This window comes from Micromonospora sp. DT15 (assembly GCF_049841475.1).
Classification (GTDB): Bacteria; Actinomycetota; Actinomycetes; order Mycobacteriales; family Micromonosporaceae; genus Micromonospora.
Window position 1 is genome coordinate 1 of record NZ_JBNCKJ010000020.1, and the last position, 44,885, is coordinate 44,885.

Genomic DNA, 44,885 nt, shown 5'->3' on the forward strand with positions numbered 1-44,885 from the left:
TAGAACAACGACGGCGCGACGGTCGCGTTGTTCATCGCGTTCTGGCTGGCCGAGCCCATCTGCGAGTAGTTCGAGAAGAGGCCGAAGTTCATCGAACCCCACCTGGTCCCGGTGTCGTGGGTGGTGGCGTAGACGAGCTGCTGGCCGTTGTACGGCGCGACGGTGAAGTCCTTCAGCGACACCCAACCGGACCTCGGCTGCGCCAGCGCACCGGTCGACGACCACCGGTACGTCGACGGAAGGTCACAGGTCTGGGTGGGCGGCGGCGTGGTCGGCGGCGGGTCGGTCGGCGGCGGAGTCGTCGGGGGCGGAGTCGTCGGCGTCGTGCCACCGGTGCAGGTGACACCGTTCAGGGCGAAGCTCGTCGGGGCGGGGTTGCTGCCCGTCCAGGACCCGTTGAACCCGAACGACACAGTGCCGTTGGCCGGGATCGCACCGTTGTAACTCACGTTCTTCGCGGTCACCGCCGACCCGCTCTGCGTCAGCGACGTGTTCCAGGCCTGCGTCACCGTCTGCCCGGCACCGTACGACCAGGTCAGCGTCCAGCTGCTCAACGGGTCACCCAGGTTCGTGATCGCCACGTTGGCGCCGAAGCCGCCCTGCCACTGCGACGACACGGCGTAGTTCACCGAACAACCCTCAGCCGCGGCACCGGCCGGCAGCGCCGCGACAACTGTCGACGACAGCAGTAAGCCGACGCCGGCCGCAACCAGACCGACATTGGTGGCTCTGGATCTGACCATGTAGCACCCTCCTCGCGGGACGGCGGCCCATGCATTGGTGGTGGTCATTGCGTGGTGACCGGTTGTGAACGTTAACAGGCCGCGTCAGGTATGCTACGGGAGCGCTCCCATACCCTCAACAGCATCTATCTTTCGTTCTCGCTGATGTCGGGGTTGCCGATGCTGCCGGCCGGGCGGTGACCTTCCTCAGACGACGGTGAGGGTCACGACACCGAACTGGTTGCTCCGCTGTACGTAGTGCGGCAGATAGAGCTTCCACGTCACGGTCAGCTCGCGCCCGGCCCGCATCGAGGCCGGCACCTCGGCGACCATTTCGAACACGGCACTGCCGCCAGCGGGAATCTGCGGTAGGGCGCGGCAGTTCAGCCGGTAGAGCTGGGCCGAATTCACCGCGTCGTTCGTCGCGTCGCCGAGAGAGAACCGTTCCATCAGGTAGGCCGGGCAAGGGTCCAACGCGAGGGGGCCGTCGGTCGGGTTGCCCAGCGTCACCCGGAAGGTGAGCCGCGACCCGGCGACGGCGGTCGTCGGCCCCTGCACAGCGACGGTGAGCTTCTCGAGCGGCGAGGACGGGGGCTTCGACACCGCCACCGGCTCGGTGAACCCGCTCGCGGACAGCGTCCCGCGCGCGCGGGGGTTGACCCCCTCCCCCTGTGGACAGCCCGGACGCTCGTCGGCGGTGACCGGTGCGCGCAGCCTGCCACCGTCGTGCGGCAGCTCGATCGCGAGCTCCAACGACCCCTTCACCGGCTGGCAGAACGGTCCGGACCAGTCCAGACGCAGGCTGGCGTTGCCGCCGGCCGGCACGACGACCACCCGGGTGCGGCCCTCCTCGTCGATGCCGTGGGTGTAGAGCATCGGGATCTCGCGACCGGCGGCGCGCATGGTCGTGGGCACCTCGCCCTGCAGGGTGCACTCGACAGTCGACGAGTTCCGCACGTCCACTTCGCCGATGAGCTTGCCGATGGCGGCGTCGAAGCCCCGAGGCGTCTCACCGCCGTTGCTGGGCCGCGTCCAGGTGGTGAGCCGACCGGTCAGCTGCTCCGCCCGGCACGGTTCGCTGCCGGTGGCCGGCGTTCTCGGCGCGGCTGGGCGACCGTTGAAGTCCTCGTCGGTGATCTTCAGGTCGGCCCAGGGCACGCTGCCGTCGGCGAGCAACTCGGTGGGCACCGGCAGCGCGACCGTCGGGTCCGAGCGACCCGGCTGGGCGTTCGGGTCGGCACACGCCACCCCCACGGCGAGGACGATCAGCAGTGGCACCAGTAGTCGACGCATCCCGCCACCCTCACACGAACGAGCCACACAGGCCTGAGTAGGCGTGCTCAGCGCCGATCAGTCTCCGATGGCCCCGGGCCCTCGGCGATCGCGACGGGAGTGCCGAGCTCGACGGTACGGGAGACCGTGCACAACCGATCGTGCGACTGCTGCAACGACCGGGGCAGCGTCGCACGGGCCGCGTCGCCCTCCGCGCCCTCCGGGAACGTCACCGTGAACTCGACCCGAAGGTTGCGCATCCGGTTTCCGCCGGCCTCGTCCCGGATCTTGTCACCGGTCACGGCGACGGCGAACTCGGTCGGCTCGGCACGACGACTGGTGATGTGGTCCACGTCCACGGCGGCGCAACCGCCGATGGCGGTCAGCAGCAACTCCACCGGCGTGAAACTGCCGTCCTCGCCAGTGCCCAGCGACACCGACCCACCACGGGAGTTCCTCACGACGTAGTTGCCCAGGCTGGTGCGCTCGATCGCCACCGAACGGAAGGTGTCCTCAGTCATGACAGAAAACTACCCGCCTCGGCGATCACGAGTACATGAGATGCAGCGTCATCCCGGCATCGGCGTGCGCCAGGTTGTGGCAGTGGTTGGCCCACATCCCCGGGTTGTCGGCCCGGAACGCCACTTCCCACACCTCGCCCGGACGGACGTCGAACGAGTCCAGCCACAGCGGGCTTCCGGTCGCCGGTCGACCATCGCGGGCCAGCACCAGGACGTGGTGGCCGTGCAGGTGCCACGGGTGCACGATCTGTGAACGGTTGACGATCGTGAACCGTACGACGTCACCCAGGCGTACGACCTGCGGTGGGATGTCCGGATCGGCCGCGCCGTTGACGGTGTGGGCGTACCGCGGTAGCAGTCCGCGCAGGTCGAGGCCGCGATCGAGGACGAGGGTGAACGTCTTGTCGAACCGGGACCACTGCACCGGGGCGGTCGCGCCGTAGCCGAGCGGATCCAGCACCGGCCAGGCGCCGGTCGCCGTCGACACCGGGCCGGTCGAGTAGACGGTCCGTCCGTCGACGACCAGTGCCACCGGGGTCGCCGGCGCGTCGAAGACCAGGTCGTAGCGGCCCCCGGCCGGGATCAGCACGGCGGTGTCCGCCAGCGGCGTCGGGCCGCGCAGGTCGACGCCGTCGACCGCGGCCACCCGGAACGCGGTCCCGGCCAGGGCGTACCGGTGCGTCGTGCTGTCGGTGTTGATCAGCCGCAACCGCACCGGCACGCCGGCCTCGACCTTGTCCACTCTCGGCGCGGGCAACGGACGGCCCGCCAGGGTGTGCACCGGCACTGTGACGTCGAGGCCGGTCACCGGGCCCGGTCGCACCACCAGCACCCCGTAGAGACCCATCCGCACGCCGACATCGGAGGCCGAGTGCGTGTGGTACCAGTACGTTCCGGCCTGGTCGGCTCGGAACCGGTAGACGAACTCCTGTCGGGGCCGCACCGCCGCCTGGGTCACACCGGGTACCCCGTCCTGATCGTTGGGCACGTCGTACCCGTGCCAGTGCACTGTGACGCCGCGCTCGATGTTCCGGTTGCGCAGCGTCACCTCCAGGACGTCGCCGACGGTGGCGGTCAACTCCGGTCCGGGGACCTGCCCGTTGAAGGCCCACGCCGCGACGTTCCGTCCGGCCGCGTCCACGGTGGCGGTTGCGGCGGTCAGTGTGAACCGCCGGGTGGGTTCGTCGGCGATGCGGGCCGCCGGAGAGGCATGCTCATGCGGTACGGCGGGCGCGGCGCCCGGGGTGACACTCAGCCCGGTTCCGGTCAGCAGGGCCGCGACCGCCACCACGAGGGCCGCCCGGGACACCGTCCGGGACGGGCGCGCACCGAGCGCACGCGCCGAGATCACCGTGGCCGCCACGACCCCGGCGACCGCCAGCAGCCCCGCCCCGGCCGACGCCGGATAGCCGTGCAGGACCGTCACGAGCAGGGCGCTGCTCGTGGCGTACCCGGCGAAGAGGAGCGGGACCGCGACGGCCCGGATGTCGCCCGGGGCCCGCAGCAACCGCGGACCGGCGACGCCCACCGCCGCGAGCGACAGCGGGGCCGCGATGAGGACCTTCTCCGCCGCGAACCACCAGCCGGCCCGGGCGAGGGCGGTGATCGTGAGCGCGCGGGCGAGCGTGGCGAGCAGCGCGACGGCCGCCAGTCCCAGTGCGAGCGGGCGACGACGGGCGGCGGACGCGGCGCCAGCCCCCAGCCAGGCGGCGACCGCGAGGACCGCGATCACGAGGTCGGCCACGAGCAGCGACCCGGTGGTCACGCCGGTTCTCCTTCCCGGGTGACCAGCCGAGCCGTGCCGGCGGGGACCGGGACGGCGAGCTGTCGCGCCGCCCGATGGACGCCGACCACGACGTGCACCGCGATGATCCCGTTGAGCGCGTGCAACCCACCGATGGTCAGGCCGAGCGGGGTGCTGACACCCGATGCGTCGGTGGACGCCTCCGCCACCATGGCGATGAGTGGCTGGAGGGCGACGAGGCCGATCGGGAGGACCGCCAGTCCGATGATCTTTCCGGGTGCCTTCGCCAGCGCGGCGAACAGGGCGGTGAGCAGCGTGAGAAGCGGGATCACCGCCATGCCGTTGACGCTGTGCAGCGCGTACGCGTCGTCGCCGGCGGGTCTGGTGAACCCACCCACGGCGGCGAGGACGAACTGCACGGCGAACGCGACGAGCAGCAGTGCGCTGATGATGACGAGAGCCTTGCGCATGGGTTACCTCCTAGAGATGCGCCGAGGCGAGGGCCTGGGCGACGTGATCGGTGGCCGTGATCGCCCCGTACGCGACCAACCGCACGAGGTCGGCGTCGACGGGGTGGGAGAGCCGCCAGAGAGCGACGTCACCCGGGCTGATCGCGCCGGGCGCGAACGCCGCCAGCAACGCGATCCGCGTCCCGACGCGGTCCGCGCCCGGCACGTCCCGGACCAGGTCGACGGCCCAGTCCGCGGGCCGCGCCGGGAACTGCCCGTCCTCCCAGCGCACCGTGGCCGTGACGGTCTGGCGCGCCACCGCGCCCAGCAGGTCGCCACCCCGGGTGGCGGCGTTCCGCAGCGACGCGTAGGCGACACCCACCGGGCTGTCCCCCGCCCAGGCGGGAGGTGATGCCGTCGGGTCGGCGTCGAGCAGCGAAAGGCTCAGGCCGGGCTCCTTCGACTCCCGGGCCGCCCTGGCGTAGAGCCGGCCCCCGACCGAGCGCACCAGCGGGGAACGTTGCAGGCCGCCGGGGAGCAGATCGGGGTCGAGCAACGCGGAGACGACCCGGTTGATGAAGTGGAAGGCGAGCAGGGTGCCGGTGATCTCCGGGCCGTGGGTGCTGGTCCAGTCGGCGGATCTGGGGTTGCGGCTCGCCTGCGCCCAGCCGACGAGCGCGGCGTACCTCGGCTCGGCGGGCGTCTCGCCCCGGGCGACGGTCTCCGCCAGCTTCGGTGCGCCCAGCGCGTGCAGCAACAGCACGTGGGCGTCGACGCAGAACTGACACCGGTTGGCCCGGGAGACCGAAGCCGCGACGAGTTCGCGGTCGACCCGGGGCGCGTCCCCGGCGAGCAGCGCCTCCCGCATCAGAGCCCAGGTCGCGGCCAGCACCTCCGGCACGGCCGAGAGCGCCTGGAAGGTCGGCAACGGCCCGAGGAAGTCGTCGCGCAACTGTTGGTAGACGGCTGCGGTGCGGCCGGTGGCCGCCCTCGTCGGTGTGGGGGCGAAGAAGCGGTATGTCATGGGATCGATGCTTGTTCCGGCGGGCCGGGAAAGCGTCGTGCCGTCGCAGACACTTGCCGCGCCGCTCATACCGCGTCCGTGGTACGCCGCAGCTACCACGCGCGCGGGATGCTCCACCGACGACGGCCGTTCTACAGTGCGACAATGCGCCGCGACCTCCCGTACGCCCTCGGCGGTCTCGCCCTCGGCGTCCTCCTGCTCGGCAACGCCGTGCTCACCCCGGACGCCGCGCCGGTCGAGGTGCTCGACGTCGCCCTGGTCCTCGCCACCGTGGTGGCCCTGGCGGCGTGCCGGCGATACCCGGTGGGGGCGCTGGGCGTGGTCACCGTCGCCATGCTGGCCGTTCACGTCCGGGTGCATCCCGGTGTGTCCGCCGCGTTCCCCGTCCTCTGCGCGGTCTACGTCAGCGCCTGGCAGGGACACCGGTTGGCCGCCGCCGTGGCCAGCCTCGTCTTCCTCGGTAGCTTCCTGGCCAGCGACATCTCGATGGCGCCGGCCGGCCGACCAGGCCAACTGGTCGCCGAACGGACGGCCCTGCTGCTCGGCTGGTTCGTGGCGGCCAACGTCGCCGGCCTCGTCGCGCGTCAGCGCCGGGCGTACCTGGAGCAGGTCGAGCAGCGGGCCGTCGAGGCCGAACGCACCCGCGAGGAGATGGCGTTGCGCCGCGCCGGGGAGGAGCGCCTGCGCATCGCCCGCGACCTGCACGACTCCCTGACCCACAGCATCTCCGTGATCAAGGTGCAGGCGGGGATCGCCGTGCACCTGGCCCGCAAACACGGCGAGGAGCCGTCGGCCACGCTGCTGGCGATCCAGGAGGCCAGCGGTGCCGCGATGCGGGAACTCCGCACGACCCTCGACGTCCTCCGCGCACCGACCGACGGCGATCGGGTCGGGCTGGCCCGGGTGGACGAGCTGGCCGAGCGGACCCGGGCGGTCGGCGTACCGGTGCAGGTGACCGTCACCGGCCAGCGCGGCGACCTGCCCGACGAGGTAGACCAGGCCGGGTACCGGGTCATCCAGGAGGCGCTCACCAACGTGGCCCGCCACGCCGGGCCCGCGACCGCGCACATCCAGGTGGAGTACGCCCCGGCGGGGCTGACCGTCGCGGTCAGCGACGACGGTCGGGCGTCGCCGACCGAGCCGCTGACCCCGGGCGTGGGCCTGCGCGGCATGCGGGAGCGGGTCAGCGCCCTGGGCGGCACACTACGGACCGCCGCGCACGACGACCACGGGTTCACCGTACGGGCCACCTTCCCCCTGGACGGCCCACGATGACCACCCGCCTCCCGCAGGAGCCGGGATGATCCGGGTGCTGCTCGCCGACGACCAGGCGCTGATGCGGGCCGGCTTCCGGGCACTGCTCGACGCCGAGGACCACCTGGAGGTCGTCGGCGAGGCGACCGACGGCGCCTCGGCCGTCCACCTGTCCCGGAGCCTGCGCCCGGACGTCGTCCTGATGGACGTGCAGATGCCGGGCCTCGACGGCATCGAGGCCACCCGGCGCATCGCCGCCGACCCCGACCTGGCCGCGATCCGCGTTCTCATCCTCACCAACTACGGGCTCGACTCCTATGTGTTCGCGGCGCTCCGCGCGGGCGCCAGCGGCTTCCTCCTCAAGGACGCCGACCCCGCCGACCTGCTGCACGCCGTCACCGTCGTGGCGCGCGGTGACGCGCTGCTCGCGCCGACCGTCACCCGCACACTGATCAGTGAGTTCGTGGCCGGACCGCCGCCGGCCGTGCCGACCGCCGGACGCGACGTGCTGACCGCCCGGGAGCAGGAGATCGTCGAACTGGTCGCCCGTGGGCTGACCAACGACGAGATCGCCGCGCGCATGGTGATCAGTCCGCTGACCGCCAAGACACACGTCAACCGGGCGATGACGAAGCTGCACTGCCGCGACCGGGCCCAGTTGGTCGTGTGGGCGTACGAGTCGGGGCTGATCACACCGCGTCGGCGGTGATCGCCGTCTCCGAGAGCCGAGTCGATCAACCCCCCTTGGGAACATGAGGGAGGGTCGACGCACTAGCATTGCCGCCGTCCGCGACGGCTCTGCTGAATCGAGGCGACATGCGTTGGCTCCGTCGATTGCTGGGCGGTAGGCGAGTCCAGCTCGACCCGGGACGCCAGCAGGCGCTGCTGCACGACGTCCAGTCCCGGTACGGCCCCCACGCGCGGGTTCGTTTCAACGAGCAGGTCGACGCGCTCACCGGTTCGCTCGATAGCGACGACGGCCTGGTGGTGGCGACCCGGATCGTGAGTCAGGTCGCCGACGAGGCCCACGTGGACCTTCAGGCCCAGGCGCAGGAGATCCACCGGCGGACGGGCCGACGGCTGCTGGTGCACCGCCGTAACTACCGGCCGCTGTGGAAGGAGGCGGGCCCGGCCCTGCGCTGGCCGCTGTTCGCGTTGCCGTGTGGCTTCCACCCGTACGCGCAGGTGGCCGCCGCAGTCACCGTGGTCGGCAGCCGGGCGCCCCGGCTCGACCGGGTGACCGACCCCAACCCGGTGGTGACCCGCGTGTTCGAGGTGCTCGACCTGACCACCTCCGGCTGGGAGTACGGCCGGGTGCGGGTGGACACCGACGCCGCCACTTTGGCCGATCGGCTGATCGTCAGCGCCGGGCAGGTCCTCGCGGCCATGGACGACCCGCCGCGACTGCCACCCGCGGTCCGGGAGCTGATGCGTCGCAACAACACCGTCGCCGTGCACGATCCGGCCGGTCCTCGGGCGGTCGGCGGGATCAACCTGGGCGCGCGGATGCGGGAGGAGTTCCTGGTCTGAGCGCCGTCGGCGCTACTGATCGGGGCGCCGACGGGCGAGATGGACGATGAGGTCGGCGCGGAGCTCGACGGTCTCGGGCAGAACCTGTTCGATCTGGGCGAAGACCTGCTCCTGCGTGGAGGTCGACAGCTCGAGGTACGCCGAGATCGTCGACAGGTGCCCGACGTAGTCGCGCGCACTCATCGTCAGCCGACGCGCGATCACGGTCTGCTGCACATCGGTGAACCACTCGGACCGTTGGAGCTCGGTGCCCGGCCACTGCATGGCCTGCTCCGGGGGCGTGCCGTCGGGCGAGGGAATCTCGTCGCTCTCCAGGAAGGGTGCCCGGGCGGCGCGGACAGCGTCCGCCACCGCCGGGTCGACCAGCTGGGTGGGTCCACCGAACGAGGCGAACACGCCGCCGGGTTCCAGCAGCGCGGCCATCCGCGACCACCGCCCCTGCGGTGTCGTCCAGTGCAGGGCCGCCGCCGCGTAGACCAGGTGGTACGTCGCGCCGGGCCGCAGGTCCTCGAACGCGGCCCGCACGGTGTGAACGCCCGCTGGCACGTGCTTGCGCAGCTCGGCGAGCATGGCCCGGTCCGGCTCGGTCGCGGTGACAGTGACGCCCGCGGCGGCGAACAGCCGGGTCGCCTTGCCCGTGCCAGCGCCGATCTCCAGGGCTGTTCGAACGGGCCGGCCCGCGTACGTCAGCACCAGGTCGACAAGTTCGGCGGGGTACCCCGGTCGGTACCGTTCGTATTGTCTGGCCACCATTCCGAAGCTCAGTGCGCGAGCAGGCATGCCGCCAATCCTGTCACCACTCGCGTCGATGAACCCGATGAACCCGATTCTGTCGGGACACCTCGCCCGGCGCTCCGATGGCTGAACCGCCGCTCAGTCGAGCCAGCAGATCACCGCGGCGCCATCCCTGGCGGCCGCACCGAAGAAGCGTTGGACGTCGGGCAGGTAATGGGCCACCCACCCAAGTTGTCCGGGTCGGTCCCAGGTTCCGGGGTAGATGTCGGCCCGGACCAACTCCTGTGGGTCGACGCCCCGGATGAGGTCGTCCTGGGTGAGCTCGGCCAGGCGCGCGGCCGCCGTCGCGACGTGAACCGGTGTCAGATAGGAGGGCGGCCCGTAGCCCCAGTCGTCTTCGAGGTTCTCCAGGAAGTCGAACATCTCCTCGCTGTCGGGCTCGACGTCGGGCAGCTCCACGAACCGCTCCGCGCCCGAGACCAGCGGAATCTCGAAGCCCAGCCGATCGAGGAGGAACTCGAACCCGTCCCAGGCCTTGTCGATGCCGTCCCAGCGTTCAGAGTTGTCGTTCCGTTGCGTCATCGCGAGGTCATAGGCCCAGCCGAGGTCTGTCCTCGCCCGCTCCAGTTCGTCGGGCGAAACGCGCAGCCAGTTGCCGTTCATACTCACCGCGGCAGCCTAAGTACCGGCTACGACAATTCCCGGACAGCGCCGACGTTCCCGCAGCCATGTTCCACCAGGTCGGGGTCGGCTCTCGCGGAACGTGTCGGGGGATTGGGCCGCACGGGCCGCGACAAGAAACGACAACTCGTTGCCGAGGCACGGCCACACCGAACACCATCGACGCGCACCCATCTGTCGACGTCGTCGTGCTCCCGCGCCGGGCGCAGCGCCGACCGCCGACCGCCGACGGCCGACGGCGACCGGACCCGTCCCCAGGTGGGACGGGCCCGGTCGTGCTCCCCCGAGCAGGATTCGTTGCCGTCAGCCCCCGATCGCGATGGCGAAGATGTGCATGGTCGGCACGTTCGTCGCGGGACGGGCGCTGATGTTCGGCAACACGACCGAGGCCACCGCCTTGCTCTGCAACGCCACACCGACGTAGTAGACGCACGCCGCGGTGTTCTGACGGCCGTTGTTGGGCCGGTTCTGGTACGCGGACACGATGGCCGCGGTGCCCCCGGAGTGCGGCCCGCCGTACCAGTCCGGCGAGCTCAACGTGAACGTCTGGCGGGTGCCGTCGGCGTAGACCACGGTGCCGGTCCCCGACACCGCTCCGTACGTGCCGGTCAGCAGGAAGCCGAGCGTGCTACCGGTGCCGGTCACGCCGATGGTCTGGCCCGAGGCGATGGCGTTGTCGGCGGCCCCGGAGCTGACGTTGGGCCAGCGGAAGTTGACCCCGTTGCGGCTCACCGTGCCCCCCGGGCTCGCACCGGCCTGCGCGAGGGCCTGCGCGGAGAGCGAGGCCCCACCGCCGTCGAAGTTCCCGACGTTGGTGTTGCTGTCGCTGGTGATGCCGACGTTGCTGAAGCTCTGCTCCAGCGTCGGCGTGGCGGCCCCGGAACTGGTGACCCGGTAGGTGCGCCCGGCCTGCACGGTGACCTCGATCAGGTCGGACTCGATCCGGGTGGTCCGGGCCGCCGTACCGTCGGCGGTGTCGACCACGGTGACGGTGCCGGTCAGGATCCGGGAGCGCAGGCGGACGGTGCCGGCCCGGTCCGGTCGGACGAGGATCTCGGTGGCCAGGCCGCTCGCCCAGGTGATGCCGACCGTGTGCCCGCCCCGACCGCGTAGACCGGTCACCCGCCCGCTCGGCCAGGCCGGCGGCAGCGCGGGCAGGACGTGCAGCTCGCCGGTGTGGCTCTGCAACAGCATCTCGGCGATGCCGGCTGTGGCGCCGAAGTTGCCGTCGATCTGGAACGGCGGGTGCAGGTCGAACATGTTGGGCGCGAGTCGCGCGGTGGTGGCGAGGTAGCGGATCAGGTCGTGGGCCCGCTTGCCCTCCTCCATCCGCGCCCAGAAGTTGATTTTCCAGGCCAGCGACCAGCCAGTGCCGTCGTCGCCGCGCAGCGCCAGGGTCCGCCGGGCGGCCTCGAACAGCTGTGGCGTGCCGCGCTTGGTGATCTGGTTGCTGGGGGCCAGCCCGTACAGGTGCGAGATGTGCCGGTGGTTGGGCTCGGTCTCCACCCAGTCGTACAGCCACTCCATGATGTTGCCGCGCGAGCCGACCTTCATCGGGGGAAGCCGGTCCCGGGTGGCACGCACCTGGGCCCGGAAGGTGCTGTCCACGTCGAGGATCTCGCTCGCCCGGGCGACGCCGTCGAACAGGTCCCGCAGGATCTGGTTGTCCATGGTGGGGCCGGCGCAGACGCTGGCGTTCGAGTGGTGACTCAGCTCCGGTGAGTTCGACGGGTTCGTCACCAGGTAACCGAGGGTCGGCTCGGTCACCAGGGTGTTGAGGAAGAACTGCGCGGCGCCCTTCATGGCCGGGTAGTTGGTCCGCAGGAACTCGATGTCGCCGTTGAACAGGTAGTGGTCCCAGATCAACGTGGACAGCCAGGCGCCGCCGGTCTGCCACATGCCCCAGAACGCGCCGTCCACCACCGCGGTGGCCCGCCACGCGTCCGTGTTGTGGTGGGTGACCCAGCCGCCGGCCCCGTACTGCACCTGGGCGGTCCGTGCTCCGGCGACGGCAAGATCTCTGACCATGTCGAAGACCGGGTTGTGGCACTCGGCCAGGTTCGTGGTGTTGGCCGGCCAGTAGTTCATCGGCAGGTTGGCGTTGATCGTGTACTTCGAGTCCCAGGATGGGGTCAGCGAGTCGTTCCAGATGCCCTGGAGGTTCGCCGGTTGGGTGCCGGGCCGCGAGGACGAGATCAGCAGGTACCTGCCGAACTGGAACAGCAGCGCCGAGAACTGCGGGTCGTTGACGCTGTTGTGCTGGGCGATCCGGACGTCCGTCGTCTGGTCGGCCGCCGACGTGCGGCCCAGATCCAGGCTGACCCGGTTGAACAGCGCCTGGTAGTCGGCCACGTGCCGGCTGCGCAACTGGTCGTAGCTGCTGGCCCGCGCGCTGGTGAGCCGCTGCCGGGCGATGCCCTGGTAGTCGCCGCCGACGTTGCGGTAGTTGACGTAGCTGGACCCGATGGAGATCAGCAGGACCACGCTGTTGGCGTTCGTCACCCGCAGGGTGCCGCCGGAACTGGACACACTGCCGCCGCTGATCGTCGCGTTGGCGAGGGCGAGGAAACGGACCTGGCCGGTGACGCCCTCCATGTTTCCGGAGACGCCGTCGAGGCCGATGGTGGTGCCGTCGGGGCTGGACACCGACGTCCGCTGCGGGCTGTCGAAGGTGGCGGTGAAGCTGATCGAGCCGGTCCGGTCGGCGGTCAGTCGCATGGCGATGACCTGATCCGGCGCGCTCGCGAACACCTCCCGTTGGTGGCGAACGCCGTTGAGCACGTACGACGTCGTCACGGTGGCGGTGGTGAGGTCGAGCGTCCGGTCGTACTGTGACGCTCCGCTGGCGGAACCGAACGCGAGCCGCAGGTTGCCGACGGTCTGGTAGGCGAGCTGACCACCGGGGTTGCCCATCATGGTCTGGTTGATCAGATCCTGGGCCTGGGTCCACTGGTTCGCGTTGACCAGCCGCCGGATCTCCGGCAGCGCCGCCGCGCCTCGGGTGTTGCTGGGATCGTGCGGCCCACCGGCCCAGACGGTGTCCTCGTTGAGCTGGAGCCGCTCGGTGTCGACGTTGCCGAAGACCATCGCGCCGAGCCGGCCGTTGCCGATCGGCAGCGCCCGCAGCCAGTCGGTGCCGGCGCCCTCGTCGTACCAGAGCGCCATGTCCCCGGCGGCCAACACCTGCGGCGGGGCCGCCGCGTCGGCCTTGGCCACCGCGGTCCAGGGCACCGGCAGGAGAGCACCACCCGCGCCGGCTGCGCCGACCTTGAGGGCCTGCCGTCGGGTCAGGTCTGACATCGATCCTCCAAACGGTGGCCAGTCCGGCCACCCCGAAGCGTGACAACTATGGGACTCGACATGGGGATCCGCTTGGTGGGGCCAACCGGGACCCTGCCTGAGCAGGCCGACGCCGGGCCTTGGCGCGCCAGACATCTGATGTGTTTCGGGAAGGTTACTCCGGGGGCACAGAATAGGCAACGGTCGATCGATCGATGGATATGGTGACCATCTGGCCGGTCAGCAAGACGCAAGGGCAGATGGGTAGCGTCGCGCAGACTCGGCACCGCGCAGCGATCCGCCAGAATCACGCCGACGAGCACTCACCCCGATGGACATACATCGGATGTACGCAGGCGGGCAGTCGAGCCAGCCGTTGCACAAGATCCGACGTGCGCCCCGAAGTGGCAGCGCAACCCCGGTGGTCCGAGAGCACGGATCGCGGACTGAGGCTCCCGTACGCAATCGGGTTGTCCTCTGCCGGCGCACGGGTGACCATGGGCGACATGGCGGGAGCTCGGGGGTGAGATCGCCTCTTCAAGGTGGGCTACCGCCCGGCAGCGCCGTGGTGGTCGGGGCCGTCGTGGAGATCGCCTGCGACGAGTCGGGATTCTCGGGTACGAACCTGCTGCACTCGACCGCCCCGGTGATCACGCACGCGAGCGTCGACCTGACCGTCGACGAGGCGGTCGCGCTCATCACCGCCCTGCGGTCCGGGTTCCGGTTCGCGCCGCACGAGCTCAAGTCCGGCCGGTTCCTGCGCGGTTCGGGTGCGCAGGAGGCACTGGAGTGGTTTCTGGCGGCGCTGGCCGGCCGCGCGCACGTCCACCTCATCGACAAGGAGTTCTTCCTCGTCACCCGGATCGTGGACTTCCTGCTGACCGAGCCGTCGTACGCGGCGGGCACCCACCTGGCCCGCGAGCACCATCCGGCGGCTCTCGCCCTGCACGAGGCCGGACGCGCGACCGGAGGCGACTGGGGCACCTTCCTGTCGGCGTTCGTCGATCTGGTCCGGATGAAGCGGCGACTTCCGGTCGACCAGACCGTGCAGCGGTTCTTCCAGGCCCGGGACGCGCTGCGGCGACACGGCCTCGGCACGGTGGCCGACGCCGTCCTCGACGGACTCAGCCCGGACCACGTTCGGGCCGTGGTGGCCAGGCTCGACGTCGACGACCGCACGGTCCCTCCCCCGCTGGAACCACTGCTTCCGGCGCTGGCGGAGACGGTCCTGTCCTGGAGCGGCGGCCAGCGGCAGGTGCTGGTGACCCACGACGAGCAGAGCGCCCTGACGGCCGACCGCCTTACCCGCCTCCAGCGGGTGTTGGCCGACGGCCACGCGTCGGCGGCCGGCGCCGACCGGGCCGGGGCGTTGCCGAACGGGGTGTCGCCCCTGGCAGGGCTGGTGATGGTCGACTCCCGCGACGATCCGCGCGTGCAGGTAGCGGATCTCCTCGCCGGAGTGGCCCGGCGGATGCCCGGCATCATCGACGACGCGCTCCGTCAGCCGCCGCCCACTGCCGCAGGGTGACGGGCAGCCGAGTCATCATCGGCACGGGCCCGGAGGGTCTGCGTGGTCGCCGAGTCAGCGGGAAAGAACGCCTCGACGGCCAACCCGGCGACTGTGACCTCCCGCGGCGTACCGAAGAGGGTCGTGGTGCTGACGAAGGACAACTCCTGGTCACGGTGCCGGTAGCGCAGCGGGACGAGAACACGTGAGAGGGCATCGCCTGGCGGTGTCGTCTCGACGTCGCCACCGGGGTAGCCGCGAAGCTCCTCGTACAGGTCGTACAGGATCGGGTCGTTGGTTGTCGTCGCCTGCTGGTGCAGCCGTTTCAGCAGGTGGGCGCGCCACTCGGGCAGGTTGACGATGCGCGGTGCCAGACCGTCGGGGTGCAGGCTGAGGCGCAGCACGTTGATCGGTGGAGTGAGCAGGTGGGGCTGCGCGTCCATGGTGAACAGGGCGACGGCGGGGTTGGCGTCGACGAGGTGCCAGTGTTGGTCAACGAGCAGCGCGGGGTACGGGCTGTGACCATCGAGGATCCGCCGTACGGCGGCCCGGACCGGTGTCAGCTCGGGGTCGCCCAGTTCGTGGCACGGGAAGGCGGGCGCGTAACCGCCGGCGAGCAGCATCGTGTTGCGCTCGGCCAGCGGCATCTCCAGGTGTTCGGCCAGCCGCAGGATGAGGTCGGGGCTCGGCCGGGACCGCCCGGTCTCGACGAAGCTCAGGTGCCGGGCCGACACTCCCGCCTCGATCGACAGGTCGAGCTGGCTCATTCCGCGAGTCCGGCGCCAGTCGCGCAGCAGCTCCCCCACTGGTCGCCCGTGCCGGGTCGAGATCGTCACGCACCGACAGTAATTCCGCACCGACGGCCGAGCCATTACCTGCGAGGTAATCGACAGCCCACCACGACACCGGAAGAATCGACTCTCACCTCAGAAAACACACCGCGAAGGACGGACATCCATGACCGCGTACGCGCTCGCACACCTCCGGAAGGCACCCGTCCACGCCGAGGTGCTGACCTACCTGGAGCGCATCGACGCCACCCTCGCGCCTTTCGCGGGCCGGTTCATCGTCCACGGCGGCACCGTCGACGTCCTGGAGGGCGACTGGCCCGGCGACGTGGTCGTCATCGAGTTCCCCGACCTGGACCAGGCCCGCTCCTGGTACCGGTCCAGCGCCTATCAGGAGATCAAGCCCCTGCGGACGAGGCACCTCACCGGCGAGGTGATTCTCGTCGACGGAGTCGAGCCGGGCCACGACTCGTCGCGGATGGCCGCAGCCATTCGCCGCGCCACCGATCGGTAGCACCCGACGCGCGAGCGCCGTCCCGAAGAACCCAACGGCGCGCCGCCCGCGAGGCACCCCGACACAGGTCAGCCGTCCGTAGTCTCGTCGAATGCAGGACATCCAGACGCACACCCTGGCCATTCCCGGCGTCGACCTGGTCTACGACGTCCGCGGCCCGCTACCTCCCACCGGCGCCCATCGTGCGCTGCTCCTGATCGGCCAGCCGATGGCGGCCGAGGGCTTCACCGCGCTCGCCCCGCACTTCACGGACCGCACGGTCCTCACCTACGACCCGCGTGGTCTGGGCCGCAGCGTCCGCACGGACGGTCGCTCCGACCACACGCCGCAGCAGCAGGCCGCCGACCTGCACGCGCTCCTTCAGGCACTCGGGGTCGGTCCGGTCGACGTGTTCGCCAGCAGCGGCGGCGCGGTAACCGCACTCGAACTGGTCGCCACCCACCCCGGCGACATCGCCACCCTGGTGGCGCACGAACCGCCGATCAACGCCGTGCTCCCCGACGCCACGGCCGCCGAGCGCGCCCGCGCCGACTTCTACGAGGCGTACCAGGCGAAGGGCCCGGGTGCGGGAATGGCCGCGTTCATCGCCATGACGTCCTGGCAGGGCGAGTTCACCGACGCCTACTTCGCCCAGCCCGCGCCCGACCCGGCGATGTTCGGGATGACCGACGACGACGACGGCCGCCGCGACGATCCGCTGCTGTCGCAGAACTCGTGGGCGATCACCGACTACCGTCCCGACGCGACTGTGCTTACCGCCGCGCCCACCCGGATCGTGGTCGCTGTCGGTGAGGAGTCGGCCGGAACGTACACCGCTCGGACCGCCCTGGGCCTCGCGGCGCTGCTCGGCCAGGAGGCCGTGGTGTTCCCGAGCCACCACGGCGGGTTCCTCGGCGGCGAGTTCGGCTACGCGGGCAAGCCGGAGGAGTTCGCCGAGCGTCTGCGGGAGGTGCTGGACGCCGGCTGACCTCTGCTCAACCGGTCGCCTCGGAGTAGACCTCGACGTCGTAGAGCAGCTGCACGTCGCGGCGGCCGTTGGTGACGCCGACGAAGACCGGATCACCGCACGGGGTGCGGCCCTGACGCCACACCTGTTCCCGGGCCGCCTCCCGCGACTCGTGATGGGTTTTGCCCTGCTGATGCAGTTGCAGCACCCGGCGGGCGGTGCCCCGGTCGGTGCCGAGGTGGATTCGCAGGAGAGGCACGCCGGGACCTCCTTGCTCGACGCTGAATCTCGTGCGGCTGGCCGACCAGCCGTATCGTGAGACGCGGGGGCGACGATCCGCCGTCTTCGATTAAACGCCACCCGCTCCGATCGAGGAGGGCATTTATGACTGGTCTGGCGACCGTCGGCGCACTCGTGGGTGTCCTGCTCGTCGGTCTCGTGATCCTCATCCGTAAGCCGGCCAACACCCGCTCGGTGCTCAGATGGTCGGCCCTGGCGATCACCGTGCTGGTGGCCGCCGTGCTGGTGCCCTTCACCGTGGACGACTCGGGCGCGGCGGCCGGCTATCTGCTCGGCGTCCCCGTTGTCGCGGCGTTGCTGCCCGTCCTCGCGCAGCAGACCGGGAGGCTGACCATCGTCGCCGACCTGGTGGCCGCGCTCGTGCTCACCGGATGGGGTCTGCTGCTCGGGCTGGGCATCGGTGTCGCGTTCCTACCAGCGGTGATGCTCCTGATCGCCAGCGCCGCGGGCACCTGGGCGCCGCGACCGTCCACCACGTGACCCGGTGTCAGCCGTCCGGGGTGAACAGCCCCTGTACGCCGACGACGATCGCGATGAGGCCGAAGATCGCGAGCAACAGCCGGACACCGGTGGCACCGTCCGACCGCTCGTCGCGCGGCGTCGACCGCCCGGTCAACCGGCCCCACAGCAGGGCGAGCCCCACACCGATCCCCACCACCTCGAAGTGGAACACCCGGGGCCCGGACACCAGGTGGACGATCAGGTAGTAACCGCCGGTCACCAACGCCACGAGGCCGACCACCCACGCGATCGGGGCGGCCCGACCGGCGAGGCGGCCCAGGTCGTCGCCGACCCGCGGCAGCAGCCGCAGCACCGCCACGGCGAGCAGGAAGCCACCGACGATGTTGGCGAGGTCGAGCAGCAGAGCCATAATCACGGGAAGTCTCCGTCGATCGGGTGATCAGCCGGTGGGAGCGTACCCACGGAACCGGTCGGTTGAAACGGTCCGGACGGCACGCCCCCAGGCTGAGCCGATCAACCCTCAGCGTGTGCACCGCCACACCAGCGGCCGATACGCCTCGTTCTCGTAGACGGCCCCGACCACCGTCAGGCCGTCGCCGCTGATCCCCTCGGCCGTGTACGTGCCCGCCTCGGTCGCCCGGACCTCCGGTCGACCCGGCAACCGGCGGGAGGTGCCGTCCGGCGCCACGACCAGCGGCGCACCGTCGGCGACCAGCACGTCACCACTGCCGGCGATGCCGCTCGCCCCCGGGAAGGGCAACAGGCTCACCGCCCCGGTGGCGAGGTTCCACCGCACCGGCAGCATCTGCACGGCGCCGCTGCGTTGGTCGCCGGGAACCATGCCGATCGCCCATTCGCCCTGCGCCGACTCGACCGACGCACGCGGATAACCGTCGGGCACCGCCAACGTCGCCCCGACGCCCTGCGGCGTCCACCGGTAGGGCCGATCGTCGACGGTGCCGACGATAGTGCCGTCCTCGGTGATCCCGGTCGCGGACGACCCACGCTGGCCGACCAGCCGGTGCTTCTGGGGGTGGTCCGTCGACCACAGCACAGCCTGGTGCGAGTCGTCGGACCTGCGGGCGGTGCCGACGATGTCGCCACGACCGTTGACGGCGTGCACGAGCACCGCGTCGTAGCCGGGCGGCGTGGCCAGGAAACGCAGCTTCCCGTCCCGGTACAACCAGCCGGTGCCGTCTCCGTTGGTGCCCACCACATAGCCACGGGTGTTGACCGCGGCCGCGTGCCGCGCGGTCGCCGGCAGGACGACCGGACGGCCGTCGGTCCACAGCACGACCCGTCCGTCCTCCTGCCCGGTGCCGATGTCGCCGACGATGTGCCGTCCGGTGGGATCGACGCTGTTGGCCACCGCGACCGAACCCTTGACCGGCTGCGGCAACCACGACGCCTGGCAGGTGACCGGCGGGCGCGGGGCGACCGACCCGGTGTTCTCGGGCGTCACCGCGAGCGCGGGCGGGGTCGGAGCCGGCGGGCCGGTGGTCGCACCGACCTGGACGGCACCCACGACACCGACCCCGGCCAGCACCGTCAGCGCGGCGATCCCGCCGACTCGGCGACGCCGTCGGCGCCGCCGACCGTCGCGGACCGCCCGGCTCAGGTCGACCCGAGGCTCCGGCACCGGCGCCGCCCGCAGCAGCTCGGCGATCCGCTGCTCGTCCACCGTTGTCATCTCGGACTCCTCACTGACATCTCGGTCACGTCGAGCACCTGGCGGACGGCCGCCAACGCCCGAGCCGTCTGCGACTTCACGTTGCCTTCCGAGCAGCCCATCGCGGCGGCCGTGTCGGTCAACGACAGGTCGCACAGGAACCGCAGGACCAGCACGGTGCGCTGGCCGCGCGGGAGGCGGGCGAGCGCGGCGAGCAGGTTGTCCCGCTCGGCCAGGTCGTCGTGCGGCGTCGCCGGCGAGCGCTCCGGCTCCGGCACCGACCCCAGCAGGCGAACCTTCGCCCAGTTCAACCGCTTCTCATCGACGAGCTTGTGCACCAGCATCCGGTGTACGTACGCGTCGACGTTGTCGGCCCGGCTGACCCGGCGCCAGTTCACGTAGAGCGCCGTGACCGTCTGCTGCACCACGTCGTCGGCCAGATGGGCGTCGCCGCACATCAGGAACGCGGTCCGATGCAGGCTCGGCAGTCGCGCGGAGACGTACTCCACGAACTCACCCTCGGCTTCCACCATCGAGGCTCCCTCCTCCGCATGCTCGACGGGACCGGACGGTCATCAGGTTGCGTCCCCGTCGAAGAACGCTCGGAAGCCCTACCGCTCGGCTGGGGCGGGGACCCGGCCCGGCCACACCCGGACGGGTCAGCGAGCCGCCGGGCCGCCGCTGGTCTGGAGGTCGAGACCGGCGGCGCGCAGAGTGGACGGCTGGAGATATCGGTACGTCTGGACGGCGTTCACGGGCACACCGTGGAACCACCGACCGACACCAGTGCCGGTCTCAGCCGACGGCGCTGGTCATCCGGTGTACCGCCTCGATGATGAGTTCCGGTGCGGTGGCCAGGTTCAGTCGGACGTGCCCGACACCGCCGGTGCCGAACGCCAGTCCGGAGTTCAGCGCCACCCGGCCACGGTCGAGGAACACGGCGGCCGGGTCGTCGCCGAGGCCCAGTGCGCGGCAGTCCAGCCAGGCCAGATAGGTGGCCTGACCGGGCTGGTAGCGGACGGCCGGCAGGTGCTCGGCGAGCTGCGCGGCCAGGAGCCGGCGGTTGTCGTCCAGGCCGGTCAACAGGGCGTCGAGCCACTCGCCACCGTCGCGGAAGGCAGCGGTGTGGGCGATCACGCCGAGGTGGCTGGTGCTGACGCTGACCCCGAACGGGACGCGAGCGAGGTCACCGGCCGCGGCCGGGCCGGCGATCAGGAGCCCGCCGCGCAGGCCGGCGAGGTTCCACCCCTTGGAGGCGGACACCAGCGACAGGCCGTTCTCCGCGCCCTGCACCGAGAGGTACGGCACGAACCGCGCTCCCCCGGCCACCACCGGAGCGTGGATCTCGTCGGCGACCACCCGCACCCCGTGCTGTTGGGCCAGTCCGGCGACGGCGGTCAACTCGGCCGCGCTGTGCACGGCACCGGTCGGGTTGTGCGGGCTGCAGAGCAGGTAGGCGGCCCGCCGTCCACCGGCACGAGTCCGCCGGAACGCATCCTCCAGGGCTGCGAGGTCGATCCGCAGGTCCTCGCCGAGCGGCGCCTCCACGATCCGGCGGCCGGCGTGCGCCACGGACTCGTAGAACGGCGGGTAGACCGGGCAGTTGACGATAACCGCGTCCCCCGGCTCGGTGACCAGTCGCAGCGCCTCGACGACGCCGTGCATGACGTCGGGCACCAGCGCGGTGCGCTCCACGGCCAGCCCGTCCCAACCCCACCGCCGCGCGGCGAACTCGGCCACCGCCTGCGGGTACGCCGTTCCGGCGGGGTAGCCGGTGTCGCCGCGCGCGACGGCGTCGATGATTGCCCGTGCGACCGGCTCGGCCAGGGGCACGTCCATTTCGGCCACCCAGAGCGGCAGCACGTCGTCGGGGTACTCCCGCCACTTGAGGCTCGTCCGCTGCCGAAGCTGCTCGATCGTGAGCTGGCGGAGGGGATTGACCGCGGTTCGGGCACCACTGAGCAGGCCACTCATGTCCCCACCCTATTCCTTGCCTCCAGCCGACGCTCGGGGTCACCGTTGATGTGTCCACTGTGGTTGTTTCGGAAGGATTTCCGGAGACCGCTTTAGCATTTACCAGCGTCTTTGTGTTTGCAATCCGCGTGCCGCTCGGAATCAACGCCGAAAGATTGCTGCGAGTTGCCAGTTCATCACCTAGGCTCCCGAATGCCCACATCGACGGCCCGCCCTCACGCCGTGCCAGCCACCGACCTTGCACGCCGGCCATCGCAACCCTCGACGCCGATTGGAGTGTTCGATGACCTGGCGTCCAACCATTGCCGCACTGGCCGGCCTGTGCCTGGCGGTCAGCGCCACCCCCCTGCCCGCCGGTGCTGCCGTCGCCGCCGCGCACGTCAGCGCTCACGCCGCGCTCGCCGGTCCGCCCGGCGCACCGCCCGGGGCCTGCCCGACGGGGGGCAGTTACGGCTCGCCGCTGCCGGCCAGCACCGTGACGGCCCCGCGAATCCAGGGCGGGTTCACGTTCCTCGAAGGGCCGGTCTGGGTCGCCGACGGCGGCTACCTGCTGTTCTCCGACATGACCGCCGGCACCGGGCCGTACAACGTCCAGCCGTCGACGATCCGCCGGTTCACCGCGCCCGCCACCTTCGACACGTTCATCACCAACGCCGGCAGCAACGGCCTGGCGCTCAGCGCCGACGCCCAGCAGCTCGTCGCGGCCACCCACGACCAGCGGAGCGTGTCGTCGTACCGGCTGAGCGACCGGGCCCGCAGCACCGTCGCGCCCAACTACCAGGGCCGGGCGTTCAACTCGCCGAACGACGTCGCGGTCCGTTCCGACGGCGTCGTCTACTTCACCGACCCCAACTTTCAGCGCGGCAACCGCCCCGACCAGATGAGCGGGCGCACCAGCGTATTCCGCGTCTCCAACGGGCAGGTGTCGCTGGTCGACGACCGGTTGCGCCAACCCAACGGCATCTCGCTCTCACCGGACGGGACGGCGTTGTACGTGGGCGCCTACTCGGAGAACAAGATCTACAAGTACGCGGTGCAGCCCGACGGCAGCATCGGGGCCCGCAGCGTCTTCGTGAACTACATCGGCGGCCCGGACGGCGGCACGATCGACTGCGCCGGCAACGTGTACTGGACCTCGGGTGGGGACTCCCTGGTCCACGTCTACTCCCCCGCGGGCACCGAGCTCGGCACAATCCGGTCCGGCAACTCCGGCACGACCAATGTGGCGTTCGGCGGCCCCGACCGGCAGACCCTCTTCGTCACGTCGGGCCGCTGGGGTGACTCCGGGCTGTACAGCGTGCGGCTCAACGTCCCCGGATATCCGTACTGACCAACGGTTGGGCGGCGCGCCGCTCTCGTCGTAGCCCGACGAGGCGGCGCGCTATCCGGCGGTCGCGGCGATGAACACCACCGCCCCGACCACCACCAGCGCGGCGGCCAGGAACGTCTGCCGGCGGGCCCGGCGCAACGCCTCCCTGACCTGCCAGGCGTGCGCCGTGGCGAGCAGCCAGCGCAGGTACGGGTCGGTCCGGGCGATGTTGCGGCGAGCGGTGGCGAGCCCCGCCCGGAGGGCGGCCCGCTCCTGCGGCGCAGCCGTCGACAGGCGGCGGCTGATCTCCGCGGCGATCCGGCGATGACGCAGCAGACCGTCGACGTCGTCCGCGTACCCGCCGAAGTGGTACCAGGGCTCGGCCTCCAGCCGCTCGCGCAGGCCGCGCAGCTCGGGCCCGGTGAGCGTCGCCGGCGTGGTCATCGGCGGTACGAGCACCTCGCTGGTCCGCCAGATCGCCCAGGCCACGCCGAGCAGCGTCACCAGCAGGCCGCCGCCTGCCCACGCCGCGTGAGCCCAGTCGGTGACCTTGCCGGCGGCGATCAGCGGGCCGCCGCCGAGCAGCAGCGCGCCCACCGCGCCGGCCGAGGAGATGATCCATCGCGCCGCCGCCCGACTGTCCGCGACCGAGTCCAACGGGGACGGCAGCACGTCCAACCCCGCGCCGCTCGTCGGCGACTCCCCGGTCATCGACTGTCGTCGCGGAAGACGACGCCCAACGGGCCGTTCTCGTCGTCGGGCAGATCGGTGTACGGCACCCAGCGCTGCCCGTCGAAGACCTCCAGCTCGCCGCTGTCGTTGATCCGCACGGCATTGACGTGCGCGAGCTCCTCAGGATCGTCAGCCATGGATACAGTATCGGTCAGCCCGGCAATCCATCCCGGCATCGGGTCGTCCGCCGGGCGACCGCAGGGGGCCCTTCGTGATCCGGTTGACAGTCAGCGCGACCGACGTGGTCCTGGTCGTTGGCGGCGACCGACGCCGGTACCCGGTGGGCCCAGGCGATCAACGCACGGCCGACCTGCTCTGGCGGCTGCGCGGCGGCCCCTCGGTGGAGCTGTCGTACGAGGTCGGCGTCGCGCTCGGCGGCCGTTTCCTCGACGCCCCCGGCCCGGCCCTGCGCGCTGAACTGGCCCGCCCCGGTCGGCACCGGCTCGGCATCGAGGTCGTCGACCCGGCCCTGGCCGACCTGCCCTGGGAGACGCTGGTACTGCCCGGCGAGGAACTGCCGTTGGCGCTGCGACCCGACGTCGACGTCTGCCGGACCGGCGACGACACCCCGGCACCCACGGTCCGGGTGGACGGCCCACTGCGGATGCTCGCGGCGATCGCGAGCCCGGACGACTCGACCCAGCCGCTGCTGGACCACGAGCGGGAACTCGGGCGGATCCTCGGCGCTGTGGAACCCGGGCATCGGCACGGGGTGCGGGTCCGCGTCCTGGAGTGGGGCAGCGCCGCCGCGATCCGGGCCGCCCTCGCCGAGGAACCGTTCCACGTCCTGCACGTCTCCAGCCACGCGCGTCCCGGCGCGCTGCTGCTGGAGACCCCCACCGGCGCGGAGGACCGTGTGGACGCCGCGCGGTTCCTGGCCGAGGTGCTGCCGCCTGGCCGGACCGTGCCGTTGATCGTGCTGGCCGGCTGCTCGACAGCCCGCCAGGATCAACGGGACCTGCCCGGGCTGGCCGGCGCGCTGCTGACCCACGGCGCGCCGGCGGTGTTGGCGATGAACGGGACGGTCAGCGACGGGTACACCATCGACTTCTGCGCTCGGCTCTACGAGCGGTTGGCCGCCCGCAGCGAGCCGGAGCTGCTGGCGGAGGTCTCCGCCGTACGCCGCGAGCTGGCCCCGACCGCCGCCGAGTGGTGGATGCCGACGCTGTTCCTGGCCGACCCCGGGCTGCGGCTGGCCGGCGGACGGGACGGCGCTGCCATTGCCGCCCCGCCGGTTCAGTCGATCGTCGGGGACGGCGTGGTGCGTGCGCCCACTGACTTCGTGGGCCGCCGGGAGATCCTGCGTCGGCTGTCCCGGGGAAAGCTTCGGGTGCTCGTCCACGGCATCGGTGGGATCGGCAAGACGAGTCTCGCCGCGGAACTCGCGCGGCGGTTTCGCGACGCGGGTGGCATCGTCGTGGCGACCCACGGCGACGCCACCGTCGACGCGATCCTCGACGAGCTGCGCCGCCAGGTGGAGAGCCGCTGCGCCGATGCGGCCCCTGACGACCCGCTGCGGCGATGGCTCGTCGCCCTCGCCCAGCCGGGCCAGGACTGGCGGCGACGGTTGGACGCTATCGGCACCGACGGCCCGCCGCTGCTGCTCGTCCTCGACAACGCCGAGGACGCCCTGGACGCCGAGCACCGGTTGGCCGACGCGGACCTGGCCGCGTTCCTCGCCGCCTGGGCGTCCCACCACGAGCTGGTCGTGACCAGCCGGCACCCGTTCCCGGTCGCCGGTCTGGAAGCCTGTCACCTCGGTCCGCTCTCCTGGCAGGAGACCCGCAAGCTGCTGTGGCGGCTGCCGGGCGTGGGCCAGCTGGCGTCGGCGGAACAGCAACGGATGTGGCACCGGCTGGGTGGCCACCCGCGCGCGCTGGAGTACCTCGACGGCCTGCTGCGCGGCGGCAACACCCGATCCGACGAGGTCGCCGGCCGACTGGCCGCGGCCGGCGGTGGCCGGGACGCCGCGCCGGCCGAGGTCGGCACGCCGCTGGCCGAGGCCGGGGCGCTGGCCGCCGAGGATGTGCTGCTGCCCCGGCTGCTCGCCCGCCTGGAGGCCGTCCCGGCGGCCCGTCGGTTGCTGCTCGGTGCGGCGGTGTACCGCACTCCGGCGGACCGGACCGGGCTCGCCTGGCAGCTCGCCGACCCGGCCGACGGCGACGACCCACCACCGGAACCGGCGGGGCTGGACGAGGCGGTCGAGGCGCTGTCGCAGCTGGGGCTGCTCGCCCCGGTCACCGGGGGCCACCTGGTGCACCGGTGGACGGCGGCGAGCCTGCAGCGGATCGCCGGCCGCGACGCGGTGGTCGACGCGCACCGCCGGGCGGGCCGTTACTGGGGCTGGCGGGCCCGGTCCAGCACCGACCAGCACGACTTCATCCGCCGGGCAGTCGAGGCGCGGTACCACCACCTGGCGGCGGGTGACACCGACGAGGTCGTCACCTACTCCGAGCTGGCCTGCCAGGAGTTGCACGCGGCCGGGCACTGGGCCTGGGAGGAGAAGATCTGGCGGGAACTGCTGCCGCTGGCGTCCCCGGGCTCGGCGCGTTTCGCGAGCTTCCTCAAGGGACTCGGCGACGTGCACCTCAGCCGGGGTGAGTACGCGCAGGCGACGCAGCGTTACGAGGCGGCGCTTGCCGTCTACCGGGATCTCGGCGACGACAGCGGGGTCGGCAAGCTCCTGCACCAGTTGGGCCTGGTCGCCGACAACCGGGGCGACCGGGCGAGCGCGGACCGGCTGTTCCAGGAGGCGTTGACGATCCTGAGCGGGCTCGGCGACCGCTCGGCGGTCTCCCGGACCCTGCACCAGCTCGCCGGGATCGCCCGCGGCAACGGCGACGCCGAGCTGGCCATGTCGCGTTACCTGGAGGAGCTGGCGATCGCCCGGGACCTCGACGACCTGGAGGGGATCGCGGCGAGCCACCACCAGATCGGCGTACTCGCCTTCGAGGCCCGGGACTTCGTGAAGGCGGAGCGGTGCGTCCAGGTGGCGATCACCAGCTACGGACGGTTGGGCGTCCGGGTCCAGCAGGGCAGCGGGCTGGTGATGCTCGGACGCATCGCACTCGCCCAGTTCGCGTACGAGACCGCCGAGGAGCGGGTTCGCGCCGCCCTGAAGATCTTCGAGGAGGTCGGCAGCAACGGTCACATCGCGGAGTGCTCGCTGTTGCTCGGTCACCTCGCCCGCGACCTCGACGACCTCGAGTTCGCCGAGAGCTGCTACGCCCGCGCCCGGACGATCGTCGCGGCCCTCGGCGAGGACCCGCTGCTACGCCGCTGCGACGAACTGCTCGGCGGCGTCCGAACCGTGCTCGGCCGGGCTGCCGAGGCGGTGCCGCACACAGTGAACGCGATCGGCGGGGACGACGAGCCGCCGCTCCAGGCAGCCCTGGAATGGCTGGCCGTGCAGCGCCTGGAACTGGGCGCGCACGCCTTCTCCGCTCTGCTGTCCCGGCACCTCGACCGGCGGCAGGCGGCGCAGCGGGCCGAGTGGGTCGAGGCGTACCTGCGGTTCCGGTTCGACGCTTCCCACCCGACGCCGCTCGGCAGTGGCTACGTCCATCGCGCCATCGCCGCCGCCCAGGCCGGTGAGTTCGGCACCGCCCGGATGTGCCTGCTGCGGGCGTTGCCGATCTGCGCCGCCGCCGGCTACCAGGCGGGGGTCGCCAAGTGCCACGAGGACCTCGGACGGGCAGCCCTGGAGACCCGCCGGCTGACCGAGGCGCGGTCCCGCTACGAGCAGGCGTTGCAGGTCTACCGCGTGCTGCGCCACGAGCCCAACCAGGCCATCGTCCTGCACCAGCTCGGCCGGGTCTGCGAGGAGCAGGAGGATCTCGCCGGCGCGGACGGGTTCTACCGTCGCTCCATCGCGATCAAGAAACGGCTCGGGAACCTGTCGGGCGTCTCCAACAGCACCTTCCACCTCGGCAGGGTGGCCGGCCTGCGCGGCGACCGGGCCCTGGCCGAGCGGTGCTACCGGACCTGCCTGCGGATCGACCGCGAGCAGGGCGACTGGGAGGCGGTGGCACTGGACCAGGTGGCGCTCGGGCAGCTGCGCGTCGAGCAGGGCCACCCGGCGGAGGGCATCCCGCTGATCGTCGAGGCGCTGAGCATCGACCGGCAGATCGGGTCGGCGAACGCGGCGCTCGACCTCAACGCGCTGCGCGAACTGCGGGCCAGGCTCGGCGACGAGGTGTTCGCGGCCATCCTCACCGACGCCTTCGGCGCGGCCAGCGCCGCCGAGGTGCTCGACCTGATCGCGGTGCTACCGACCGCTGACGAGCCAACCTGACCCACCCGGCCACCCGTACACTCGGCTGATGGCGAACCGCCCGCGGCACCGAGGTCGATAGACCGATGAGGGCGTCGACCGCAGACACCGTGATCTTCGATTTCGACGGTGTGCTGCTGCGCGGGGACGCATTCGGGCTCTTCCTGCGACGCACTGCTTTCGCGGGTGCCCGGCTGCCGCTCGCCGTCGCCGCGCTCGTTCTCCTCGCGCCCATCGCCACCCTTCCCGCCCTCCGTCCGTGGGCGGCGCGGTGGGTCAGCCGGATCGGCCTGGTGGGCCGGAACGCGGACGAGTTGCGGGCAGAGCTGGAACGCTTCGGTACGAACCTCGGTGCCGAACCCGGGCGGATGATCGAGCCCGGTCTGCGGATGATCCGTACCCACCTCGCCGCCGGCGACCGGGTCATCGTGGTGACAGCGTGCGAACACACCCTGGCGCGCGCCGTGCTCGACGCGATCGGCCTCGCCGAGGTCGAGCTCGTGGCCTCGCGCATTCGCGGGCCGAAACTGATAGTGCACAACCACGGGGCGACCAAGATGGCGCAGCTCGCCGGCCAGGGGGTGACGCCACCGTGGCGGGTCGCCTACAGCGACTCCCTGTCGGATCTGCCCATCCTCGACGCCGCCGAACAGCCAGTGCTGGTCAACGCGACAACGCGTCAGGTCGCCCAGGCACGGCGGCTCCTCGGCGCCCGGCTGACGACTGTCACCTGGTTGGGTGGCCAGGGCCCGGGGCGCCCACCTCACACAGCTGGAGACGTCCGCCGATGAGAGGCCGCTACGACAACCTGACCCGCACCCGTGCTCTCGACCCGGAGCGCGACCACCTGGTCATCTACCAGACCATGCTGCGCTACGAGTTTCCGTGGGACATGAAGCTCGGGCTCAACCTCGCCTTCAACCGGTCGTTCTCCATCCCCGCCATCGCCGCCGTGCACACCGCCACCGGGGAGCTGACCGAACGCACCCAGAAGCGCATCGACGACACCGGTCTGCTGATGTACGAGATGGTGCTCAACGGCTTCGACCAGCCTCGGGGCCGCGAGGCGTTGCGGCGCGTCAACCAGATCCACCGCCCGTACGACATCAGCAACGACGACTTCCGCTACGTCCTCGGCTGCCTGGTCGTGATCCCCACCCGGTGGTTGCAGGAGTACGGCTGGCGCCCACCCTGCTGCCACGAACGTCACGCCACGTACCTGTTCTACCGGGAACTCGGCCGACGGATGGGCATCACCGACATCCCGGGGTCGTACGGCGAGTTCGAGACCTGGTTCGACGCGTACGACGCAGCTCACCTGCAACCGAACGACGACGCGGCGGCCATCGAACGCGCCACCCGCATGCTGATGCTCACCCGGATCCCCCGGACGCTCGCCCCACTGGGAAACGCGCTGGTCAGCGCCCTGTATGACGCGCCGCTGCGGCGCGCGACGCGGGTCGACACGCCGACCTGGCCGGTCCGGGCGGGTGTGCACCTGGCCCTGCGGACGCGCTCGCTGTCGCAGCGGTGGTTCGGGGCACCACCGGCGAGCGCGTTGTTCGCCGACGGAATCAACACCAAGAGCTACCCCGACGGGTACGAGATCAGCCAGCTCGGCCCCCACCACGACCGCGTGCGCGAGTAGCACGTCGTAGTGCCGGCGTCGCCGGCTCGGACGCGCGCCGGGCCCTACGCCACCCGTGCGAGGTCACTGCGGCGACCGGCGCGAGGGTGCGGCCGGTCCGCCGACTGTCCGCTGGGGACAGTCGGCGGAACGACTCTCAGCGGACGTCTGTGGTGGTCCAGCGTGGGGAGGCGTTGGTGACCGGGACGGTGTCGCCGACCAGCGTGGTCAGCGCCTCGGCGTCCCGCCGCGCACTGGTGCCGACCCACAGCTCGACGTCGCCCGGCTCCACCACCCGGGTGAACGTGCGGTCGGAGAAGGCCAGACGGGTGGTGGGCACCGTCAGCTCGACAGTGACGGACTGGCCCGGTTCCAGCTGGACCCGCCGGTAGCCGAGCAACTGCGCCACCGGCCGGGTCACCGAGGCGACCACATCGCGACCGTAGAGCTGGACCACGTCGTCACCAGCGACCGCGCCGGTGTTCGTCACCCGCACGGTCACCTCTACCGCCCCGCTGGTGGGCGTCGTGCTGGGCACGGTGAGCTCGCTGTACGCGAATGTCGTGTAGGACAGGCCGTGGCCGAACGGCGCCACGGGCGTCGCCGGCAGGTTGGTCACCTCGTTGCCCGTACCGAGGGTGGGGTGCAGGTAGGAGTACGGCTGCGCGCCGGCCGACCGGGGCAGGCTGACCGGCAGCCGGCCCGACGGGTTGACCCGCCCGGAGAGCACCCCCGCGATCGCCCCGGCGCCCTCCTCGCCCGGGAAGAACGCCTGCACCACCGCCGCGCAGCGCGCGAGCGCCCAGCCGACCGCGTACGGCCGGCCGGTGACCAGCACGAGGACGACCGGTGTGCCGGTTGCCAACACCGCCTCGACCAGTTGGCGCTGGACGCCGGGCAGCTCCAGGTCCTCCCGGTCGCAGCCCTCGCCGACCGTGCCGCGTCCGAAGAGGCCGGCGTGGTCTCCGACGACCAGGACGGCCACGTCCGCGCCGGAGGCTGTGGCGACGGCCTCGTCGAAGCCGGACCGGTCGTCGTCGTCCACGTCGCAGCCGCGTGCCCAGGTGACGAGGTCGCCACCGAACTCGGCCCGCACGGCGTCGAGCACGGTCGGCACGTCGATGCCGGTCTCCACGCCGGGGTGCTGGACGAGGACGTGGTTGAGGAATGAGTAGCACCCGAAGAGCGCGCTCTGCCGGTCCGCGTTCGGGCCGATGAGGGCCACCCGTCGCCCCGCGGGCAGCGGCAGCGCGTCCCGGTTGGCGACCAGCACGATCGATTCCTCGGCGAGCCGACGGGCGATCGACCGGTGCTCGGGCGAGTCGAGATCGATCGTCTGGGGCGGCTCGTCGTCGAAGGTCGCGTCGAGCAGACCCAGGTCCCGCTTCTGGCGCAGCACCCGCAGCACCGCGCGGTCGATCAGCGCCTCGTTGAGCTTGCCCGCCCGCACCGACTCCCCCAGGGTCAGGTAGGCGTCGCCGGTGGGCAGTTCGACGTCGAGACCGGCGGTCAACGCCTGCCCGGCCGCGTCGGCGTGATCGCCCGCCACGTGGTGCAGCAGGTTCAGGAACGCGACCCCGTAGTAGTCGGCCACCACGGTGCCGTCGAAGCCCCACTGGTCGCGCAGGATGCCGGTCAGCATCGTCGGGTCGGCGGCGACCGGCACCCCGTCGATCTCGGTGTACGAGTGCATGACGCTGTGTGCGTCGCCGTCGAGGATCGCCATCTCGAACGGGGGCAGCAGCACGTCGGCCAGTTCCCGGCGGCCGATGTGCACCGGGGCGAAGTTGCGCCCGGCGCGCGAGGCGGAGTAGCCGGCGAAGTGCTTGAGGGTGGCGTGCACCCCCTGCGACTGCAGGCCGCGCACGTATGACGTACCGATGGTGCCGACCAGGTACGGGTCCTCGGCGACGCACTCGTCGACCCGGCCCCAGCGGGGGTCACGGATCACGTCGAGCACCGGGGAGAGCCCCTGGTGCACGCCCAGGGCCCGCATCGAGGCGCCGATCGCCGCAGCCATCTCGGTGACCAGTTCGGGGTTGAACGCGGCACCCCAGGCCAGCGGGGTGGGGAACGTGGCCGCCTTCCACGCGGACAGTCCGGTGAGGCACTCCTCGTGCACGATCGCCGGGATGCCGAGCCGGGTGCCGGTGACCAGGTCCCGCTGGAACTTCCACAACCAGGACGCGCGTTGCGCCGCGTCCAGTGGGCGGGTCCCGTAGGCGCGGGTGAGGTGGCCGAGCCCGTGCCGGGAGAAGTCCTCGAGCTTGGAGGAGTCGCCGAACTCGCCCTGCAACGGTGCGACCGCCTCGCCGTCCTCCTTCTCCCAGAAGCCGACGAGCTGGGCGATCTTCTCCTCGATCGTCATCCGGCCGAGGAGTTCGCGTACGCGGGCCTCGCCGTCGTGCCCGTCCGGTCGTCCGTGCTCCGGACCGGCCTGGGCCGGCACCGGCCCGTCCACCACCGCGTGGACCTCAGTCATGCTGTGCCTTCCTGTGGTTGTGCTCGTACCGCTGCCGCTCAGCCCTTGACCGCACCCTGAAGGCCACCGACGATCTGCTTCTCCGCGAGCGTGAAGAAGAGCAGCGCCGGCAGCATTGCCAGCGAGGTGAAGGCGAGTACGCCTGCCGTGTCGGTCGTGTACTGGCTGGAGAAGTTCTGCACGCCCAGCGGCAGGGTGTGCAGGTTGACGTCGCTGAGGACGAGCAGCGGCAACAGGAACGAGTTCCAGCTCGCCACGAACGCCAGGACGCCAACGGTGACGAGCGCGGGCCGCGACAGCGGCATCGCGACGCGCCAGAGGAAGCCGAGCCGACTCGCACCATCGATCGCGGCGGCGTCCTCCAACTCTCGCGGAATGGCGGAGAGGAAGGGGCGCAGGATCACGATCGTCAGCGGCAGTGAGAAGGCGACCTGCGGCAGGATCACCGCGTAGTACGAGTTGATCAGGTTCAGGTCACGCAGCATGAGGTAGAGCGGCAGGATCGCCGCCCCGGCCGGAAACAACAGGCCGAGGGTGAAGAAGGTGTAGAGCCCTTCTCGCCCGCGGAACCGGTAGCGGGCCAGCACGAACGCGGCGGCCAGGCCGAGCACGACGACGGCGAGCGTGGTGCCGAGGGCGATGACCGCGCTGTTGAACGCCTGTTGCCAGAAGTTGCTCTGGGTCAGCACCCGCGAGTAGTTGTCCCAGACGAACGGGTCGGGCAGGCCGGCCGGGTCGGCGACGATCTGCGGGGTGGTGCGGAAACCGCCGATGACCACGTAGATGACCGGGGCGATCGACACCGCCGCGATCGCGAGGGCGAGCGCGTAGGTGAGCGGCGTGCCCCAGGAGACCTGGCGGCGTCCGGTGGACGGGGGGAGAACCGAGTTCACGGCCATCGTCACTTCGCCCTTCCGGTGATGGCGCCCTCGATGTCGCGGCGGAGCAGGAAACGCTGGAACAGCAGCGCCGCCACGAAGGAGATGACGAAGAGGATTACCGCCACGGCGTTGCCGTAGCCCCAGAGCCGGGCGAAGAACCCGTTGTCCACCATGTACGTCGCCATGGTGGCGGACGCACCGAGGGACCGCACCGCGGGCACCGAGGTCACCCAGATCATGTCGAAGATCTGCAGTGAGCCGATCATGGACAGGAACATCCAGATCCGGATCGTCGGGCCGAGCAGCGGAATCGTGACGTGCCGTTGGATCTGCCACCAGCTCGCGCCGTCGATGGCGGCGGCCTCGGTCAGCTCGTCGGGCACATTGGACAGCCCGGCGAGGAGCAGGATGATGGCGAAGCCGACGTATTTCCAGGTGAGAACGGCCAACAGGGTCCAGATGACCACGTCCAGGTCCGCCAGCCATGCCTGCACCAGGCCGCCCATTCCCAGGGACCGCAGCAGCGCGTCGACAGTGCCGTCGCCGGTGAGGAGCAACTTCCACATGATGCCGACCGTGACCTCGGCCAGCACGTACGGCACGAACACCAGGAGGCGGAACACGGACCGCCCACGGAAGCGACGGTTGAGCAGCAGGGCGACGCCCAGGGCGACCGGCCCCTGGATCAGCAGCGATCCGAACACGATGATGGCGTTGTTGCGTAACGCGTCGAGGAAGATCGGATCCTGGAAGGCGAGGGTGTAGTTCCGCAGACCGACGAACTCGGTGGGCGGCCCGACCCCGCGCCACCGGAACAGGCTGTAGTAGACCGCGAAGCCCATCGGCACCAGCACGAACATCACGTAGATGGCGACGGCCGGGGCGGTCAGCCCGATGATCTCGTACCACTTGCGGCGGTTGTCGGCTCGGCGGGCGGAATCGCGCTCGGCCCGGCGGGGGCCCGCCGGCGACGCGGAAGCGCCGCCGGCGGGCATACGGATCTGGTTGGCGGAGGTCACTTGCTTGCGGCCGCCTTCATTGCCGAGACGACCTTCTCAGGCGTCCCGTTGCCGGCGAAGATGGTGACGATCCCGTCGTTCATCGCGTTACCGATGGTGCTGCCGTAGGCCGTGTCCAGCCAGAGCTGGACGTAGCTCGCCCCGGAGGTGGCCTCCAGGATGGACTTCAGCGCGGGGTCCTTGACGGCGTCCGCCGCACCCTTGGCCACAGGCAGGCCGGTGCCGGTCTCGGCGTAGCCCTTCTGCACCTCGGGGCTCACGATGTACTTGAGGAACTCGACGCACTCGGACGGGGCGTTCTTGGAGCAGGAGAACCCGTCACCACCGCCGAGGGCCGCCTTCGGGTCACCAGGGGAACCGCTGATCGCCGGCACCGGGAACCAGCCGAGGAACGACGCGAGCTTCGTCTTGTCCGTGGCGACGGTGTCCAGCGTGCCGCGGTTCCAGTCACCCATGAGCTCCATCGCGGCCTTGCCGTTGGCGAGCATGCCGTTGGCGCTGGTCGGATCGTTCTGGCCCGGCGTGGCGATGAAGTTGGGCTGGAACGGCTTGGTGTCGATGAACGCCTTCAGGTCCTGACCGGCCTTCACGAAGCACGGATCGTCGAAGTTCTTCTCCGCGGACGCCTTCTTGAGGGTGTCGACCGAGCAGGCGCGCAGCGCCATGTTGTACCACCAGTGCGCGGCCGGCCACTTGTCACCGGCACCCACGGCGATCGGAATGACGTTGATCGCCTTGAGCTTGGTGACCGCGGCGTTGAGCTCCTCGAAGGTGGCCGGCGGAGCCGCGATGCCCGCTCGCGCGAACATCTCCTTGTTGTACCAGATGCCCTCGATACCCATCCGGAACGGCAGGCCGTACTGCTTGCCCTTCACCTGCCAGATCTCCGCGGCACTGCCGATGTCGCCGACCTCGGTCTTGGTCTGGTCGGTGATCTCCTTGAGGTAGTCGGCCTCCACCTGCTCGGCCATCTCGCCGCCACCCCAGGCCTGGAAGATGTCCGGCGGGTCGCTGCTCAACAGCGCGGCAGGGAGCCGGGTGCGCTGGAGCTGGTTCGTCTCGATCGCCTCGATCTCGATCTTGACGGTGGGGTGGAGTGCGGAGAAGTCCTTGGCGACCTTCTCCCAGTAGGTCTTGCCGGGCCCGTCCTGTGAGGCGTTGTGCCACCAGGTCAGGGTCACCGGGTCCTTGTACAGCTCGTTCTGAGGGGCAGCCTCTTCGCCTCCACCGCCACAGCCGGCGGTAACGAGAACACTTGTCATCAACAGTGCCAGGACGGCACTTGCACGCCGCTTCGTTGCCATAGATGTCTCCTCGACTGCTCAGTCGCGGTACTCGGCCTGCGGCGAAGTTTTACAGTCATGTAACTTGATGTCAATCGGTATCGATAACGTTTTCGAGTCGGTGACACCGCACCGGCGGCAGGGCCCTATCATCATCGACGTGGTGTTTCAGCAGCGCGTCAAGATGTCGGATGTGGCACGTACTGCCGGCGTCTCGGTCGCAACCGTGTCGAAGGTCGTCAACGGCCGCTACGGCGTGGCCCAGGCAACAGTGGAGCGAGTCCAGCAGGTCATCCACGAGCTCGGCTACGAGGCGAGCCTGGGGGCGCAGAGCCTGCGCAGCCACCGCACCAACGTGCTCGGCATCCTGGTCGCCGAGTTCGAGCCGTTCTCGACCGAACTGCTCAAGGGGGCGTCGCAGGAGGTCGCCGGGAGCGGATACCAGCTGCTGGCCTATTCCAGCAGTGACGGCGAGGGCGCCGCCGTGGGGTGGGAGCGTCGCTCGCTCGCCCGACTCTCCGGCACACTCATCGACGGCGCCGTGATCGTCACGCCGACAGTGGTCGAGACCGAACACAGCTTCCACGTCGTGGCCGTCGACCCCCACACCGGGCCGTCCGACCTGCCCACCGTCGACTCGGACAACTTCGCCGGCGCCGTACTGGCGACCAACTACCTGCTGTCCCTCGGCCACACGCGCATCGGGCACATCAGTGGACGCACCGACCTGAAGTCCGCCCAGCTGCGTGAGGCCGGCTTCCGCAGCGCGATGGCCGAAGCCGGCGTGCCGGTGGACGAGCGGCTCGTCCGCGTCGGCGGGTTCCGGATCGAGAGCGCCGCCGGCACGGCCGCGGAGCTGCTCGCCCTCAGCGACCGACCGAGCGCGATCTTCGCGGGTAACGACCTCTCCGCGATCTCCACGATGACCGTGGCCCGCGACATGGGTCTGTCGGTGCCCGACGACCTGTCGGTGATCGGCTTCGACAACGTCCCGGAGTCGGCGCTGGTCAACCCGCCGCTGACGACCATCATGCAGCCGCTGCAACGAATGGGCGCCGAGGCGTTGCGCCTCCTCGTCGACCTGATCGCCGGCGTCGACCGCGACACCCACATCCGGCTCCCCACCGAGCTGGTCATCCGCTCCTCCTGCCGCCCGCTGCGCTGACCGTGAGGCTGGCCGGGTCGGCGCAGGACCCCGGCCCTCGCCGCGTTGCGTGGGGGAACGCAACAGGGTGGCGGAACGTGAATCTCACCTAAGCCGACAATTCCTCCCCTAAGTTCGGTGCGCAGGACGCCGCCGAACCGGGGAGAGATGTGGACAGCTATCCGGCGATCGAGGATCACGGGCTCATCGGCGACCTGCAGACCGCCGCGCTGGTGACGTGCGACGGGACCATCGACTGGTTCTGCGCGCCGCGGTTCGACTCACCGAGCATCTTCGCCGCCCTGCTCGACAAGGAGAAGGGCGGCTACTTCCAGATCGCGCCGCACGACGTGCGGTACGTGACCAAACAGCTCTACCTCCCCGGCACACCCATCCTGATCACCCGTTTCATCAGCGCCGACGGGGTGGCCGAGGTGATGGACTTCATGCCGGTCACCGGCGAGCGGGCCACCGACGCGCATCGGCTGGTCCGGACCGTCACCATGGTCCGCGGCAGCATGCGCTTCCGGGTGGAGTGCCGCCCACGGTTCGACTACGCCCGCGAAGAGCATCAGCTTGAGCGCCACCACAACGGTTACGTCTTCCGCAGCCGGTCGGCGGCGCTGACGTTCCACCCGGTCGACCCGGTTCGGCGGTTGATCTCCGAACAGGGTGACGTCCACCTTGAGGGTGGCGACCTGGTCGCGTACGGCACGCTGAACGAGGGCGACACCGGCGGGGTGGTCCTGGAGACGGGTGGGGCCGAACCGCGCATCTTCGCGCCGGAAGAGATCCAGGGCATGTTCGAGTGGACCCGGGACTACTGGCGGCGCTGGCTCGAACGTTCCCGCTACACCGGCCGCTGGCGGGAGATGGTCGAGCGCTCGGCCATCACGCTCAAACTCATGACGTACGCGCCGACCGGCGCGATGATCGCCGCGCCCACCACCGCGCTGCCCGAGCTGGTCGGCGGCACCCGCAACTGGGACTACCGCTACACCTGGGTACGCGACACGTCGTTCTCCGTGCACGCGCTGCTCGGCCTCGGCTTCACCGAGGAGGTCAGCCGGTACATGAACTGGCTGGACGAGCGGATCCGCGAGGCCGGCGACCACCAGGACCCGTTGAAGATCATGTACCGGGTGGACGGCTCCTCCGACCTGCACGAGGAGGTGCTCGACCATCTGGAGGGCTACCGAGGATCCCGGCCGGTACGGATCGGCAACGGCGCCGCCGACCAGCTCCAGCTCGACATCCACGGCGAGGCCCTCTACGCCATGCACCTCGCCGACGAGCAGGGCATCCGCGTCTCGCACCAGGTGTGGAAGAGCACCGTCCGGCTGGTCGACTGGCTCTGCCACAACTGGGACCAACCCGACGCCGGCATCTGGGAGAGCCGCCACCACCCTCGCAACTACACCTTCGGTCGGGTGATGTCCTGGGTCGCGCTGGACCGGGCCATTCGGCTGGCCACCCGCACCGGCCGCCCCGGGGACATGACCTGCTGGACCGAGCAGCGCAACCGCATCTACAACCAGGTCATGGAGCGCGGATACGACCGGGCCCGCGGCACCTTCGTGCAGGCGTACGACGAGAACGTGCTGGACGCGGCACTGCTCGCCATGCCGGCGGTCGGTTTCGTCACGCCGAGCGACCCGCTGTGGCAGTCCACCCTGCTGGCGATCGAGCGTGAACTGGTCTCCGACAGCCTGGTCCACCGGTACGACCCGGTCCACTCCCCCGACGGCCTCCCGGGCCACGAGGGCACCTTCAACATGTGCACCTTCTGGTACGTCGAGGCGCTGGCCCGTTCCGGCCGCCTCGACGACGCCCGACTCACGTTCGAGAAGATGTTCACCTTCAGCAATCACCTCGGCCTCTATGCCGAGGAGATCGCCGCGACCGGGGAGCAGATCGGCAACTATCCCCAGGCGTTCAGCCACCTCTCACTGATCAACTCAGCGCTGACACTGAACGACCTGCTCGACAACGAGGCCGACGCCCGCCGCAGGCGGTAGCGCCAGCTCGTCCCGGCCAGCCCGCCGCCCACGCGGAGCCGACGGCGGGAAGGACTTGACGCGCCCGAGTCCATCGCGGATCGTCGATACACATCGACCATCTCGAATGTATAGACGCGGGGAGAACCGATGAAGGCCTTCGTCACCACCGTCTCGGTTGCGGCACTGCTGCTCCTGGCCACCGGCGGCGCATCCCACGGCCAGCCAGCTGCCGACCCGCCCTGCACCGGGCAGATCCACCCGAACCCCGGGTTCGAGCGCGGCACCACCGGCTGGACGGCCGGCCCCCGCATCGTCGTGTTCGGCGACGCGACCCGACCGGCACACACCGGCCGCGCCTACGCCGCCTTCGCCGGGCTGGACGTGACGCGTACCGACCTGCTGCGCACCACCGTCACAGTGCCGGCCAACTGCGACCTGACGGTCAGCTTCTGGGTGCGGACCACCACCACGGAGACCAGCCGCGGCGACTACCTGAACGTCGGACTGGCGGTCACCGGGATACCCCCGAAGACGAGGTTCTCGCTGGCCTTCGACGGCGGAGCGCAGTGGCGGCAGTACGTGATGTCCAGCGGGACCGCCACGACCGAACGCACCGCGACGGCCAGCTTCCTGGCCAGCGAGACGGCCGGCAACGGGGCCACCGCCTTCGACGTCGACGACGTGTCCTTCAGCTTGAGCTGACCCGCACGGGACAACCCTCGGCACCGCGGTCAGTGGGGTTGAGCGGGCCAGTCCACCGTCTCGAGGGCGGGATGGCTACTGACCGCCTCGACCAGTTGCGCGGACCCGCTCACCTTGGTGCCGAGAAGGTCGTAGTCCGTCCAGACAAACCAGGACCGGTCCATGGGCCACAGATGCAGTCGGTCCCGGGACCGTCGACCGACCAACGGCTCAGGGTGTCCAGCAGGGCGTCCAGGCTCTCCTCGTCGAGGGACCCTTCAGGCGGCGGCTGGACGGCGACGGGCCAACTGCGGTACGGAAACCAGCGGTGGCATGGCGGGTGACTCCGATCCGATGCCGGTCCGTCGGTCAGATGCTGCGACCAGAGCGCCCGTCGCCATGGACTTCCCGGTCGGACGACGAAGCCCAGGGGAATACCAGTGTTGGTGGTGTCCTCGTCGAGGTTTATGCCTCCGACGATCTCCGGCGCGAGGTCGCCAGATTCGAGCCGGTGGCGATGCAGCTCGTCGTGAGTGCCCAGACCCGCAAGGCTGGCGTTCTCGTACATCGAATGAAGGACCCAGGTCGACGATTGCCAACCAGCGGCGTCGTAGCCGGTGGTCGACTCCCAGACATGGCGGTCTGCAAGCCAGGTCAACAGCGTGGCCGGAGCTTCAACGCGTTCCATCGACACGCCGCCATCGTGCCGCACCCAGGCCTGAGGCCGAAGAGCACCCACCGCTCGGAACACACTCAAAGAACAGATGGAGACCGAACTGTCAATATGAAAATGGGATTGATGAGGCCACGAACAACGCCGGAACTGCAAGGCATTGAGATTCCGATCTCTGCTGGCGGATTGCCTGGTCGGTGAGGGAAACGGACTCTATGCTTGCCGCCGAATGCGCTGCGGCTCATCCGGGCCGAGGGTTACCCCGATCCAAGGATTTGTAAATGCACCGGAAGTCTGCCCTGAGCATCGGCACCGCTGGCGTCGCCGAATCAGCACCTGGCGGCCACCTGCCGGCCCCCACAGCGGAGGGTGCCGCCCGACGATCCGCGGTCGCAGAGGAACAGGCGTTTCTGGATTTGGCCACGGCCCGGCGCGACAGGCTGGTCGACCACCTACAGGTCGAGCTTTCTGCAGAGGCCCTGGACGCGTTGGAGCTGGCCCGGCAGCGCATGCTCCGCCAGCAGTACGACGAGCTACGGCGAGCAGAGGAAGGGCTGGTCTTCGGCCGCCTCGACGGCCTCGACGGCACTGTGCGCCACGTGGGTCGCGTCGGTCTTCGCAACGACGGCGAGGGCACCGAGCCACTGCTGGTGGACTGGCGCGCTCCCGCAGCTCGGCCGTTCTACACCGCGACGGCTGTCGACCCACAGGGTCAGGCACGGCGCCGGCACATCCGTACGACGGGATCGGCCGTCGTCGGCGTGGACGACGAACCCCTCGACGGAAGTACGACTGCGGAACTCGTCGGTGAAGGCGCCCTACTGGCCGCTCTCGACCAGCGGCGCACCGGCCGCATGTCGACGGCGATCTCCACCCTGCAACGCGAACAGGACGACATCATCCGGGCTGAGGCGACCGGCCCACTGATCGTCCAGGGCGGACCCGGCACGGGCAAGACCGTGGTTGCCCTGCACCGCGTCGCGTACCTGCTGTTCACCCACCGGAAGATGGCTGACCAGGCGGTCCTGGTCCTGGGTCCCTCGCCGCGGTTCCTCCAGTACATCGCCCAGGTGCTGCCCGCGCTCGGTGAGACCGCCGTCGTCTCGGCGACCTGCGACACCCTGCTGGCCGACATCCACGTGGGCCGCGAGGAGAGCCGGCGTCTCGCCGAGATCAAGGGCCGCGCCCTCTGGCAGCCAACGCTCGAAAGCTACGTCACGTCGCTGCTCCCCCGCCCGCGCGAGCTGAAGCTGCGCTGGGAGGGCGAGTTCTACGTCATTCCGGCCGCGACCGTGGCGCAGGCGCTCGCCTCGGCGGTGCAGGGGCGTCCGTACCACCGCGCCCGCGCGGCGTTCGCCGAGCAGTTGCACCACCGTCTGGCCGATGTCGTCGCCGAACAGCGCGAGACGCTGATGGCGGAGATGGAGGAAGGGTTCGAGGACATCCTCGCCCGCGTCGACAAGGGCATGGCGCATGACCACTCCTCCACCGAGGCGTCCACCGGCAGCGACATCAACGGGTTGCTCTCCGAGGAGGAGGTCGAAGAGCTTCGTTGTCGTATCGCCGAGAACACCACCATCGCCCGGTTCATCGAGGCCTGGTGGCCCACCCTCGATCCCGAAACCCTGCTGGGTGGCCTCCTGACCGACCGCACCCTGCTGGCCCGGTTCGCCCCGCAGCTGTCCCCCGAGGAGGTCGCGGCTGTCGCGGCCGAACCCACCCTCTGGGCATCAAGCGACATCCCTCTTCTCGACGCCCTCGCCGACCTGCTCGGCGACGTCGACACCCCGCAACCACAGGGCGAATTCCTCGCCGAACGTGCTCGCCGCCAGCGCGGCTGGGTGTACGGCCATGTCGTCATCGACGAGGCGCAGGAACTGTCCGAGATGCAGTGGCAGATGGTTCTCCGCCGTTGTCCCAGTCGCTCCATCACCGCCGTCGGCGACATCGACCAGGCCGAGGCAGCCCACCAGCACACCAGTTGGGCGCAAGCGGTACGGGCTGCCTTCGGAGACCGCTGGACCGCAGCGGAACTGACCATCTGCTACCGGACCCCGCGCGAGGTCATGGACCTCACCGAACCGGTCTTGAAGAAGGCTGGCAGCCACAACACCCCGCCACGAGCGGTGCGCTCCTCCGGCATCGCCCCCTGGGAGCGGACGATCACACCGGCTGAGCTTGCCGGCGCCGCCGTGGACGCAGTGCGACAGTTGCAGCAACGGTGGCACGGCGGCACGGTCGGCGTCATCGCCCCCGCGGAGCGCATCGCCACACTCCACGCCGTGCTGAGTGATGTGCCGGTGCTCACCGCGACCCAGTCCAAGGGACTGGAATGGGACGCGACACTCCTCATCGACCCTCAGGGCATCGCCGCCGAACCGCGCGGTTGGAACGGCCTCTACGTCGCGCTCACCCGATGCACCCAGGAACTCGGGCAGCTGACCCTCACTCAGCAGTCGCCACACCCCTGACCAGGAACGTGCAGCCGATGCTGCCGTCGCCGCAGTGAATCGGCAAACCAGAGAAGCGCTCCCGCCGGGCGGCCGTCGACGGCATCCTGTAGGTAGTACGGACCGGGTGCGTGACGGTACCTATCGGTGGACATCCCGCCCTGGCAGACCGTCTACTCCCATCTCCAACGCCTCAACAGGACAAGCGTGACCGAGCGGATCCTCACCGAGCTGAGGGAACGGGTCCCGCCTGGCCACGACCGGCGGGCCGAGCTTTGAGGAGCCGCCGATCGGCGGCTCTTCCGGAAGGAGCGCACCATGGCCGTCTCGTTCGTCAATCCCGAAGGACTACCGGCGAACGACCTGTACCGTCACGTCGCGGTCGCGACCGGCGCGAAGCAGGTCTTCATCGCCGGCCAGGTGGCCGTCGACGCGGGCGGGGGCACGGTCGGCGCCGGAGACCTCGCCGCGCAGGTCGAGCAGTGCTACCTCAACGTCTCCAAGGCCCTGGCCGGGGTCGGTGGGTCCTTCGGTGATGTGGTACGCCTCACCGTGTACGTCGTCGACTGGACCCCGGACAAGATGACGCCGTTGATCGACGGCATCACCCGGGCGGCCGCGAAACTCGAAGTCACTCCGGTTCCGCCGTTCACCGGGCTGGGCGTCAGCGCCCTCGCCGGCCCCGACTACCTCGTCGAGGTCGAGGCCACCGCCGTCATGGACTGAGAGCGCGCTTCACATTGCTGTCAGTCGGGTGTGTTCAAGGTGCGGCGTTGTTGGCGGGTGGCGGGCTCGCCCCTGATGTCGTGCGGGTCGTGCGGGTCAGCCGCGTAGGCAGAAAGGATGGCCGGCCGGGTCGCGTAGGACGCGAAAGCGTTCCGGCGCGGGTTGTTGCTCTTCTTTGACGGCTCCGAGTTCGATCGCGCGCGCCTCGGCGTCATCGAGGTCATCGGGCTCGTCGACGGCCAGGTCGAAGTGGATCTGCTGTAATCGTTCGCCCGAGGGCCAGGTCGATGGCCGGTAGCCGTCGACGCGAACGGCAAGATCCTGCACGGCGCCCTGTCCAACTTCCCGGCCTGGCGGGTCGCCGGCGCCGCGGTCCGCGCCGACCTGCGCGGCCTGGTTCCTCTGGCCGGCATTCAGACGGAATACAGCCTGGCCGAACGATCCGCCGAGCGGGAGCTACTGCCGATGGCGCAGGCCCACGGTCTGGGCGTGGTCCTGTACTCCCCGCTGGCCGGCGGACTGCTCACTGGCAAGTATCGGCAGGGCGAACAAGGCAGGCTGACCGCCCGGGGCGACGCGATCGAGGGCAGCGCCCAGCGCACCGCCATCGTCGACGCGGTCCTGGCGATTGCCGAGGAACTCAACGTCAGCGCGGTCCAGGTGTCCCTGGCCTGGCTGCGTCGCCGGGCCACACTGGCACCCACGGCCCTGATCCCGATCGTCGGCCCGCGCACCCTGACCCAGTTGGAGGAATACCTGAAGTCTCTCCAACTCGACCTTGGCGACCAGCACTACCGGCACCTGGACGAGGTCAGCGCGATCCCGCTGGGAACCCCACACGAGGACGTCACCGCCGCACTGAATCACGGCTTCGACGGTGACCGCGCACTGCTTGACCCTCACCCCGTTCCCGTCATCTGACGCTGCCGATGTCCGCCGCCCATCAGTGATCATTGAGCGGTGACGACCCCTGCTGCGCGAGCACCGGGGGCTCCGCGTCAGCGGTCGGTCGATCACCGGGCGCTTAGGCACAGGACCCGGGTGATCAGCGCGTCCGGCCCACCGGTGCCTCCGCGCACATCGACCACCATCAGCTCGACCCTGGCCCCGTCGGAGAGCGGAGCCAGGCAGACGGGTGTTCCTTCGTGGTGGGTCTGACCGGCGTAGTCGACCCACTCCACCGGGCCCAGTTGATAGCCATGGCTGCCGTCGTCGGCCTTGTTCGCCGACGGTTGCCGCCCATCGGGCCGGACCACGAACGCGTTGGCGTCGGCGTTGACCGCTACGACGGTGCCCGTGACCGCGTGCGGTACCCCCCAGCGGGGCGTCAACAGGGAGTAACAGGCGAGGGCCCCGAGTGCGGCGCCGGTCAAGCCGGCGACGGCGACCAGTAACCACGGTCGTGCCGACAGGCGCGAGGCGGACGGACGCGGATCCGCATGAAGGGTCGTCGCCATCTCATCGACTGTATCCCGTGTCTGGTTTTGTGGTGGTACCCGTGGGGTCGGACAGCAGGGTGGTGTGGCATCGCAAGTGGCGCCGTCGCCGGAAGTCGTCAACCCGCTGACGCGTACTGGCGCTTGCCACGGGGCTGGGCACCAACATCGGCGACATCGGCTGCGGATCGGGGCGCCTCGCGCCCTACCTGGCGGCCAAGGGCCTGACGCCCTGGGGAGTCGACCTCTCACCCGAGATGATCCGCGTGGCCCGCCGTGACCATGCGGCTTACCGATTCGACGTCGCCGACCTGCGTGAGCTGCCCTTCGAGGACGCGTCGCTGGTAGGCGCGGTCTGCTGGTACTCCCTCATCTTTTTGGCACCGGACGACCGACAAGTGGCCTTTGGAGAGCTGTACCGCGTTATCAAGCCGGGCGGCTATCTGGTGACCGCTTTCAAGGCCGGGAGCAGTCAGGTCCGACGCGCGGGACGCAGCGCCAATCTCGGCGTCGAGTTCGACCTTTACTGGCAGACCCCACGGGAGGCGGAACAGAGCTGCACCGACGCCGGCTTCACAACCGTGTTCTGGGGTGGCGTCCCCGCCGATCGACCGGACAGCCCTGGCCAGGGGTTTCTTCTCGCCCAGAAACCTGTCGCTCAGGCACCACGTTGACGACGACGGCAGTCAAGAGTGCCTCTGACCGACTTCGGCACAGACCCTAGTACTCCAGCAGGAGATCCGTTTCAGGGCTCTGTGAGGGCTTGTCGGGCGTAGTGGCTGATCTTGGCTTCGGCTT

The 44,885-nt window shown here is 70.5% G+C and carries 42 protein-coding genes; 18 read left to right on the forward strand and 24 right to left on the reverse strand.

Going from position 1 to position 44,885, the window contains the following annotated elements:
- The 6 genes from ACLQ3F_RS30920 to ACLQ3F_RS30945 form a co-directional block, all read right to left on the reverse strand.
- A partial coding sequence (locus tag ACLQ3F_RS30920) for a non-reducing end alpha-L-arabinofuranosidase family hydrolase (protein ID WP_425853181.1) occupies positions 1–743 on the reverse strand: 743 nt, incomplete at its 3' end.
- 186 nt (positions 744–929) lie between these two features.
- Complete coding sequence (locus ACLQ3F_RS30925) at positions 930–2,015, reverse strand: hypothetical protein (protein WP_425853182.1); 1,086 nt, start codon at positions 2,013–2,015, stop codon at positions 930–932.
- A 47-nt stretch (positions 2,016–2,062) separates the two neighbouring features.
- On the reverse strand, positions 2,063–2,515 hold the full coding sequence (locus ACLQ3F_RS30930; RefSeq protein ID WP_425853184.1) for an OsmC family protein: 453 nt from the start codon (positions 2,513–2,515) through the stop codon (positions 2,063–2,065).
- A 25-nt stretch (positions 2,516–2,540) separates the two neighbouring features.
- Entirely contained in the window at positions 2,541–4,280 is a 1,740-nt protein-coding gene (locus tag ACLQ3F_RS30935; protein ID WP_425853186.1) for a multicopper oxidase family protein, read from the reverse strand.
- Positions 4,277–4,729 carry a DUF6220 domain-containing protein gene (locus ACLQ3F_RS30940; RefSeq protein WP_425853188.1) on the reverse strand — a complete coding sequence of 151 codons (453 nt, stop codon included), beginning with the start codon at positions 4,727–4,729 and terminating at the stop codon, positions 4,277–4,279. The genes ACLQ3F_RS30935 and ACLQ3F_RS30940 overlap by 4 nt, the downstream gene beginning before the upstream one ends.
- Before the next feature lie 10 nt (positions 4,730–4,739).
- The gene (locus tag ACLQ3F_RS30945; RefSeq protein ID WP_425853190.1) at positions 4,740–5,732 is read right to left on the reverse strand and encodes a carboxymuconolactone decarboxylase family protein; all 993 of its coding nucleotides are present in this window, start codon (positions 5,730–5,732) and stop codon (positions 4,740–4,742) included.
- Positions 5,733–5,876: 144 nt separating this feature from the next.
- Here ACLQ3F_RS30945 and ACLQ3F_RS30950 point away from each other — a divergent pair, with 144 nt between their 5' ends.
- From ACLQ3F_RS30950 to ACLQ3F_RS30960, 3 genes are all read left to right on the forward strand, one after another.
- The gene (locus ACLQ3F_RS30950; protein WP_425853192.1) at positions 5,877–7,007 is read left to right on the forward strand and encodes a sensor histidine kinase; all 1,131 of its coding nucleotides are present in this window, start codon (positions 5,877–5,879) and stop codon (positions 7,005–7,007) included.
- Between the two features lie 25 nt (positions 7,008–7,032).
- On the forward strand, positions 7,033–7,695 hold the full coding sequence (locus tag ACLQ3F_RS30955; RefSeq protein WP_357204097.1) for a response regulator transcription factor: 663 nt from the start codon (positions 7,033–7,035) through the stop codon (positions 7,693–7,695).
- Between the two features lie 107 nt (positions 7,696–7,802).
- Positions 7,803–8,516, forward strand: a complete 714-nt coding sequence (locus ACLQ3F_RS30960) for a hypothetical protein (RefSeq protein ID WP_357204095.1) — start codon at positions 7,803–7,805, stop codon at positions 8,514–8,516.
- A gap of 12 nt (positions 8,517–8,528) precedes the next feature.
- On the opposite strand, the gene ACLQ3F_RS30965 is transcribed toward ACLQ3F_RS30960, so the two are convergent.
- The 3 genes from ACLQ3F_RS30965 to ACLQ3F_RS30975 all read right to left on the reverse strand — a co-directional run bounded on the left by ACLQ3F_RS30965 (position 8,529) and on the right by ACLQ3F_RS30975 (position 13,232).
- Complete coding sequence (locus ACLQ3F_RS30965) at positions 8,529–9,296, reverse strand: class I SAM-dependent methyltransferase (RefSeq protein WP_425853195.1); 768 nt, start codon at positions 9,294–9,296, stop codon at positions 8,529–8,531.
- Between the two features lie 93 nt (positions 9,297–9,389).
- On the reverse strand, positions 9,390–9,914 hold the full coding sequence (locus tag ACLQ3F_RS30970; RefSeq protein ID WP_425853196.1) for a YfbM family protein: 525 nt from the start codon (positions 9,912–9,914) through the stop codon (positions 9,390–9,392).
- Between the two features lie 321 nt (positions 9,915–10,235).
- On the reverse strand, positions 10,236–13,232 hold the full coding sequence (locus ACLQ3F_RS30975; protein WP_425853198.1) for a glycoside hydrolase family 95 protein: 2,997 nt from the start codon (positions 13,230–13,232) through the stop codon (positions 10,236–10,238).
- Between the two features lie 502 nt (positions 13,233–13,734).
- Here ACLQ3F_RS30975 and ACLQ3F_RS30980 point away from each other — a divergent pair.
- Positions 13,735–14,739 carry a DUF3800 domain-containing protein gene (locus ACLQ3F_RS30980; protein ID WP_425853199.1) on the forward strand — a complete coding sequence of 335 codons (1,005 nt, stop codon included), beginning with the start codon at positions 13,735–13,737 and terminating at the stop codon, positions 14,737–14,739.
- Here the strand turns inward: ACLQ3F_RS30980 and ACLQ3F_RS30985 are convergent.
- Positions 14,712–15,554 (reverse strand): helix-turn-helix domain-containing protein, encoded by an 843-nt coding sequence (locus tag ACLQ3F_RS30985; RefSeq protein WP_425853201.1) that lies wholly within the window; start codon positions 15,552–15,554, stop codon positions 14,712–14,714. The two genes, ACLQ3F_RS30980 and ACLQ3F_RS30985, sit on opposite strands and share 28 nt — an antisense overlap.
- Before the next feature lie 121 nt (positions 15,555–15,675).
- Here ACLQ3F_RS30985 and ACLQ3F_RS30990 point away from each other — a divergent pair, with 121 nt between their 5' ends.
- Both ACLQ3F_RS30990 and ACLQ3F_RS30995 read left to right on the forward strand, forming a co-directional pair.
- Positions 15,676–16,020, forward strand: a complete 345-nt coding sequence (locus ACLQ3F_RS30990) for a DUF1330 domain-containing protein (protein WP_425853203.1) — start codon at positions 15,676–15,678, stop codon at positions 16,018–16,020.
- A 91-nt stretch (positions 16,021–16,111) separates the two neighbouring features.
- Entirely contained in the window at positions 16,112–16,987 is an 876-nt protein-coding gene (locus ACLQ3F_RS30995; RefSeq protein ID WP_425853204.1) for an alpha/beta fold hydrolase, read from the forward strand.
- A 7-nt stretch (positions 16,988–16,994) separates the two neighbouring features.
- Here the strand turns inward: ACLQ3F_RS30995 and ACLQ3F_RS31000 are convergent, their stop codons facing one another.
- Complete coding sequence (locus ACLQ3F_RS31000) at positions 16,995–17,225, reverse strand: hypothetical protein (RefSeq protein WP_425853206.1); 231 nt, start codon at positions 17,223–17,225, stop codon at positions 16,995–16,997.
- A gap of 125 nt (positions 17,226–17,350) precedes the next feature.
- On the opposite strand from ACLQ3F_RS31000, the gene ACLQ3F_RS31005 reads away from it, so the two are divergent.
- A complete protein-coding gene (locus ACLQ3F_RS31005) occupies positions 17,351–17,746 on the forward strand; it encodes a hypothetical protein (RefSeq protein WP_425853208.1) in 396 nt (131 codons plus the stop codon).
- 7 nt (positions 17,747–17,753) lie between these two features.
- On the opposite strand, the gene ACLQ3F_RS31010 is transcribed toward ACLQ3F_RS31005, so the two are convergent.
- The 4 genes from ACLQ3F_RS31010 to ACLQ3F_RS31025 form a co-directional block, all read right to left on the reverse strand.
- On the reverse strand, positions 17,754–18,137 hold the full coding sequence (locus ACLQ3F_RS31010; protein ID WP_355008640.1) for a hypothetical protein: 384 nt from the start codon (positions 18,135–18,137) through the stop codon (positions 17,754–17,756).
- A 111-nt stretch (positions 18,138–18,248) separates the two neighbouring features.
- Positions 18,249–19,418 (reverse strand): hypothetical protein, encoded by a 1,170-nt coding sequence (locus ACLQ3F_RS31015; protein ID WP_425853210.1) that lies wholly within the window; start codon positions 19,416–19,418, stop codon positions 18,249–18,251.
- Positions 19,415–19,930 carry a SigE family RNA polymerase sigma factor gene (locus ACLQ3F_RS31020; protein ID WP_425853212.1) on the reverse strand — a complete coding sequence of 172 codons (516 nt, stop codon included), beginning with the start codon at positions 19,928–19,930 and terminating at the stop codon, positions 19,415–19,417. Before ACLQ3F_RS31020 ends, ACLQ3F_RS31015 begins: the two co-directional genes overlap by 4 nt.
- Positions 19,931–20,192: 262 nt before the next feature.
- Positions 20,193–21,371 carry a MalY/PatB family protein gene (locus ACLQ3F_RS31025; RefSeq protein ID WP_425853213.1) on the reverse strand — a complete coding sequence of 393 codons (1,179 nt, stop codon included), beginning with the start codon at positions 21,369–21,371 and terminating at the stop codon, positions 20,193–20,195.
- A gap of 283 nt (positions 21,372–21,654) precedes the next feature.
- Between ACLQ3F_RS31025 and ACLQ3F_RS31030 the strand changes: the two genes are divergently transcribed.
- The gene (locus tag ACLQ3F_RS31030; protein ID WP_357204822.1) at positions 21,655–22,701 is read left to right on the forward strand and encodes an SMP-30/gluconolactonase/LRE family protein; all 1,047 of its coding nucleotides are present in this window, start codon (positions 21,655–21,657) and stop codon (positions 22,699–22,701) included.
- A 51-nt stretch (positions 22,702–22,752) separates the two neighbouring features.
- On the opposite strand, the gene ACLQ3F_RS31035 is transcribed toward ACLQ3F_RS31030, so the two are convergent.
- Positions 22,753–23,391, reverse strand: coding sequence for a hypothetical protein (locus ACLQ3F_RS31035; protein WP_425853216.1), 639 nt, complete (start codon positions 23,389–23,391; stop codon positions 22,753–22,755).
- Positions 23,388–23,549: a hypothetical protein gene (locus ACLQ3F_RS31040; protein WP_357260740.1), complete on the reverse strand. Its 162-nt coding sequence runs from the start codon at positions 23,547–23,549 to the stop codon at positions 23,388–23,390. Before ACLQ3F_RS31040 ends, ACLQ3F_RS31035 begins: the two co-directional genes overlap by 4 nt.
- Positions 23,550–23,623: 74 nt before the next feature.
- On the opposite strand from ACLQ3F_RS31040, the gene ACLQ3F_RS31045 reads away from it, so the two are divergent.
- The 3 genes from ACLQ3F_RS31045 to ACLQ3F_RS31055 all read left to right on the forward strand — a co-directional run bounded on the left by ACLQ3F_RS31045 (position 23,624) and on the right by ACLQ3F_RS31055 (position 29,333).
- On the forward strand, positions 23,624–27,706 hold the full coding sequence (locus ACLQ3F_RS31045) for a tetratricopeptide repeat protein (protein WP_425853218.1): 4,083 nt from the start codon (positions 23,624–23,626) through the stop codon (positions 27,704–27,706).
- A 65-nt stretch (positions 27,707–27,771) separates the two neighbouring features.
- On the forward strand, positions 27,772–28,476 hold the full coding sequence (locus ACLQ3F_RS31050) for a haloacid dehalogenase-like hydrolase (protein WP_425853219.1): 705 nt from the start codon (positions 27,772–27,774) through the stop codon (positions 28,474–28,476).
- A complete protein-coding gene (locus tag ACLQ3F_RS31055; RefSeq protein WP_425853221.1) occupies positions 28,473–29,333 on the forward strand; it encodes an oxygenase MpaB family protein in 861 nt (286 codons plus the stop codon). Before ACLQ3F_RS31050 ends, ACLQ3F_RS31055 begins: the two co-directional genes overlap by 4 nt.
- Before the next feature lie 136 nt (positions 29,334–29,469).
- Here the strand turns inward: ACLQ3F_RS31055 and ACLQ3F_RS31060 are convergent, their stop codons facing one another.
- Genes ACLQ3F_RS31060 through ACLQ3F_RS31075 form a run of 4 tightly spaced genes read right to left on the reverse strand, consistent with a single transcriptional unit; the run spans position 29,470 to position 34,875 of the window.
- Positions 29,470–31,794, reverse strand: a complete 2,325-nt coding sequence (locus ACLQ3F_RS31060) for a glycoside hydrolase family 3 N-terminal domain-containing protein (protein WP_425853223.1) — start codon at positions 31,792–31,794, stop codon at positions 29,470–29,472.
- A 38-nt stretch (positions 31,795–31,832) separates the two neighbouring features.
- Positions 31,833–32,693 (reverse strand): carbohydrate ABC transporter permease, encoded by an 861-nt coding sequence (locus ACLQ3F_RS31065; RefSeq protein ID WP_355008552.1) that lies wholly within the window; start codon positions 32,691–32,693, stop codon positions 31,833–31,835.
- Between the two features lie 2 nt (positions 32,694–32,695).
- On the reverse strand, positions 32,696–33,694 hold the full coding sequence (locus ACLQ3F_RS31070; protein WP_425853225.1) for a carbohydrate ABC transporter permease: 999 nt from the start codon (positions 33,692–33,694) through the stop codon (positions 32,696–32,698).
- On the reverse strand, positions 33,691–34,875 hold the full coding sequence (locus tag ACLQ3F_RS31075) for an extracellular solute-binding protein (RefSeq protein WP_425853226.1): 1,185 nt from the start codon (positions 34,873–34,875) through the stop codon (positions 33,691–33,693). Before ACLQ3F_RS31075 ends, ACLQ3F_RS31070 begins: the two co-directional genes overlap by 4 nt.
- Positions 34,876–35,137: 262 nt before the next feature.
- On the opposite strand from ACLQ3F_RS31075, the gene ACLQ3F_RS31080 reads away from it, so the two are divergent.
- The 3 genes from ACLQ3F_RS31080 to ACLQ3F_RS31090 all read left to right on the forward strand — a co-directional run bounded on the left by ACLQ3F_RS31080 (position 35,138) and on the right by ACLQ3F_RS31090 (position 38,823).
- Complete coding sequence (locus ACLQ3F_RS31080; RefSeq protein WP_425853228.1) at positions 35,138–36,142, forward strand: LacI family DNA-binding transcriptional regulator; 1,005 nt, start codon at positions 35,138–35,140, stop codon at positions 36,140–36,142.
- Between the two features lie 149 nt (positions 36,143–36,291).
- Positions 36,292–38,139, forward strand: coding sequence for a glycoside hydrolase family 15 protein (locus tag ACLQ3F_RS31085; RefSeq protein ID WP_425853230.1), 1,848 nt, complete (start codon positions 36,292–36,294; stop codon positions 38,137–38,139).
- A gap of 129 nt (positions 38,140–38,268) precedes the next feature.
- Positions 38,269–38,823, forward strand: a complete 555-nt coding sequence (locus ACLQ3F_RS31090) for a hypothetical protein (RefSeq protein ID WP_357202439.1) — start codon at positions 38,269–38,271, stop codon at positions 38,821–38,823.
- A 109-nt stretch (positions 38,824–38,932) separates the two neighbouring features.
- Here the strand turns inward: ACLQ3F_RS31090 and ACLQ3F_RS31095 are convergent, their stop codons facing one another.
- Positions 38,933–39,496, reverse strand: a complete 564-nt coding sequence (locus tag ACLQ3F_RS31095; protein WP_425853233.1) for a hypothetical protein — start codon at positions 39,494–39,496, stop codon at positions 38,933–38,935.
- Positions 39,497–39,756: 260 nt separating this feature from the next.
- Between ACLQ3F_RS31095 and ACLQ3F_RS31100 the strand changes: the two genes are divergently transcribed.
- On the forward strand, positions 39,757–41,946 hold the full coding sequence (locus ACLQ3F_RS31100; RefSeq protein ID WP_425853235.1) for a HelD family protein: 2,190 nt from the start codon (positions 39,757–39,759) through the stop codon (positions 41,944–41,946).
- Between the two features lie 297 nt (positions 41,947–42,243).
- Positions 42,244–42,651, forward strand: a complete 408-nt coding sequence (locus ACLQ3F_RS31105; protein WP_425853237.1) for a RidA family protein — start codon at positions 42,244–42,246, stop codon at positions 42,649–42,651.
- Positions 42,652–42,747: 96 nt separating this feature from the next.
- Here ACLQ3F_RS31105 and ACLQ3F_RS31110 read toward each other — a convergent pair whose 3' ends face one another.
- On the reverse strand, positions 42,748–43,068 hold the full coding sequence (locus ACLQ3F_RS31110) for a VOC family protein (protein ID WP_425853240.1): 321 nt from the start codon (positions 43,066–43,068) through the stop codon (positions 42,748–42,750).
- On the opposite strand from ACLQ3F_RS31110, the gene ACLQ3F_RS31115 reads away from it, so the two are divergent.
- A complete protein-coding gene (locus ACLQ3F_RS31115) occupies positions 42,985–43,572 on the forward strand; it encodes an aldo/keto reductase (RefSeq protein WP_425853241.1) in 588 nt (195 codons plus the stop codon). The genes ACLQ3F_RS31110 and ACLQ3F_RS31115 overlap by 84 nt on opposite strands.
- Positions 43,573–43,664: 92 nt before the next feature.
- Here the strand turns inward: ACLQ3F_RS31115 and ACLQ3F_RS31120 are convergent, their stop codons facing one another.
- Positions 43,665–44,108: a hypothetical protein gene (locus tag ACLQ3F_RS31120; protein WP_425853238.1), complete on the reverse strand. Its 444-nt coding sequence runs from the start codon at positions 44,106–44,108 to the stop codon at positions 43,665–43,667.
- A 146-nt stretch (positions 44,109–44,254) separates the two neighbouring features.
- Between ACLQ3F_RS31120 and ACLQ3F_RS31125 the strand changes: the two genes are divergently transcribed.
- Complete coding sequence (locus tag ACLQ3F_RS31125) at positions 44,255–44,761, forward strand: class I SAM-dependent methyltransferase (protein WP_425853243.1); 507 nt, start codon at positions 44,255–44,257, stop codon at positions 44,759–44,761.
- Positions 44,762–44,885 lie beyond the last annotated feature (124 nt).

Coding starts and splice junctions, on each gene's coding strand:
- ACLQ3F_RS31005 (WP_425853208.1), top strand. CDS start 17,351: ATGACTGGTCTGGCGACCGTCGGCGCACTCGTGGGTGTCCTGCTCGTC.
- ACLQ3F_RS30955 (WP_357204097.1), top strand. CDS start 7,033: ATGATCCGGGTGCTGCTCGCCGACGACCAGGCGCTGATGCGGGCCGGC.
- ACLQ3F_RS30965 (WP_425853195.1), bottom strand. CDS start 9,296: ATGCCTGCTCGCGCACTGAGCTTCGGAATGGTGGCCAGACAATACGAA.
- ACLQ3F_RS31025 (WP_425853213.1), bottom strand. CDS start 21,371: ATGAGTGGCCTGCTCAGTGGTGCCCGAACCGCGGTCAATCCCCTCCGC.
- ACLQ3F_RS30960 (WP_357204095.1), top strand. CDS start 7,803: ATGCGTTGGCTCCGTCGATTGCTGGGCGGTAGGCGAGTCCAGCTCGAC.
- ACLQ3F_RS31060 (WP_425853223.1), bottom strand. CDS start 31,794: ATGACTGAGGTCCACGCGGTGGTGGACGGGCCGGTGCCGGCCCAGGCC.
- ACLQ3F_RS30995 (WP_425853204.1), top strand. CDS start 16,112: ATGCAGGACATCCAGACGCACACCCTGGCCATTCCCGGCGTCGACCTG.
- ACLQ3F_RS30975 (WP_425853198.1), bottom strand. CDS start 13,232: ATGTCAGACCTGACCCGACGGCAGGCCCTCAAGGTCGGCGCAGCCGGC.
- ACLQ3F_RS31055 (WP_425853221.1), top strand. CDS start 28,473: ATGAGAGGCCGCTACGACAACCTGACCCGCACCCGTGCTCTCGACCCG.
- ACLQ3F_RS30930 (WP_425853184.1), bottom strand. CDS start 2,515: ATGACTGAGGACACCTTCCGTTCGGTGGCGATCGAGCGCACCAGCCTG.
- ACLQ3F_RS31035 (WP_425853216.1), bottom strand. CDS start 23,391: ATGACCGGGGAGTCGCCGACGAGCGGCGCGGGGTTGGACGTGCTGCCG.
- ACLQ3F_RS30925 (WP_425853182.1), bottom strand. CDS start 2,015: ATGCGTCGACTACTGGTGCCACTGCTGATCGTCCTCGCCGTGGGGGTG.
- ACLQ3F_RS30950 (WP_425853192.1), top strand. CDS start 5,877: ATGCGCCGCGACCTCCCGTACGCCCTCGGCGGTCTCGCCCTCGGCGTC.
- ACLQ3F_RS31010 (WP_355008640.1), bottom strand. CDS start 18,137: ATGGCTCTGCTGCTCGACCTCGCCAACATCGTCGGTGGCTTCCTGCTC.
- ACLQ3F_RS31030 (WP_357204822.1), top strand. CDS start 21,655: ATGACCTGGCGTCCAACCATTGCCGCACTGGCCGGCCTGTGCCTGGCG.
- ACLQ3F_RS31065 (WP_355008552.1), bottom strand. CDS start 32,693: ATGGCCGTGAACTCGGTTCTCCCCCCGTCCACCGGACGCCGCCAGGTC.
- ACLQ3F_RS31120 (WP_425853238.1), bottom strand. CDS start 44,108: ATGGCGACGACCCTTCATGCGGATCCGCGTCCGTCCGCCTCGCGCCTG.
- ACLQ3F_RS31050 (WP_425853219.1), top strand. CDS start 27,772: ATGAGGGCGTCGACCGCAGACACCGTGATCTTCGATTTCGACGGTGTG.
- ACLQ3F_RS31015 (WP_425853210.1), bottom strand. CDS start 19,418: ATGACAACGGTGGACGAGCAGCGGATCGCCGAGCTGCTGCGGGCGGCG.
- ACLQ3F_RS30945 (WP_425853190.1), bottom strand. CDS start 5,732: ATGACATACCGCTTCTTCGCCCCCACACCGACGAGGGCGGCCACCGGC.
- ACLQ3F_RS31105 (WP_425853237.1), top strand. CDS start 42,244: ATGGCCGTCTCGTTCGTCAATCCCGAAGGACTACCGGCGAACGACCTG.
- ACLQ3F_RS30990 (WP_425853203.1), top strand. CDS start 15,676: ATGACCGCGTACGCGCTCGCACACCTCCGGAAGGCACCCGTCCACGCC.
- ACLQ3F_RS30970 (WP_425853196.1), bottom strand. CDS start 9,914: ATGAACGGCAACTGGCTGCGCGTTTCGCCCGACGAACTGGAGCGGGCG.
- ACLQ3F_RS31090 (WP_357202439.1), top strand. CDS start 38,269: ATGAAGGCCTTCGTCACCACCGTCTCGGTTGCGGCACTGCTGCTCCTG.
- ACLQ3F_RS31040 (WP_357260740.1), bottom strand. CDS start 23,549: ATGGCTGACGATCCTGAGGAGCTCGCGCACGTCAATGCCGTGCGGATC.
- ACLQ3F_RS31020 (WP_425853212.1), bottom strand. CDS start 19,930: ATGGTGGAAGCCGAGGGTGAGTTCGTGGAGTACGTCTCCGCGCGACTG.
- ACLQ3F_RS30940 (WP_425853188.1), bottom strand. CDS start 4,729: ATGCGCAAGGCTCTCGTCATCATCAGCGCACTGCTGCTCGTCGCGTTC.
- ACLQ3F_RS31100 (WP_425853235.1), top strand. CDS start 39,757: ATGCACCGGAAGTCTGCCCTGAGCATCGGCACCGCTGGCGTCGCCGAA.